Origin of the sequence: Nocardioides marinus, from assembly GCF_013408145.1 — a bacterium.
Classification (GTDB): Bacteria; Actinomycetota; Actinomycetes; order Propionibacteriales; family Nocardioidaceae; genus Nocardioides; species Nocardioides marinus.
The window spans coordinates 1-56,564 of the sequence record NZ_JACBZI010000001.1 but is presented as its reverse complement, the minus strand read 5'-3'; the positions used below and the strand labels follow the sequence as shown (position 1 = coordinate 56,564).

Genomic DNA, 56,564 nt, shown 5'->3' with positions numbered 1-56,564 from the left:
GGGTGTTCCTGCACCGCACCGTCCTGACGCTGACCTCGACCGGCGCTCCGGTCGAGGTCAGGTGGCTCGCCACCGCGGCACACCTGAACACCGAAGCCGTCCACCACAGGACCCCTGACGCCGCGACCCTCGCCAGCAAGACCGCCGTCCTCGTCGGGTGCGGCGCCATCGGCCACCAGATCGCGACCGACCTCGCCCGCACCGGCGTGAACACCCTCCTCCTCATCGACGGCGACGACATCGACCCAGCCACCGCCAGCCGCCAGCACGCCCCCCTCCTCGCAGCCGGCCACCAGAAGGCCACCGAACTCGCCACTTCCCTCAGCGCAAGCAACCCCGCCTGCGACGTGCGGGCGTGGGCAATGAACGTGCAGATACTCTGGGAGAAGCACACCGGGAAACGGGGTCAGGTCGCATCCGCGACTCGAACCGCGATCGCCAAGGCCGACCTGGTCATCGACGCAACCGCCAACCCGAACGTCACCTCGTTCCTCGGCGCCATCCGCCGCGACCAGGGCCGCCCGTTCCTGGCCGTCGCCGGTACCGCCGGCATGTGGGGCGGCTGGGTCGCCTGCCTCGACCCGGCACGCGCGACCGGATGCGTCGAGTGCCTCACCCACCACCGCTCAGACCCGGCCAGCCCCCTCCCGGTACCACCAGCCGACCCGGCCGGGTGGGTGAACCTGCCGCGCTGCTCCGAGCCCACCTTCACCGGCACCAACGCCGACGTCGCCACGATCGCGCACCACGCCTCCCGCATCGCCGTGCACCAACTCGTTCACGGCCAGCCGTTCGGCGGCGACTACCAGGTCGCCGCGCTCCGTTCGGCAGACGGCCAGCCCCAGCCGGTGTCGTGGAGCACCACATCCCTGCCGCCACACCACGAGTGCCTCTGCAACGACCAGGACACCCCTGCACATGTCGAGCAGCTCCAACTAGCCCTCATCTGGTGACCAGGAGCTGCTGCGCCCGGCTGTCTCGTTGTTGGGTCAGTCCAGGGTGAAGGTCTTGCAGTACTGCGAGGTCACCCACTCGCCCTCGTTGACCTGCACCGCCGTGGGTCCCTTGAGGGTGGCGCCGCGCAGGTAGGAGTCAAGGTCGGCGGGCTGCCGGGAGGCGTACACGACGCAGTAGCGGCCATCGTTCGGCGACGGCCCCTCGGAGCGGTACAGGCCGGGTGCGACGTCCTTGCCGACCAGGTAGGTGCCCTCGCCGAAAGACGTGGCGACCGACGGAGTCGGCTTCGGCTTGGGCGTCTTCGGCCCCTCGGGGTCGAGCCCGGAGAAGTCGAGGACCTCGTCGCCCATGCCGTCGCGGTGCAGATCGCGAAGCTGACCGACAGACGTCGAGGTCACCATCCAGTAGATGTCTCCCTCGACACCGACAAGCACGGAACTGGGTTCGTAGCCCGGAGCGAGACGTGCGCGCGCCATGCGCTGCCAGGTGCGCACTTCGGCATCCCTCTTGGTCTCACTCTCGAACACGCGAAACCCGCGCTCGCGCTTACCGAACTTGTTGCACGCCAGCGCCTCGAGCGCCCTGCTTGCGGGCCCCAGCGCGTCGCTTGGCCGCGCGCACCCCAGGGTGCCGCTCATCGACATGAGTTGTGTCGCCGTCATTGGAGCCGAAGAGGCGGCTACCTCTGAGGCCGGCGTGCCAGTGGGCGTGGCGTCGACGGTGACCGTCACGGTCTCAGGGGTGGGCCCTGTCTGAGCATCTCCCGAGCAGGCAGCCGCCACGGGGAGACACAGCAGCAGGGGCAGGAGAGGTTGCACGCGACGCACGGGACCAGTCTGCGGTAGCTGGTCCGCCCGGGGCGGCAACTTGCGGACACGGACTCTATCGGGCAAGACGAAGCTGGCTCCGCTCAGACAAGAGTCTGGCGACGGCATGTCTGTGACCGCTGCGATGATGCGTCGAGGAAGCGCTCTACTTCCCGTGACCGCCTCTGGAGCCCACCTTGGCCATCCCGTACCCCTCCGACCGGACCACCAGCTGGTCGAGCGCCGGACAGGACCGCGACCACCGCAACGCCCTCGCGACCCAGGTCATCCTCGAAACCATCGACGAGAGACCAACCTGGTTCGACCTGCTCGACCGCATCGCGGCGCGTCTGCGTCTGGACCTGAACAACCCCGCGGAGAAGCCCAAGGTCGCCGATGCGCTGCTGGCCGCAGAGATGGACCTGGAGTGGACCGGCGAAATTCTCTACCGCCCTGACGGCTTCTTCGAACGGTTCCCCGCCGTCGGCGGCCCGCCGGCTGTCGAAGAGGCAGGACTCCGAGCGGTCGCAGACGACGTGCTGCGTCTCGGGTGGCCCAACCCCGGACACAAGCCCAGCCGGACCATCTGGGAGTGCTTCGTCGAACTCGACGGCCGCTACCGGCACTGCGACGTGTACTGGGCGATGCACAAGCACCTCAAGGGCCACAAGCTACGAGTGGTTCGCGCCAACTGGATGCTGCAGGACGACATTCCGGCCCTGCTCGCCGACCCAGGGCTCACCGCCGATGAGCGCCTGGAACTCGAGCGAGAACTCGAAGCAGACCTGGTTGCCCGCTACGTGACCTGGCTGGGCCGGCGCGTCACCAAGAAGCGGTTCAGCAACGGCCGCGAAGCAGACCTGTACGACAAAGACCGCGGCCTGGTCATCGAGGCGAAGGCCAACCACCTCGACGACGTGCTCGTAGCGCACGCGATGGGCCAGGCCATGTACTACCGGGTCCTCGACGACCTGCCGCTCGACACCAAGGTTGCCGTTCTGGTCCCGGGTCGGCCCCGTGAGGACGTCCTCCGCCTGCTCGACCACTACGACGTCGGCATCATCTACCCCGACGGTGACACCTTCGTTGAGACCATCCGCCCCTGACAGGGTGCAATGCCCGCCGTGACCACACGGCGCTCTACCGCAGACGCAGGGCTGCCCCCAGGCCATCAGGCCTGGGGGCAGCGGTGACCTTCACGGAAGGTCTCGTCGGTGAAGAGCCTCGTCGGGTCGACGGGTGTCGGTGAGCAGCTCGTAGCCGTTGTTCTCGACGAGCTCCCAACCCTCGGCTTCTGCGTCTTGGAGGTAGCAGAGCTCGAGGCGCACGTCCTCGCGCGCCACGGCGTCCGGGCTATCCCACGTGTCCGCGTTCCAGGTCGGCGGCGCATACGGGGCGGCGTAGAGACGCTGCTCGAGAAGGCCGGCAAGGATGCGGCGCTCGGCCGGGACAAGGCTGACGTCGCCGCGGCGGTTGGTGGCCACGAAGTGCGGCTCGTCCGGCTCCACGTCGCACAGCATCAGGCGCTGGCTGCGGGTCAGGCGGTCGAGGACGGCAGGTTGTCCGCGGAGGAGCTTCACGACGCCGCTGGGGTAGCCGACCACGAGCGGCAGGTGGACGAACCGGGGGTTGTCCGCTCCGACGGTGACTGTGCGTCCCCGTCCCGGGCGCGGGAACGGCGTGAGGGGGTACTGGGGCACTTAGATCGCGCCTCCTCTGCATCGGTTGAGCGACCCGTGCGGGTCGCGTTGCTGCAGAGGGACCGTCGTGGCACCGGGCCGCCCATCAAGCCCGCGAGTTTCCTGTCTGGAAGGCGTCCCGGCGGGGAGTTTCTCCGCTGGAATGCCGAGCTTCCCGACTGGAAGGGAGTTTCCTGTCTGGAGCTCGGGAAACTCCCGCTGGAATCCGCACCTCCCCGACGACGATCCGGTCTGGGCGCATGCGCAGCGCCTGGCGCACCAGCGTGTGCAGCGGCAACGCCCCCGAGCCCTCGAGGTTGGCCGGACGGGCCTCGAGCGAGACCACGTGCGGGTGGGCAGGCGCGAGCTCGGCGGCGTCCTCGACGACGACGATCCGCTCGGTGGGCGGGACCAGGCCGAGCAGCGTGGCGAGGACGGTGGTCTTGCCGGTGCCGGTGCCGCCGGTGACGAGGAACGCGGCCCGGGCGGCGACCAGCGCCGTCAGCAGCCGCTCCATCTGCGGCGGGGCGTGACCGGCCGCCATCAGCTCGGGCAGCGAGAAGGGCCGCCGCGGAGGCAGGCGCAGGGAGATCGTCGTGCCGGGCCGGGCGACGGGGGCCAGGACGGCGTGCAGCCGGGTGCCGTCGGGCAGGCGCAGGTCCACGCAGGGGGAGGCGTCGTCGAGCCGGCGCCCACCCAGGGAGGCCAACCGCTGTGCCAGCCTCCGCACCGACTCCTCGTCGGGGAGGTGCACCTCGGCCCGCTCCAGCCCGGAGCCGCGGTCGAGGTAGACCCCGCTGGACCCGTTGACGAGCACGTCGGTGACACCGGGGGTGGCCAGCAGGCCCTGGAGCGGGCCGGCGCCCTCGACGTCCCGCACGAGGCGGGCGTGCACCGCCAGCACCGTGTCGTGACCGACCGGACCGGCTCCGCGCAGCGCCTCCGCGACCGCGTGCGGCGTGAGCGGGGCGGCGGCTGCGGCGAGGTGCGCCCGCGCCCGCTCGACCAGCGCGACGGCGGGTTCGCTCATGCCGCGACCCTGCCCTGCAGGCGCAGCCGGTCGAGGACCGTCCCGGCCGCACGGCCCAGCGGCCCCCGGAAGGAGCGCACCGGCCCCATCCCGAGGTCGACGGCCTCGTCCATGCCCCGTTGCGAGACCATCGCGGCCAGCACCGGGAGCCCGGTGGCCCGGTGCGCCGCGTGCTCGTCGGCCGAGCGCCCCCTCAGCACCAGACCGGCACGGCACGGGTCGTCCAGCCCGGCCACCGCACGCACCGTCGAGGCCACGCCGGCCACCGTCGCCGGGACCACCACCACCAGCAGGTCGCAGTGCGCGGCCAGCTGGTCGCGCACCGAGCCGAGCCGCGGCAGGTCGACCACCACCACCTCGTGACCCCGGCGCGCCGCGGCCAGCACCTCCCCCACCTGGTCGGCCTCGGGCAGCCGCGGCACCGCGGCCCGGCGCCAGGTGAGCACACCGAGGTGACCTCGGCGTGGCACGCCCTCCCGCAGGTCGCGGGCCGCCAGCCGGCCGTGCGACCCGGCCAGCTGCTCCCACCCGACCCCGTCGACCTGCTCCAGGCCCAGCACCCGGTCGACCCCGGGACCCAAGGGGTCGGCGTCGACCACCAGCGTGCCGCCGGCGCGAGCGGCCACCTGGCCCAGCGCCGCCGCGAAGGTGGTGGCGCCGGCCCCGCCGGCGCCGCCCAGCACCCCCACGACCCGTCCGTCGGCCGTGGCGTGCTCGAGGTCGGCGAGCGCGGTGGCCAACCAGCCGCCGGCCACGGGCAGCTCGGCCACCTCCCCGACCCCCAGCTCCAGCGCCGGGCGCAGCAGCTCGGACGGGACCGGCCCGCTGCTCACCAGGACCACCCCGGACCGTCGGGGCGGCCTCAGGTCGGCCGTCGACGGCACCAGGTCGGCCCCGAGCAGCACCAGGGGCGCGGTCTGCCACCGGCGCAGCAGCCCACCCCCGTCCACCACGGGCACCACCCCGATGCCCACGGAGGCAGCCAGTCGCTGCACCTCGGCGAGCAGGTGCGGGTCGGCGGTCGCGAGCAGCACGGCGGGTCGGTCCATGCGGGCAGCCTGTCCCGCGGGGACGCCGGCCCGGCGGCGTACGCCGAGGGCTGTGGAGGAGGATGCGACACGCGGCCGCTGTGGACGCGTGCGGGGCCGTATGCTCGCCCCATGCCGGCAGCGGCCTTCTTCGACCTCGACAAGACGATCATCGCCAAGTCGAGCACCCTCGCGTTCAGCCGCCCCTTCCAGGCCGGCGGGCTGATCTCGCGACGGGCGGTGCTGCGCTCGGCGTACGCCCAGTTCGTCTACCTCGTGGGCGGCGCCGACCACGACCAGATGGAGAAGCTGCGGCAGTTCATGTCCCAGCTGTGCGCCGGGTGGGACGTCCAGACCGTGCGCGACATCGTCGCCGAGACGCTGCACGACATCGTGGACCCGCTGGTCTACGAGGAGGCCGTGGAACTGATCGATGCCCACCACCTCGAGGGGCGCGAGGTCGTCATCGTCTCGGCGTCGGGCACCGAGGTCGTCGAGCCCATCGGCGAGCTGCTCGGGGCCGACTCCGTCGTCGCCACGCGCCTGGAGGTCGAGGACGGCCGCTACACCGGCGAGATCGCCTACTACGTCTACGCCGAGGAGAAGGCGAAGGCGATCCGCGAGCTGGCCGAGACCCGCGGCTTCGACCTCTCGGAGTGCTACGCCTACAGCGACTCGGTCACCGACGTGCCGATGCTCGAGGCGGTCGGCCACCCCTTCGCGGTGAACCCCGACAAGGAGCTGCGCCGCATCGCCGAGGAGCGCGGCTGGACGGTCCTGGTCTTCGACAAGCCCGTGGCCCTGCGCTCGCGGGTCCCGGTGCCCTCGGGGCCGACCCTGGCCGCGCTCGCCGTGGGCGGCGCGGTGGCCGTCGGGGGCGTCATCTGGGCCGGCGCCCGCAAGCGCGCCGCCGGCGCCTGAGGCGACCTCGACCCGCCCCGACGCGGGCCCCTGCCACGCGCGGACGCCCCGCGCAACCTGGTCCGCACCGGTCGCGACGCGGCCCCGCAGGTGGACCGGTCGACCAACACCAAGACTCGCCGAGAGGGGTTGTGTCGCCCGTCACATCGGCGTACACATGAGGCACGACAACTCCACAGACGTACACGAGGCCCGAGGTACCCACGCGGCGATCTACCCTTCCTACAGGGTGCCTGTCGAGTCGGGATACTCCCGCGGCAGCAAGTTGATGATGCACGCCTGGTAGCCGGCGGTGTCTCGTGTCAGCGGTGGCCTCCGGGGCGTGTCCCCGGGGGCCACCAGCATGTCCGGCCCCTCAGGAGCGCAACGGCGAGGCGTCGGCCCCGGAGGCGAAGGCCTCGGGGGCGTAGAGCAGCCAGGAGTGGATGCCGGAGTCGTCACCGGAGGCGTAGCCGCGCAGGTTGGACTCGTAGGCCGCCCGGTGCGCCAGGTGACCGGCCTCGGGGACCGTCAGCGACGCCGGGTCGACACCGCGCGCCACCAGCACCAGCCGCTCGGCGGCCCGGGCCACGATGCCGTTGTGGCTGGGGAACGGCGCGGCGGTCGCCAGGTCGGCGTGCACGAGCGCGGCCACCATCAGCGCCGGCGCCTCGGTCTCGGCCAGCAGCACCTCGGCCAGGGACCGCAGGCGGTCGGCCGAGGAAGCGTCCCGGGGACGGCCACGACGCTCCTCGGGCAGGGAGCTCGCCGAGGCGAGGGCGTGGATGCGGGCCAGCGCCTGCAGCGGCGAGCGTCCCAGGACCGGCACCAGGGACAGCAGCTCGGTCGAGACCCGCACCGCGTCGACGGCGATCGCGTCACCGGCACCCTCGGCGACCTCCTCGAAGGTCGAGGACGACCCCTCCAGCACCGCCGAGGCGTGCGCCCCGCGCAGCAGGGAGGCCGCGGTCTGCTCGGGCGAGGTACGCCGCAGCCCGCGGTCGCGCAGCAGGGCGTCGATGCCGTCACGGGTCGCCGCGAACGCGCTCGGGACTCCCTCGAGCGACACCAGCCAGGACATCGGGTCGGCGCTCACGTCCCGGAGGCTACCCAGCACCTAGTCTTGGCCCGATGACCGACCTCCAGCCTGGCGCGGACCCGAGGAGCTGCTTCGGGTCGGTCGCCGACGCCTACGACCGTGGCCGCCCGTCGTACCCCGCCCCGGCCGCGAGCTGGCTCGTGGGCGAGCAGCCCGCGACCGTCCTCGAGCTCGGGGCCGGCACCGGCAAGCTCACCGAGGTCCTGGTCGGGCTCGGTCACGAGGTGCACGCCACCGACCCCGACAGCGCCATGCTGGAGCGGCTGCGCGCCCGGCTGCCCCTGGTGCGGGCCACCGTCGCCGGCGCCGAGGAGATCCCGCTGGCCGACGCCAGCGTCGACGTGGTGGTGGCCGGCCAGGCGTTCCACTGGTTCGACCTCGAGCGCGCCCTGCCGGAGATCAACCGCGTCCTGCGCCCCGGCGGTCACCTGGCCCTGGTGTGGAACCAGCGCGACGAGCGGGTCCCGTGGGTGCGCCGCCTCGGCGCCCTGCTCGGCGACCGGGACCAGCGCACCGACCTCGCCGACCCCCTCGAGCACAGCGGCCTGTTCGGCTGGGTCGAGGAGGAGACCTTCAAGCACCGCCAGGTCATCGACCGCGAGAGCGTCCTCGACCTGGCCCTGTCCCGCAGCAGCGTGGCCACGCTCGACGAGCGCGGCCGCGAGGCCAAGCTGGCGCAGGTGCGGGCCTTCTACGACGACTACGGCCGCGGCATGGACGGCATGCAGCTGCCCTACCTGACCCGCTGCTACCGCGCCCGGATGGTCGAGCAGGAGCGCACGCCCCGTCCCGGTGGCAGCCCCAGCACCACGGGCACGCCCGAGACGGTCGCCGAGGCGGCGCCGGAGGTCCACGACTCCCCCATGCTCGTGACGACCGGGAGCATCCCGCGCATCGACGTCGAGGTCGCCAAGGCGACACCGGCCTCCGTGCTCGACGACGACACCGCCATGCTGCTCATCGACTTCCGCTGAGGTCGTCGTGCTGCGTGCGACCGGGCGACCCTGGCGGCCCTGGCGCCGCGACCACCTCGGCACCGACGCCGACCGGGCGACGTTCCGCACGCTGCACACCGCGGCGCTGGCCTCACCGGCCCTGCGCGCGGGCCTGACCCGGGAGAGCGCCGAGCGCGCCGTACGCCACCTGCGGGCGCTGCTCGGCTCCTCGGCCGTCGCGCTCACCGACACCGGCGGGCTGCTCGCATGGGACGGCGCCGGCCAGCAGCACGCCGCCCGGGTGCCCGCGCTGGTGCAGGCCACGCTGGAACGCACCGGCTCCCGGGCCTTCGGCCGCGAGGACCTGCACTGCGTCGAGTCCGGCTGCCCGGCCCGTACGGCGGTGGTGAGCCCGCTGTTCGTCGAGGACCGTGTCGTCGGCACCCTCCAGGCCTTCGCGCCGATCTCGACCGCCGGCCTGGCCCGGGCGACCGAGGAGGTCGCGCAGTGGGTGTCGGGCCAGCTCGAGCTGGCGGAGCTCGACTCCTCGCGGACCCGCCTGATGGAGGCCGAGGTGCGCGCGCTGCGCGCCCAGATCAGCCCGCACTTCGTCTACAACTCCCTCGGTGCGATCGCCAGCTTCGTGCGCACCGACCCCGACCGCGCCCGCGAGCTGCTGCTGGAGTTCGCCGACTTCACCCGCTACTCCTTCCGCCGCCACGGCGAGTTCACGACCCTGGCCGAGGAGCTGAAGTCGGTGGAGCGCTACCTGCTGCTCGAGCAGGCCCGCTTCGGCGAGCGGCTGCAGGTCACGCTGTCCATCGCGCCGGAGGTGCTGCCCGTGGCGGTGCCGTTCCTGTGCATCCAGCCGCTGGTCGAGAACGCCGTGCGGCACGGGCTGGAGACCGCCGAGGCCGGCGGGCACATCCGCATCACCGCCCGCGACCAGGACCACGAGTGCCTCATCGAGGTCGAGGACGACGGAGCCGGCGAGGACCCCGACCACGTGCGGCGCGTGCTGGCCGGCGACCGCAGCGTGGACTCGGTGGGCCTGGGCAACGTCGACGGGAGGCTGCGCGCGGTCTACGGCGACGAGTACGGTCTGGTCGTCGAGACCGCTCCCGGGGCCGGCACGAAGGTCGTGGTCCGGGTGCCCAAGTTCGCCCCGGGGGTGCACGCCTGATGAACGCCCTGCGCGTCCTCGTGGTAGACGACGAGAAGCCGACCGTCGACGAGCTCACCTGGCTGCTGCAGCGCGACCCGCGCATCGGCGAGGTGCTCTCCTGCACCGCGGCGACCGAGGCGCTGCGCACCCTGCAGGAGACCGAGGTCGACGCGATCTTCCTCGACATCTCGATGCCGGGCCTCAGCGGGCTCGAGCTCGCCCAGATCCTCAGCCGCTTCAAGCAGCCGCCGCGGATCGTGTTCGTCACCGCGCACGAGCAGCACGCCGTCGAGGCCTTCGACCTGCAGGCCGTCGACTACGTCCTCAAGCCGGTGCGCGCCGAGCGGCTCGCCGAGGCGGTGCGACGCATCGGTGGAGGCGCCGAGGCACCGGTCGTCACCAAGGAGGTGCAGATCCCCGTCGAGCTCGGCGGGGTGACCCGCTTCGTCAACCGCAGCGACATCACCCACGTCGAGGCCCAGGGTGACTACGCCCGGCTGCACACCCCCACCGGGTCCCACCTGGTCCGCACCCCGCTCTCGACGCTGGAGGAGGAGTGGCGCTCCGCGGGCTTCCTGCGGATCCACCGCTCGCTGCTCGTCGCCCTGCCCCACGTCGGCGAGGTGCGGATGGAGTCGGGCCGTTGCTCGGTCGTCGTCGGCGACGGCACCGAGCTGGTGGTCAGCCGCCGGCACACCCGCGAGCTGCGCGACCTGCTCCTGCGGCGCGCGCAGTAGCCGGGGGTCCGGTGTCCGAGCGTCCGACCCCGCAGCGGGTGCGCGTCACCGGACCGCCGCGCCGTCGCCCGCCGATGGCCCGCAAGGGCGAGGTCGACGCGGACACCCGGCTCGGTGGCGTGTACGTCGGGTCGTTGCTGCGCGAGCAGCTGTGGCTGGCCGTGCGGACACTCGCCCTGCTCGTCGTGACCATCGGGTCGCTGCCCGTGGTGTTCCACGTGGCGCCGGGGCTGGCCTCGGTCCGGGTCGGCCCCGTGCCGGTCGCGTGGCTGGTGCTGGGCGTGGCGTCGTACCCGCTGCTGGTGGTGCTGGCGTGGCGCTACATCCGCAGCGCCGAGCGCAACGAGGCCGCCTTCGCCGAGCTGATGGACGAGGTCGAGCGGTGAGCGGCGGGCGACCGTGACCCCGGGGATGGACGCCGCCCCCGCCATGGTCGCCATCGTGCTGGTCACGGTGGCCACCTTGGCACTGGGTGCCTACGGGCTGCGCCTCTCGCGCACCACCAGCGACTTCATGGTGGCCTCCCGCGCGGTGGGTCCTCGGATGAACGCCTCGGCGATCAGCGGGGAGTACCTCTCGGCGGCCTCCTTCCTCGGGGTCGCCGGGCTGCTGCTCACCTTCGGCGCCGACATGCTGTGGTACCCCGTGGGCTGGACCGCCGGCTACCTGGTCCTCCTCGTGCTGGTCGCCGCGCCGCTGCGGCGCTCGGGGGCCTACACGCTGCCCGACTTCGCCGAGGCCCGCCTCGGCTCGACGGCCGTCCGGCGCGCCTGCTCGCTGCTGGTCGTCGGCATCGGCTGGCTCTACCTGCTGCCGCAGTTCCAGGGCGCCGGCATCACGCTGTCCAGCGCGGTCGGCGGGCCCGACTGGCTGGGCTCGCTGGTGGTCGGTGTCGTGGTCCTGCTCAACGTCACCGCCGGCGGGATGCGCTCGATCACCCTGGTGCAGGCCTTCCAGTACTGGCTCAAGCTCACCGCCCTGCTCGTGCCGGCCGCGGTGCTGCTGATGGTCTGGCTCGGCGACGGCCGCCCCGGTGCGACCACCCCGGCGGGCGACACCTTCCCCGGGGACGTCGTCGCCTGGTCGGACCCGCTCGCCGCCGGGGGCCCGCAGGGGCTCTACCTCACCTACTCGCTGATCATCGCGACGTTCCTCGGCACGATGGGCCTGCCGCACGTGGTCGTGCGCTTCTACACCAACCCCGACGGCCGCGCCGCCCGCCGCACGACGCTGCTGGTGCTGGTGCTGATCGGCTTCTTCTACATGATCCCGCCGGTGTACGGCGCGCTCGGCCGGGTCTACGCCCCCGAGCTGGCCGCGTCCGGCTCGGACTCCCTGGTGCTGGAGCTGCCCGGGCTGATGCTCGGCGGGCTGGGCGGTCAGGTGCTGACCGGCATGGTCGTCGGCGGCGCGTTCGCGGCGTTCCTCTCCACCTCCTCGGGACTGGCCATCGCCGTGGCCGGGGTGCTCTCCCAGGACGTGTTCACCCGGCCCTGGCGTGGGCGCCGGCTCTCCGGGGTGACCGGCTTCCGGGCCGGCGCCGTGGTCGCCGTCGTGGTCCCGGCCCTGGTGGCGCTCAGCGACTCCGACGTGGGGGTCGCCACCACGGTCGGGCTCGCCTTCGCCGTGGCCGCCTCGACCTTCTGCCCGTTGCTGCTGCTGGGCATCTGGTGGCGCGGCCTCACCACCGCCGGCGCGCTCGCGGGGCTGCTCACCGGCGGTCTCGGGTCCGGCCTGGCGGCCCTCCTGACGCTCTACACCACCCAGAACGACGGATGGCTCGACGTCCTCCTGCGCCGCCCCGCCGCCTGGTCGGTCCCCCTCGCGCTGCTGGTCATGGTCGTGGTCTCGCTGGCCACCCGGCGTACCGTCCCCACGCACGTCACCCGCTTCATGGTCCGCCTGCACACCCCCGAGGCCGTCGCGCTCGACCGCGGCTGACCCTCCTGGGACGTCATACGGACGGGACGTCCGCTGACGCGCGACGTATGACGTCCCGCGGGCCCTCAGGCGGTCGCGCGGGCCCCGCCGGCCAGGTCGCGGTAGCGCTCGACCACCAGGTCGACCACGAGCGGGTGCGGGCCGATGACGTCGGCGCAGGGGACCGAGAGGGCCTCGCACTGCTCGGCGAGGCGCCGCGAGAACAGCCCCGGCGAGAGCAGGTACGGCGACACCGCGTCGTCCGGGGTCAGCACCTCCTCCGGGCGCGGGCCGAGGCCGCCCAGCGTGGCGGTGCGGACCTTGACCCCCCAGCTGTCGGCGAGCAGGTGGGAGGCGGCGCGCAGGTCACGCCAGGCCAGCGGGTCGGTCGACCCGGTGGCGACCAGCACCAACGGCCGGCCCGGCTCGATCCCGGCGGCGACCAGCCGCGCCACCTGGGCCTGGGCGAGCAACGGGTCCGGGCCGAGCGGCCGGCCGAGCACCACCGGGCCGCCGGCGCAGGCCCGGGGCAGGTCGGTGCGCACGTGGTAGCCGGTCGACAGCAGCAGCGGCACGACCACGGCCGGGCCGGCCAGCCCCGCGACGACGTCGGAGAGCAGCGGCTCGCTGAGCTCGACGTACGCCGCCGTCGACCCCACCCCGAGGGCGACACCGGCGCCCCGGGTGATCTGCCGGGCGATCTCGTTGCCACCGGCGCGGCGGGTGCCGTGCGCGACGGTGACCAGCGACGGTCCGGCGAAGTCGGTCATCGCTCCACCGCCAGCCGGTAGCCCCGCTTGACGACCGTCTGCACCGACCGGGTGCCCAGTGCGGCGCGCAGCCGCGCCACCGCCATCTCGACCGCGTGCTCGGAGGCGGCCGTCCCCGAGGGCAGCATCGCCAGCAGCGCCGGGCGCGGGATCACGTTGCCGGGGTTGGCCACCAGTGCGTGCAGGACCGACAGCGGGGCGGGAGAGAGCTTCACCTCGACCCCGTCGAGCAGCACCTGGTCGCCGTGCAGCAGCAGCTGCCGACCCCCGACGAGGTCGACGCACAGCCCGGACCGGCGCGACGGCAGCTCGGTCTCCATCAGCCGCACCATGGCCGCGAGCCGTGACCGGTCGGGCGGGTAGATCGAGGGCACGCCCCACATCTCGAAGGCGGCCGCGGTGACCGGGCCGACGCACACGGCGACGACGTCGGCCTGGAAGGCCGAGATGAGGTCGTCGCGGCGACCCACGGAGGTGGCGCAGTCCATCATCGTCGCGACCGCCGGGGCGGAGGTGAAGGTGACCGCGTCCACCTCCCCGTCGGCGATCCGCTCGACCATCGCGAACATCGGCGCGGGGTCCTCGGCGGAGATCACCCGGTAGACGGTGACGTTCTGGACCTGCGCCCCCTGACGTCGCAGGGCGTGCGCCACCATCGACAGCGACTGGCCGTGCTCCTGCACGACGATCCGGCGCCCGGTGAGGTCCCGGCCGCGCAGGTGGTCGAGCACGTCCTCGAACAGCTCGGACTCCGGCGCCCACAGCTCGCGCAGCCCGGCCCGGCGCAGGGCGCCGACCGACTTGGGGCCGCGGGCGAGGATCTCCGCCGACGAGAGCGCGGAGACCAGCGCGTCACGCAGCCCCCAGCCCTCCGCGGCGGTGATCCAGGCCCTCATGCCGATGCCGGTGGTCGCCAGGAACATGTCGGGCGGCTCGGAGATCACCCGCTCGGTCGCCTCGCGCAGCCGCGCCTCGTCGACCCGGTGCGGGTCGAGGGTCAGCGCGGGAGCGTGCTCGACGGTGGCACCGCGACGCTCCAGCAGCACGATCTGCTCGTCGGCCTTGCGGGCGGCCGTCACCGCGACGTGGAAGCCGCTGAGCGGTCCGGTCACGCCACCCTCCTCGGGACTCTCCAGCAGCACGGGGTCAGGAGCGACGGGGGCCGACCTGCACCACGCCGTCGACGACGCGCACGGCGTACGTCGGCACCCGCACCGCCTCGTCGTCGAGGCACACGCCGTCGCTGAGCCGGTAGGGCTGCTTGTGCATCGGCGATGCGACGAAGGGTACGCCGCCCCTGGTGCCGACGATGCCCCGCGAGAGCACCGAGGCGCCGCTCGCCGGGTCGAGGTTCGACAGCGCGTGCACCTCGTCGAGGTGGTCGCGGAAGACCGCCACCGCCTCCCCGTGCACCAGCGCGGCCACGCCGGACTCACGCGCGACAGCCTCGAGCGGGCAGACCGCCACCCACGTCACCGGCTCCACCGCCGCGGTCACGGGGTCACCACCGGCGCACCCACGGGGATCGTCGTGCCCAGCGGCACCGGGTCGGCCGGCTTGATCTGCTCCCGCTCGGTCTCGAACGCGATGTGCGGGTCCGGCACGCCGGGGGCGTTGACGAACGACACGAAGCGGGCGAGCTTCTCGGGGTCCTCGACGGTGGCCCTCCACTCGTCGAAGTACGTCGCCACGTGCCGCTCCATCGCTGCCTCGAGCTCCGACCCGAGCCCCAGCACGTCGTCGACGACGACCGCCCTGAGCCGCTCCAGGCCGCCCTCGAGCGAGTCGACCCAGGGGGCCGTGCGCTGCAGCCGGTCGGCGGTGCGGATGTAGTACATGAGGTAGCGGTCGAGGTAGCGCACGAGCGTCTCGTCGTCGAGGTCACCGGCCAGCAGCCTGGCGTGGGCCGGGGTGGCGCCGCCGTTGCCGCCGACGTAGAGGTTCCAGCCCTTCTCGGTGGCGATGATCCCGAAGTCCTTCGACCGCGCCTCGGCGCACTCACGGGCGCAGCCGGAGACGCCGCCCTTGAGCTTGTGCGGCGAGCGGAGCCCCCGGTAGCGCAGCTCGAGCGCGATCGCCATCGCGACCGAGTCCTGCACGCCGTACCGGCACCACGTCGAGCCCACGCACGACTTCACCGTCCGCAGCGACTTGCCGTAGGCGTGACCGGACTCGAAGCCGGCGTCGACCAGGCGCTTCCAGATCTCGGGCAGCTGCTCCACCCGGGCACCGAAGAGGTCGATGCGCTGGCCGCCGGTGATCTTCGTGTAGAGCCCGTAGTCGCGCGCCACCTCGCCGATCACGATCAGCTTCTCGGGGGTGATCTCCCCACCGGGGATGCGCGGGACCACCGAGTAGGTGCCGTTGCGCTGGATGTTGGCCAGGAACGCGTCGTTGGTGTCCTGCAGGGTGCGGTTCTCGGCCGAGAGCACGTGGCCGTTGAGCTGGCTGGCCAGGATGGAGGCGACGGCCGGCTTGCAGACGTCGCAGCCGCGGCCGGTGCCGTGGGCCTCCACGATCTGGTCGAAGGTGCGGTAGCCGTGGATGGCGACGACCTCGAAGAGCTCCGAGCGCGACAGCGCGAAGTGCTCGCACAGCGCCCGGCTGACCTCCTTGCCGGACGTGACGAAGTGGTCCTCGATGATCGCCTTGACGGTGCCGACGCACGAGCCGCAGGTGGTGCCGGCGGTCGTGCACCTCTTGACCGCCGCGACGTCCTCGCAGTCGTGGGTCTCGACGGCGTCGAGGATGTCGCCCTTGCTGACGTTGTTGCACGAGCAGACCTGCGCCTCGTCCGGCAGCGCCGCGACGCCGGTCGCGCCACCGCCGCGGGAGGCGGGGAGGATGAGCTCCTCCGGGTTCTCCGGCAGCGGGATGCCAGAGGAGACCATCGGGCGGAGGATGCCGTACGCCGCCGCGTCGCCCACCAGGATGCCGCCGAGCAGGCGGGTGCCGTCCTCGGTGACCACGAGCTTCTTGTAGACCCCCGCGACCGCGTCGGAGTAGACGAGCTCGAGGCTGCCCTCGGTCGCGGCGAACGCGTCACCGAACGAGGCGACGTCGACGCCGAGCAGCTTGAGCTTGGTCGACATGTCGGCGCCGGTGAAGGCACCCGGGCCGTCGAGCAGCGCGTCGACGGCGACCTCGGCCATGTCGTAGCCCGGGGCGACCAGGCCGTACATCCGGCCGCCCGGAGCGGCGCACTCGCCGATGGCGTGGATCCGCGGGTCGGAGGTGCGGCACTGCTCGTCGACCAGCACCCCGCCACGCTCGGCGACCTCGAGACCGGCCTCGCGGGCCAGCGCGTCACGCGGCCGGATACCGGCGGAGAACACCACGACCTGGGCGTCGACACGCTCGCCGTCCTCGAAGGCCAGCCCGTCCACGGTGCCGTCGCCGGTGATGGCGTCGGTCGCGACGCCGGTGTGGACGGTGACGCCGAGCTTCTCGATGTGCCTCACCAGCGTGGCCCCACCCGCGTCGTCGAGCTGCACCGGCATCAGCCGCGACGCCATCTCGACCACGTGGGTCTCCAGGCCCAGCTGCACCAGCGCGTTGGCGGCCTCGAGACCGAGCAGCCCGCCGCCGATCACGACACCGCTGGTCGCGTGCTCCGAGGCAGCGCGGATCGCGTCGAGGTCCTCGATGGTGCGGTAGACGAAGCAGCCGCCCAGGTCGCGTCCCGGCACCGGCGGGACGAAGGGCGCCGCCCCGGTGGCGAGGACCAGCCGGTCGTAGGCGAGCACCTCGCCGTCGGCGAGCCGCACGGTCCGCGCGGCCGGGTCGATCGCCGACACGACCGTCGCGAGCCGCAGGGACACCCGCGGGTCGTCGTACTCCCCGCCGGGCAGGAGCGAGAGCTCCTCGGCGCTGTCGGCGGCGAAGTAGGAGGTCAGGGCCACGCGATCGTACGCCGGGCGCGGCTCCTCCCCGAGCACGACCACGTCGTGGGTCTCGGTGAGTCCGCGCTCGATCGCGGCCTGGACGAACCGGTGGCCGACCATGCCGTGGCCGACCACGACGATGCGCTGGCGATGGGTGGGGCTCATGCGTCCAGCCTCTGCCGTGCTGGTTGCCCGACCGTCACGCCTCGTGACGACTCGTGTGACACCTGGCTCACGACCTCACGAGCCCGCAGCCGACCCGACGGAGGAGGGACGAGGGCGCGACAGGCGTGTCGGGGCCCGGTGAGGCAGGCGGGGCGCCGACCACGGCCCCACCGCTGGTCGAGCAGCCCGAGCGCCAGCGAGGGCGTCGTCGAGACCGCCCGCATCCGACCGTGGTCGCCGCCCCCAGCCATCTCACCGGGTCTCGACGACGGCTCGCCGGGGGCTCGCCTGCTCGACCAACGCCGCGCAGACCTGCTCGCAGCCGCCGCAGCCGGTGGTGGCGCGGGTCGTCTCGCGCAGGTGCTCCAGCGAGGAGCAGCCGCGCACCTCACCGGCCGACACCCCGGCGCAGGCACAGACCTCCGCCTCGTCCGGCAGCGCGGGAGGCTCGGAGACGGGGTCCGGCAGCAGCAGGTCACCGGGTTCGCGGACCCCGAGGACGGTGCCGCGGTCGTAGTGCTGCGTGATCAGCCCGACCCGGGAGAGGTCTCCGACCAGCGCGGCGGCCACGATCACACCGTCGCGGACGACGAGCCGGGAGTGCTTGCCGGCGACGGGGTTGGACACCTCCACGACCTCGCCCTCCTCGCCGACCGGGTCGCCCAGCACCGCCACGTCGAGGTCGGTCGCCCGCAGCCGGGCCACCGAGCGGGAGCCCTCGTGGACGACGTCGGCGCCGCACAGGCGCGCCGCCAGCAGCTGGGCCTGCTCCCAGGCCGGCGGCACGAAGCCGGTCGTCACGCCGCGGTGCTCGGCGCAGTCCCCGATCGCGTGGACGCGGGGGTCGGTGGGCGAGGTGAGGTGGTCGTCGACCACGACCCCCCGGCGGACCTCGAGCCCGGCGCCACGCGCCAGCGCGGTGCTCGGCCGACCACCCGCCGTGAGGACCACCAGGTCGGTGTCGAGCACGACACCGGTGTCCAGCCGCAGGCCGACCCCGGCCTCGGGGCCGCCGTGCTCGTGGAGGCGCACCACCCGCGCCCCCGTGTAGACCGTCGTGCCGAGTCGGGTGAGGCTGCGGGCGAGGACCTTCCCCGCCGGCGCCGACACCTGGCGGTGCAGCACGTGCTCGGCGCCCTCGACCACCTCCGTGGCCACCCCCCGCAGCGACAGCGCCCGCGCGACCTGGAGCCCGAGCAGCCCGCCGCCCACGACGACGGCACGGCGCGCGCCCGGTGCCGCTGCCAGGAGCCCCTCGCAGTCGGCGAGCGAGCGGAACGCGTGCACCCGCGGGTGCAGCGACCCGTCGTGGCGCACCAGCCCCCGGATCGGCGGGAGGGTGGGGATCGAGCCGGTCGCCAGGACCAGGCGGTCGAAGGGGACGAGCGTGCCGTCCACGAGCATCACGTCACCGTGCCCGCGGTCGACCGCGAGCACCCGGGTGCCGGTCCGCAGGTCGATCCCGTGCCCGGCGTACCAGTCCGGCGAGCGCAGGGTCAGCGCGTCCGGCGCGTGGGTGCCCTCGAGGACGGCGGAGAGCAGGATCCGGTTGTACGCCGGCACGGGCTCGTCCCCGAGCACGGTCACGTGACCGGCGTACCCGCCCGCGACCAGCCCCTCCACGAGGCGGGTCGCGGCCATGCCGTTCCCGACGACGACCAGCCGCTCGCCGGCGGGTGGTCTCGACGCCCGTTCGTCGCTGGCGCTCCTCTCTGCTCGACCACCGGCCTCGGCAGGTGGTCGAGCATCGAGCGCCAGCGAGCGCGCGTCGAGACCACCTTCCCCCCTCATGCCGCCTCCACCCGCGCGGCGCACACCTTGAACTCCGGCATCCGGCTGGCCGGGTCGAGCGCGTCGTTGACCAGCCGGTTCACGCCCAGCCAGTGGAAGGGCACGAAGACGGTGTCGGGGCGGATCGTGGTCGTGACGCGGGCGGGGACCCGGATCTCCCCGCGCCGGGTGCGCACGGTGACCGGCATCCCGTCGGCGACGCCGAGCCGGCCGGCCAGCAGCGGGTGCATCTCGGCGAAGGCCCCGTCGTCGGGGAGGTCGGCGATGCGGCGGGTCTGGGCGCCGGACTGGTACTGCGCGAGCACCCGACCCGTCGTCAGGTGCACCGGGTAGTCCGCATCGACCACCTCGGCCGGCCCGCGGTGCTCCACGGCGTGGAAGCGCGCGCGGCCGTCGGAAGTGGCGAAGGAGTCGGCGAACAGGCGCGGCGTCCCCGGGTGGCCGGGGCTCGGGCACGGCCAGAAGACCCCGTGCTCGGCACGGATCCGGTCGTAGGTGATCCCCGCGTAGTCGGCCTTCCCACCGGCAGACGCGCGGCCGAGCTCGGCGAAGACCTCCTCCGGGTCGGTCGAGAAGTCGATCGGGGAGCCGAGGCGGGCAGCCAGCCCCGCGATCACGTCGAGGTCCGAACGGACGCCCTCGGGCGCCGGTCGCGCCTGCTGGCGCAGGATCACCCGGCCCTCGAGGTTGGTCATCGTGCCGGTCTCCTCCGCCCACTGCGTCACCGGCAGCACGACGTCGGCCAGCGCCGCGGTCTCGCTCATCACCAGGTCGCAGACCACGAGCAGGTCCAGCGCCTCCAGCCGCTCCTGCACGTGGGTCGCCCGCGGCGCGGAGACGACGATGTTGGAGCCGTGCACCAGCATCGCCCGCGGGCCGCCGGGGGTGCCGAGCGCGTCGAGCAGCTCGTACGCCGACCGGCCCCTGCCGGGGAGGGAGTCCGGCTCCACGCCCCACACGGCCGCGACGTGGGCGCGCGCGGCCGGGTCGTCGATCATCCGGTAGCCCGGGAGCTGGTCGGCCTTCTGGCCGTGCTCGCGACCGCCCTGGCCGTTGCCCTGGCCGGTGAGGCAGCCGTACCCGGCGTACTGCCGCCCGGGCATGCCGAGCGCGAGGGCGACGTCGATCCAGGCGAGCACCGTGTCGGAGCCCTGAGCGTGCTGCTCGGCGCCGCGTGCGGTCAGCACCATCACCCGCTCGTGGTCCGCGAGCAGGTCGGCCAGCGCCCGCAGCTCCGACGCGGCCACTCCCGTGACCCGTTCGACCCGCTCGGGCCACCACGCGGCGGCCGACTCCCGCACGGCCTCGAAGCCGGTGGTGCGCGCGGCGACGTAGGCCTCGTCCACGTGGCCCCCCGCGACGAGCAGGTGCAGGACCCCGAGCGCGAGCGCCAGGTCGGTCCCGGGGACCGGCTGCAGCACGACGTCGGCGCGGTCGGCCGTGGCCGTGCGGCGGGGGTCGATGACGACGACCTTCCCACCGTTCTCACGGGCCCGGTCGAGGTGTCGCGCCGCCGGCGGCATCGTCTCGGCGAGGTTGGAGCCGACCAGGACCACGACATCGGCCTGCTCCACGTCGGCGAGCGGGAAGGGCAGCCCCCGGTCGACGCCGAACGCACGGGTCGAGGCCGAGGCGGCCGAGCTCATGCACCAGCGGCCGTTGTAGTCGATCTGGCTGGTGCCGAGCGCGACCCGGGCGAACTTCCCGAGCTGGTAGGCCTTCTCGTTGGTGAGCCCCCCGCCGCCGAAGACGGCCACGGCGTCGGGGCCGTGCCCGGCCTGCACCTCCCGCAGGCGTCGGGCGACCAGGTCGAGCGCCTCGTCCCACGTGACGCCGGACCACTCACCGGTCGACCGGTCACGGACCATCGGGGTGGTCAGCCGCTCGCGGTGGCCCAGCAGCCCGGTCGCCGACCAACCCTTGCGGCACAGCGCCCCCTCGTTGACCGGGAACTCCGCCCACGGCTCGACCGTCGTGCGGCGCTGACCGACCAGGGTCATGCCGCACTGCAGCGAGCAGTAGGGGCAGTGGGTCCGGGTCGCCCCGGCAGCACCCCTGGAGGTGGCACCGGCCGAGGCGAGAGGGAGCGCTGTGCCGCCACTCATGCGCCGGCCGCCGCCAGCCGCGCACCGCGGCGCAGGTAGACCGCCCAGGTCACGAGTGCGCAGACGAGGTAGTAGCCGATGAAGAGGACGAAGGCGTTCTTCACCGAGGACAGCGGGTCCTCGATCCACGGCGCCCCGAACATCATCGGGATGAGGAACCCGCCGAGGGCCCCCACCGCCCCGATGATGCCGACCGCGGCGGAGGACTCCTTGGTCGCCTTGAGGACCGCGGCCCGCCAGGTGTCCGACGTGGGCTCCGGGGCCAGGCCCTCGGTCGCCTCGTAGCGCCAGATGGTGGGGATCATCCGGTACGTCGAGCCGTTGCCGATGCCGGTCGCGGCGAAGACCAGCAGGAAGAAGCCGAGGAACAGCGGGAACCACTGCTTGTTGGCCTCCGCCGCGGCGGCCGGGTCGGCGGCCGCCGTGATCGGGGTCAGCTGGGTCAGCGTCCACAGGACACCACCGGTGAAGAGCACCATGGCGAGGAACGCACCGACGGTGACGCGGGCGCCACCGAGCCGGTCGGACAGCCAGCCGCCGAACGGTCGGGTGAAGGAGCCGACGAGCGCGCCGAGGAAGGCGTAGAAGGCGAAGTTGATGCCGCCGACGACGGCACCGACCTCGGGGTCGATGAGCGAGAAGTTGATCTTGATCAGCAGTGGCATCGCGGCGGAGTAGCCGATGAACGAGCCGAAGGTGCCGATGTAGAGGAAGCTCATCACCCAGGTCTGCCGACGCTTCACGACCGCGGCGGTCTCCTTGGTCGAGCCGACCGCGGTGCCGAGGTTGTTCATGAACAGGAACGCCGCAGCGGCCGCGACCAGGGCGAGACCGACGTACACCCATCCGGCGCGCTCGAGGTGCACGCCGCCCTCGGAGGCCTTGACCAGGCCGAAGATGCCGGCCGCGCCGACGATGACGGGCAGCAGGAACTGGATCACGGCCACGCCGACGTTCCCGCCGGCGGCGTTCAGGCCGAGGGCAGCGCCCTTCTTGTCAGCGGGGTAGAAGGCGTTGATGTTGGCCATCGAGGAGGCGAAGTTGCCGCCGCCGAGGCCGGCCGTGGCGGCAATCAGCACCATCACCCAGTAGGGCGTCGAGGTGTCCTGCACCGCGATGACGTAGAGCACGGTGGGGATCAGCAGCAGCAGTGCGCTGACGACGGTCCAGTTGCGGCCGCCGAACCTCGGGACGGCGAAGGTGTAGGGGACCCGGATCAGCGCCCCGACCAGGTTGGGCGCCGCGACGAGGAGGAACAGCTGCTGCGGGGTGTACCCGAACCGGCTGCCCAGCATGGCGGCCGAGACCGACCAGATCAGCCAGACCGAGAAGCCCAGGTGCTCGGCGAAGATCGACCACATCAGGTTGCGGCGGGCGATCTGCCTGCCGCCGTTCTCCCAGAACTGCGGGTCCTCGGGGGTCCAGTCGTCGATCCAGCGGCCGGTGCGCCGGCGCGGCGTCGGGGTGGCCGCGCTCGGGGCGGCCGCGGCACCCGGGGTGGGTGCGTCGTGCAGGGTCGTCATGGTGGCTCCTCAGGGCGTCTGGGGCGCGGGCGGGCGCCTTCGACCACCACTGTGAGGAGCCGACGTTTCACGGGCCGTGGCGAGACAGTCTCTGCTCGGTCAACTCTGGCTCACGTCCTCACAGGCCTCACGATCTCACCTCGCCAGCGGTGCGTGAGCCGACTGTGACGCAGTCGAGCCGGCGCATCCTCACGCAAAGGATGCGCCGGCTCGGCAGGACGTGGCCCGGCGGTGCGGGCGGTGGGGCCGGGCGTCAGGCCTCGCGACGCAGCCGGTACGCCGCGGCACCGGCCGCCACGCCGCCGCCGATGACCAGGACGATCCCCGGCCCGGGGCGCCAGCCGGCGGTGCCGACCAGCGAGAGCAGGTGCACGACCTGCCAGGTGGCCAGGCCGATCGCAGCCGCGGAGAGCACCGCCGCCTGGGCCATCGCCAGCCGGCGCAGCGGCACCATGACGGCGGCGAAGCCGAGCATCGCGGCGTAGAAGGTCCACAGCCCCGCCCCGCGGGTGCCGCTGATCGACCCGATCGGGGTGTCGATCCAGGGCAGGAACGACCCGAACATCACCATCACCGACGCCCCGAGCAGCAGCCGCTTGGCCGGGTGGGCGCCCCGACGGACGGGACGCGCGGTGCCGGTGGGTGCGGTGGCAGGGGTCGTGGTGGCCATGGAGCGACGGTAGGACTGTGACCGGGCTCACGACAGGGGCTGCGGGCGACGCCGCGCCCGACGGCCGAGCGGTCCACGACGAGCGGTCGGTCGCGCACGACGAACGGTCGAGCGACCCCGGTGACCCGCCGGTAGTGCGGCCCGGGTCGGCTGCGGCGTACCGCTCGACGCGTACGGCCAGCCGCTCGCCGCAGGGTGTGACCGGAGCCACATCCAGCCGTTGCCGACACCCCCGGCGGGCCGCTGTCATGCGACGAGCGGCGTCGTGTGGCGCCGGTCACCCACGGTCCTCCAGGGGCCGACGGAGGAGGTCGACAAGGATGGATGACGCATCGCGCCAGGCGTACTGGCGCAGCAACCTGCGGTTGATGGCCGTGCTGCTGACGATCTGGGCGCTGGTGTCCTTCGGGGCCGGCATCGTCTTCGTCGAGGCGCTGAACAACATCGAGGTGGCCGGGTTCCCGCTCGGCTTCTGGTTCTCCCAGCAGGGCTCGATCATCACGTTCGTCGTGCTGATCGCCGTCTACGTCTGGCGGATGGACAAGCTCGACGCGGAGTACGGCGTCGACGAGTACGAGCAGGAGGTGCACCACCCGTGAGCGACATCCAGCTCTGGACGCTGATCTTCGCGATCATCACCTTCAGCGTCTACATCTACATCGCCTACGCCAGCCGGGTGTCCGACACCTCCGGCTTCTACGTCGCCGGTGGTGGCATCCCGGCGCCTGCCAACGGCGCCGCCATCGCCGCGGACTGGATGAGCGCCGCGTCGTTCATCTCCCTGGCCGGCATCGTCGGCCTGGCCTACAACGGGTACGCCGGCGGCGTCTTCCTCATGGGGTGGACCGGCGGCTACGTGCTGCTGGCGCTGCTGCTGGCGCCGTACCTGCGCAAGTTCGGCAAGTACACGCTGCCGGACTTCGTCGGTGACCGCTACAACGAGACCGCGCGCTTCGTGGCCGTGCTCGCCGCGATCGTCGTCTCGTTCGTCTACGTGGCGGGCCAGATGGCCGGCGTCGGCCTGGTCTTCACCCGCTTCCTCAACGTGAACACGACCACCGGCGTGATCATCGGCATGGCGATCGTCTTCTTCTACGCCGTCCTCGGCGGCATGAAGGGCATCACCTGGACCCAGGTCGCGCAGTACTCGGTGCTGATCGTGGCCTACCTGATCCCGGCCGTCGCCGTGTCCGCCAAGGTCACCGGCGTGCCGCTGCCGCAGATCGGCTTCGGCAAGATCCTCGACGAGCTCAACGGGCTGCAGGCCGACTTCGGCCTCGCGGAGTACTCCGGTGCGTTCACGCAGATCTCGATGCCCAACATGGTGCTGATCACCGCGGCGCTGATGTTCGGCACCGCCGGCCTGCCGCACGTGATCGTCCGCTTCTACACCGCCAAGAGCGTGCGTGCCGCCCGCTACTCCGCGCTGTGGGCGATCTTCTTCATCGCGCTGCTCTACACGACCGCCCCGTCGGTCGCGGCGTTCACGAAGCTGCAGATCATGAAGGACCTCAACGGCACGACGCTCGCCGACGCGCCCGGCTGGTTCAACACCTGGTCCGACGTCGGGCTGATCACCACCGCCTCCGGCGCGCCGGTCAGCGACTTGGGCAGCAACGCCTTCGGCTACACCGACGTGATGATCAACAACGACATCATCGTGCTGGCCTCCCCGGAGATCGGCGGCCTGCCGGCACCGATCGTCGGCCTGGTCGCGGCCGGTGCGCTCGCCGCGGCGCTGTCGACCGCCTCGGGGCTGCTGCTGGTCATCAGCTCCTCGGTGGCCAACGACGTCTACTACAAGAAGATCAACCCGCAGGCCTCCGAGAGCCAGCAGCTGATGGTCGGCCGCATCGCCATGGCATGCGCGATCGTCGTCGCCGGGTACCTCGGCATCAACCCGCCCGGCTTCGTGGCACAGGTCGTGGCACTCGCCTTCGGCCTGGCGGCGGCCAGCTTCTTCCCGATCCTGGTGCTCGGCATCTTCTGGAAGAAGACCACGGCAGCCGGTGCGGCCACCGGCATGATCGTCGGCCTCTCGCTGACCTTCGCCTACATGCTGTGGACGCTGCCCATCTACGGCGGCTCGGAGGGCCTGTTCTCGATCCCGCCGACCGGCATCGGCACGATCGGCATGCTGATCAACTTCGCCGTGACGATCGGGGTCTCGCAGTTCACCAAGAAGCCGAGCCAGGAGATGCAGGACCTCGTGGAGGAGATCCGGTACCCCGGACGCACCACCCTCGTGGCCAAGCACCAGGCCGGCGAGGTCTGACCCACCACGGTCGGCCAGGGACCACGGTCCCTTCCCCAGGGGCGGTCGCGGGCGTCGTACGGCGCTCGCGACCGTCCCACGTGGAGGGCTGCAACCCCTCCGCAACCGACCGACCCCCACCCTGGTGGCCCGGCAGCACCCCCCGGCCTAGTGTGAGAGAGGCCACCACCCCCCGCAGCACCCCGGCACCACCCGCAACCACCACGTCCCACCCACCCCGCCGCGCAGGAGAGACACAGTGAGCGAGAAGACCGACGAGACCCTGGCGAACCTGCTCAAGGAGGACCGCCGCTTCGAGCCGCCCGCGGACCTCGCGGAGCACGCCAACCTCACCGCCGACGCCTACGACCGGGCCGCCGAGGACCGCGAGGGCTTCTGGGCCGAGCAGGCCGAGCGACTCACCTGGGCCCAGAAGTGGGACCAGGTCCTCGACTGGTCGAACCCGCCCTTCGCGAAGTGGTACGTCGGCGGCAAGCTCAACGCCGCCTACAACTGCGTCGACCGCCACGTCGAGGCCGGCCGCGGCGACAAGGTCGCGCTGCACTTCGTCGGCGAGCCCGTCGGTGACACCCGTTCCATCACCTACGCCGAGCTGCAGGACCTGGTCTCCCAGGCCGCGAACGCGCTGACCGACCTGGGTGTGGCCGCCGGCGACCGGGTCGCGATCTACATGCCGATGATCCCCGAGGCCGTGGTCACGATGCTGGCCTGCGCCCGCATCGGCGCCCCGCACACCGTGGTCTTCGGCGGCTTCTCCTCCGACGCCCTGGCCTCCCGCCTGGAGGACTGCCAGGCCAAGGTGGTCGTGACCTCCGACGGCGGCTACCGCCGCGGCTCGGCCTCCTCGCTCAAGCCGGCCGTGGACGAGGCGCGCGAGAAGGCCGCCGGGCTGGGCCACACCGTGGAGAAGGTGCTGGTCGTCCGGCGTACCGGCCAGGACGTCGTCTGGGACGACTCGGTCGACGTGTGGTGGCACGACGCCGTCGAGTCCGCCTCGACCTCGCACACCCCCGAGGCCTTCGACGCCGAGCACCCGCTCTACGTCATGTACACCTCCGGCACCACCGGCAAGCCCAAGGGCATCCTGCACACCACCGGCGGCTACCTCGTCGGGTCCGCCTACACGCACTGGGCGGTCTTCGACCTCAAGGACGACGACGTCTACTGGTGCACCGCCGACATCGGCTGGGTCACCGGGCACTCCTACATCGTCTACGGCCCGCTGGCCAACGGCGTGACGCAGGTGCTCTACGAGGGCACCCCCGACTCCCCCGAGCGCGGCCGCTGGTGGGACATCATCGAGCAGTACGGCGTGACGCTCTTCTACACCGCGCCCACCGCGATCCGCTCGTTCATGAAGCAGGGCCGCGAGATCCCCGACGCCCGCGACCTGTCCTCGCTGCGCCTCCTCGGCTCGGTCGGCGAGCCGATCAACCCCGAGGCCTACGTCTGGTACCGCCACGTCATCGGCGGCGACCGCACCCCGGTCGTCGACACCTGGTGGCAGACCGAGACCGGCTCGATCATGATCAGCCCGCTGCCCGGAGTCACCGCCGGCAAGCCCGGCTCGGCGATGAACCCCATCCCCGGCGTCGCCGCCGAGGTCGTCGACGAGGAGGGCAACGCCGTGCCCAACGGCTCCGGCGGCTACCTCGTGCTCACCGAGCCGTGGCCCTCGATGCTGCGCACCATCTGGGGCGACGACCAGCGCTTCAAGGAGACCTACTGGTCCCGCTTCGAGAAGCTCGGCTACTACTTCGCCGGTGACGGCGCCAAGAAGGACACCGACGGCGACCTGTGGGTGCTGGGCCGCGTCGACGACGTCATGAACGTCTCCGGCCACCGGCTCTCCACCACCGAGATCGAGTCCGCGCTGGTCTCCCACCCCAAGGTCGCCGAGGCCGCGGTCGTGGGCGCCAAGGACGAGGACACCGGCCAGGCGGTCTGCGCGTTCGTGATCCTGCGCGACAGTGCTGTCGGGGACGGCGCCAGTGACGAGCAGAGCGACATCGTGGCCGAGCTGCGCAAGCACGTGCGCAAGGAGATCGGCCCGATCGCCACCCCGCGCCAGATCATGATCGTCCCCGAGCTGCCCAAGACGCGCTCGGGCAAGATCATGCGTCGCCTGCTGCGCGACGTCGCCGAGAACCGCGAGGTCGGCGACGTCACCACGCTGGCCGACTCCTCGGTGATGGAGCTGATCTCCACCGGTCTGTCCTCCGGCAAGGGCGAGGACTGACCAGTCCCCCGCTGGTCGAGGTGCGAGGAGCGCCAGCGACGAGCCACGAGCCCCCGGTGGTCCGGGTGCGCCGGCCGGCGTACCTCGACCACCGGGGTGACCACCTCGCTCGGTAGGGTGAAGCCTGGTGAGCCGGGAAGTCTGGTCGGCACGTACGTCGCCGACCCCGTGACCCCTCGAGGAGTCCTGTGAGCCCTACCGATCCGTCCGGAACCCCGGCCGACCCCCGTGAGCCCGATCCCGCCGGGGTGGGCGACCACGGCCCCGACGCGAGTCCTCGGCTCTTCAGCCGCGGCTCGTTCCTGGAGTCCAGCCGCATCGCCGAGGTGCTGCGCGCCGAGACGACGGGCGGCCTGCTGCTCATCGTGGGCGCGGCCATCGCGATCATCTGGGCCAACACCTCCTTCGCCGGCAGCTACGAGTCGATCCGCGACTTCAAGCCGATCTCGGAGCCGGTGGAGCTGCTCGGTTTCTCGCTGCACCTCGACCTGAGCCTGGGCAAGTGGGCCGCGGACGGTCTGCTCGCCATCTTCTTCTTCGTGGTCGGCCTCGAGCTCAAGCGCGAGTTCGTCGCCGGCGACCTGCGCGACCCGCGCCGCGCCGCACTCCCGATGGCCGCTGCCGTCGGCGGCATGGTCGCCCCCGCGCTGATCTTCGTCGCGTGGAACCTCGGCTCCAACGGCGGGCTGGCCGGCTGGGCGATCCCGACCGCGACCGACATCGCCTTCGCCGTGGCGATCCTGGCCGTCATCAGCACCCACCTGCCCTCGGGCCTGCGGACCTTCCTGCTCACCCTGGCCGTGGTCGACGACCTGCTGGCCATCACGATCATCGCGGTGTTCTACACCGAGGAGCTCGACCTGCTCTTCCTCGGGCTCGGCCTGGTCCCGATCGCGATCTTCGCGCTGCTCGTGCAGAAGCGGATCAGCTCGGGCTTCCTGCTGCTGCCGCTCGCACTGGTCGCCTGGGTGCTCGTCCACGAGTCCGGTGTGCACGCGACCGTCGCCGGGGTGCTCCTCGGCTTCACCGTCCCCGTCCTGCGCCGCGACCACGCCGAGGGCCCCGGCCTGGCCGAGCACCTCGAGCACCTCGTCCGCCCGATCAGCGCCGGTGTCGCGGTGCCGATCTTCGCCTTCTTCGCCGCCGGCGTGACGGTGGGCGGGTTCAGCGGTCTCGTCGACTCGCTCAAGGACCCGGTCGCCCTCGGCATCGTCAGCGGCCTGCTGATCGGCAAGACCGTCGGCATCACCGGCTCGACGTGGCTGCTGGCGAAGTTCACCAAGGCCGAGCTGGACGACGAGCTCGCCTGGATCGACGTCATCGGCATGGCGATGCTGGCCGGCATCGGGTTCACGGTCTCCCTGCTGATCGGCGAGCTGGCGTTCGGCTCGAGCTCCGAGCGCGACGAGCACGTGAAGGTCGGCGTCCTGGTCGGGTCCCTGACCGCCGCCCTGCTCGCCAGCGTGATCCTGCGGGCCCGCAACCGGGTCTACCGCAGGATCACCGTGGAGGAGGAGCGCGACTCCGACCTCGACGGCATCCCCGACGTCTTCCAGACCGGCGACCACGACCCGGCCACGCCACCCGCCTGAGGCCGCGCTGCTTGCGGGTCGGCGGGCAGTTTCACCGCTCGGGTGGTGGAACTGCCGCTTGTCGACCGGAACTTCGTGAGACCAGCGCCGGTTTCACCACCCGGGTGGTGAAACTGCCGCAGGTCGCCGAGGGTCGGGCGACGCGTCAGGCCTGGCCCTTGAGCGCGCGGGGGATCTCCTTGCCCTGCGCGATGGCCCGCTCGGGGCCCTTGACCTTCTTGACGCTGCGGATGCCGGCGAAGACGAGGCCGCCGGCGAGCAGCAGGTAGAGGCCGAAGACGATCAGGAACGCCCAGTGCAGGGAGAGCCCGCTGCCGTTCCAGTGGATGAAGTAGGCCAGCGCGACCGAGAACATGATGATCGCGAGCACGGCGATGAAGCCGGCAGCGGCGAACAGGCCGACCCCGACGCCGCCGAACTTGGCGCTCACCTTCAGCTCGGACTTCGCGAGCTCGATCTCCTTGCTGATGAGCGTGGAGATGTCACGGCTGGCGTCGGCGACCAGTCGACCGATGGTGGGGTCGGTCTCCTTGACCTCTTCGATGGCCACGTGCTGCTCCCGGGTCTCGACGCTGGCTGACGACCCGACCCTAGCGAACCCTCAGCCGGGTCCGCCCGGCCAGTCGGGTGAGGGACCACCCACCGGAAGGATGCGCCGGCTCGGCAGGGCCGGCCCGGCACGGCGTCCGGTCAGCTCGCGCAGCCCCCGGTGGACACCGGCTGGGTGCCGGCGCGACCCTGGGCGGCGGCCTGGGCGACCTGGTCGGTGGTGAGGGCGTAGCCGGTGTCGGCGTCGGTCACCGAGGCGGCGAAGACCACGCCGACGACGTCGCCGCGCGGGTTGACGATCGGGCCGCCGGAGTTGCCGGGGCGCACCAGGCCGCGCAGGGAGTAGACCTCACGGATGACGGTGCCGTTGCCGTAGATGTTGGGCGAGCGCAGCCGCTGCTCGGCGCGGATGCGCCCCGCGCGCAGGTCGTAGGGCCCGTCCTCGGGGTAGCCGGCGATCACCACGGCGTCCTGTGGCGCGGCGTCGGCGAACTCCAGGACCGGCGCGGTGCCGGTCTCGACCTCGATGACCGCGACGTCCACGTCGGGGTTGTAGTAGACGACCTCGCCCTGGACCGTCTGGTCGCCGACCTGCACCTGCGGGGCGTCGACGCCGGCGACCACGTGGGCGTTGGTCATCAGCCGGTCGTCGGCGTAGACGAAGCCGCTGCCCTCGATCCCCGAGCCGCAGCGGTTGGTGCCGCGGATCTTGAGCACCGAGGGCTGGATGGCCTGGATGGCCGGCTTGCGCAGCACCTTCTCGTTGCCCGGTGCGACCTCGACGATGCGCTCGGGTGCGAACGGCTCGAGGTAGCGCGGGAAGAAGCCGGTGCCCACGACGCCGTTGAAGGCCTGCAGCAACCCGTCGGCCGAGGTCGGGAGCACCTGGTCGACCTTCGCCAGCACCGTCGAGGAGCGTACGAGCGGGGTGACGCCCGCGATCCGCGAGCCGGACACGGCCACGCCGAGCGCCCAGGCGACCAGCAGCACCGCCGCGGCGCTCAGCGCGGCACCGCCGATCGCGTCGAGGGCCCGCACCGGCTGCCAGGTGATCCGCGAGCGCACCCGGGCCCCGACGTACTGGAACATCGCCTGGCCCAGCGACGCCGCGACGATCACGATGAACAGCGCCCCGAGCGAGACCACCAGCGAGGGGCTGGCGTCACCGAGCGCGATGGGTGCCAGCCAGATGCCGAAGAGGCCTCCGAGCAGCAGGCCCGCGGTCGCCGCGGCTCCGGTGATGAAGCCCTGCCAGTAGCCCGAGAGCGCGTAGGCCAGGACGAGGAGCAGCAGTAGCCAGTCGAGGAGGTTCACCGTCAGAGATCCTCCTCGATGTCGAGCATCCGGGCACGTTCGGCGATGCGATGGTCGGCGGCGAGCATGTAGTCGGGCAGGTCCTGGATCCGCGACTCGTCCCAGGGGCGCGACCACCCGAGGTAGTCGAAGAGGCGGGCGATGATGCCCCCGGTGAAGCCCCAGAGGATGACGTCCTTGTCCGGGCCGATGAGGAAGCCCGGGCTCTGGTAGCCCTTGGGGTGCCGCACGGTGACGCGGTGCTCGGGGTCGAGCAGCTCGCTGATCGGGGCGTGGTGGATGGCGTGCACCTCGGCGCGCGAGGCGATGTGGACACCCGAGGGGTGCGCCCACCAGCCCAGGACGGGGGTGACGGCGAAGTTCGAGGGTGGCAGCCACAGCTCGGGCAGCCGCCCGAAGATCCGCACCTCGGCCGGGTCGAGGCCGACCTCCTCCTCGGCCTCGCGCAGCGCCGCCTGCTCGACGCTCTCCCCCGGGTCCAGCGACCCACCCGGGAAGGAGACCTGCCCGGGGTGGGAGCGCATGTCGTGGGCGCGCTCGGTCAGCAGCAGCTCGCCGCCCTGCTCACCCTCGCCGAAGAGCATCAGCACCGCACCCGGGCGGGCCGAGCCGTCCTCGGGCGGGGTGAAGCGCGTCAGGTCGAGGGCGTCGATCGCCTCGGCGCCGGCACGCACCTCGTGCAGCCAGTCGGGCAGGTCCACGGTCTCGTCCACGGGCTCGCTCACAGGTCCACCCCGAGGTGCTCTCGCACCAACGTCTCGAGCTCGCCGACCGACTCCAGCTCCATCGGCAGCACCCGCACCACCACCCCGTCCTCGTCGACCAGGGCCGTCAGCGGCAGCGCGGTCGCGCGCAACGGCTCCGCCTTCAGCACCGCCTCGGTGTCCGCGACCGAGGGGTAGGTGACGCCGCGCTGCGCGAGCTGCTGGAGCGCCAGCCCGGTGTTGGGGTCCTGGAAGTCCACACCGAGCACCGGCACCGTGTCGCCGTGGGTCGCGTGGAACTCCTGCAGCACCGGCATCTCCTCACGGCACGGGCCGCACCAGGACGCCCACAGGTTCACCACCATGGGTCCGCGCAGGGTCGACAGGTCGACCGCCGGGCCGCCGCCGAGGCAGGGCAGGGTGACGGCCGGCAGTCCGCCGTCCACGGGCTCGCCGTCGCCGGGCACGCAGTCCTCGATGCCGGCGTCCGCCTTGGCCTCGCGCAGGGCCGGGGTGTCGACGTCGATGTCCGGCGGGTTGGGCACGAAGCCGGCCTCGGGGTCCGAGCACCCGGTGAGCACCAGGGCGGCGAGCATGCCGACGAGCGCAGCGGCGCGGCCCGACCTCGGGCGCGCCCTCACGCGCGGCCCTCGGTGCGCACGAGCTTCTCGGCGGCGACCGGATCCGTCGGCCCCGCGCCGTACGCCGGGCACCACCGCGCCACGGGGCAGGCACCGCACGCGGGCTTCTGGGCGTGGCAGCGCCGCCGCCCGTGCCAGATCAGGTGGTGCGAGAGCATCGTCCAGTCGCGCTTGGGGAACAGCGCACCGACCGCGTGCTCGACCTTGACGGGGTCGGTCTCCTCGGTCCAGCCGAAGCGGCGCGCGAGGCGGCCGAAGTGCGTGTCGACGGTGATGCCGGGGACGTCGAAGGCGTTGCCGAGCACGACGTTGGCGGTCTTGCGGCCGACCCCGGGCAGCTTCACGAGGTCCTCGAGGCGGCCGGGGACCTGCCCGTCGTGGTGCTCGACGAGGTGGGCGGAGAGCTTGAGCAGCGACTCGGTCTTGGCGCGGAAGAAGCCCAGCGGCCCGACGATGCCCTCGAGGGTCTCGCGGTCGGCCGCGGCCATCGCCCGGGCGTCGGGATAGGCCGCGAAGAGGGTGGGGCGCACCGCGTTGACCCGCTTGTCGGTGGTCTGCGCGGAGAGGACGGTGACCACGAGGAGCTGGAAGGGGTCGTCGAAGTCGAGCTCGCAGCGGGCGTCGGGGTAGGTCTCGGCGAGCACCCGCTCGATGCGACGGGCCCGCCGGGTCAGGGCAAGGGGGGACTCCGGCGCAGGCACGCTGACACCCTACGAGACGGCGGGGACACCCCCGGGGGATGTGGCTCACACCCGCCGCCACCGGCTCGCGGACGATCCGCCCCGCCACGCGGTGCCGCCCCGGTGGTGCCTGTGATGAATTCCACTCGATAGGATCACCACACGCGCAGTTCTGCGCCGTGGACCCACCACGCCCGCGACGTCCCACCAGGAGGCCCCCGTGGACAACGACGTGCTCCGCCAGGCACCGCTCTTCAGCGCCCTCGACGACGAGGCGGCCTCGGCGCTGCGCGCCTCGATGAGCGAGAACCGCCTGCGCCGCGGCGACGTGCTCTTCCACGAGGGCGACTCCGGCGACAAGCTCTACATCGTGCTCGACGGCAAGGTGAAGCTCGGCCGCACCTCCTCCGACGGTAGGGAGAACCTGCTGGCGATCCTCGGCCCCGGCCAGATGTTCGGCGAGCTCTCGCTCTTCGACCCCGGCCCGCGCTCGGCCACCGTCACCGCCGTCACCGACTGCTCCTTCGCCTCGCTGTCCCACGAGGACCTCCTGCGTTGGCTCGAGGGTCGCCCGGTCGTCGCCCGTGGCCTGCTGGCCCAGCTGGCCGGCCGGCTGCGCAAGGCCAACGACGTGGTCGCCGACCTGGTCTTCTCCGACGTCCCGGGCCGGGTCGCCAAGGCGCTGCTCGACCTGGCCGACCGCTTCGGCCGCACCGCCGACGACGGCGTGCACGTCCACCACGACCTCACCCAGGAGGAGCTCGCCCAGCTGGTCGGCGCCTCCCGCGAGACCGTCAACAAGGCGCTGGCCGACTTCGCCTCGCGCGGCTGGCTGCGCCTGGAGCCCCGCTCGGTCGTCATCATGGACGTCGAGCGGCTCTCCCGCCGCGCCCGCTGACGGCCCGTCCCTGAACGCTCCCTAGGGTGGGAGCCATGGACGGTCCGCGCACCCGCCTGCCCGTCCCGCTCCCGCTGCTGGCCGCGGCGGCGCTGGCGCTGCCCGGCAGCCTGCACGGCCTGGCGACGTACGTCGGCATCCCGACCGTCGAGCTCACCCCTCCGCTCCTCGTGCTGCTCTACGGGCTGGCGATCGTCGGCGCAGCCTTCGCGCTGGCGTGGGCGGCCGAGGCTGCCCAGGTCGACATCAACGCCGGGATCGCGCTGGCCCTGCTCGCGCTGGTCGCGGTGCTGCCGGAGTACGCCGTGGACTTCGTGTTCACCGCCCAGTGCGGCACGGCGTACGCCGCCGAGGGAGGCAGCCCGGACGTCTGCGGCCTGGCGCTGGCCAACATGACCGGTGCCAACCGGATCCTCGTCGGCGTCGGCTGGCCGCTGGTGGTGCTGGTCTCGGCGCTGGCCGTGCGCCGCGCCGCCCGGGGCGGGACCCCGGCACCCGTGCGGCCCACGACCCCGGGCCGGACCCGCGTGCACATCGCGCCGGTGATGTCGGTCGAGGTCGGCTTCCTGCTGGTGGCGACGCTCTACTCCCTGACCCTGCCGCTGCGCTCGTCGCTCACCCTGCTCGACTCCGCGGTGCTGCTGGCGATCTTCGCTGCCTATGCCTGGCGGCTGGCGCAGATGCCGGCTACCGAGCCGGAGCTCTCGGGCGTCTCGCACTGGATCGGCAGCCAGCCGCGCGGTTCGCGCCGAGCCTGGGTGGGCAGCCTGTTCGTCGGCGCCGCCCTGGTGATCCTCTTCTCCGCCGAGCACTTCGCCGAGAGCCTGGTCGAGACCGGCAGCGACCTCGGGGTCGACGAGTTCCTGCTGGTCCAGTGGATCGCGCCGCTGGCCAGCGAGTCACCGGAGCTGATGGTGGCCTGCCTGCTGGCCTGGCGGCTCAAGGGCGGTGACGCCCTCGGCGCGCTGCTCTCCAGCAAGGTCAACCAGTGGACGCTGCTGGTCGGCGGTCTGCCGATCGTATTCGCCCTCACCCACCTCGGCCTCGACGGCCTGCCTGTCGACGCCGAGCAGCGCTACGAGCTGCTCATCACTGGCGCCCAGTCGCTGCTGGCGATCGCGCTGCTGGTGACGCTGCGTCTCACCGTGCGGTCGGCGCTGCTGCTGCTCACGCTCTTCATGGTCCAGCTGGTCGCCAGCGTCCTGGGCAGCGACCGCGTCCACGAGGTCACGATCCTGGCGATGAGCGGGGTCTACCTCGCCCTGGCGGTCGTGCTGCTGGGGCTGCGGCGGCGTGCCGTGGGGGAGATGGCGCGCACGGCGTTCGTCCGCGACCTCTCCACCGTGGCGACCGAGTCGCCCGGGTCGTCCGAGTCGCCCGGGCGCCGCTGAGCCGTCAGCGGCCGCGCAGGTAGGCCAGCTGGGCCCGCACCGACAGCTCCGCCGCGCCCCACAGGACTGGGTCGACGTCGGCGTACACGTGCTCGACGACGCGACGCGGCAGCGTCTCGGCGTCGAGCTGCTCGTCCTCGAGGTGCTCCAGTGCCGCCTCGACCTGCGCCAGCCGGGCCTGGCGGTGGTCTCGGTAGTAGGTCAGCGCCGCGAGCGCGTCGCCGATGACGGGCCCGTGCCCCGGCCACACGGCCGCGGCCTCCTCGCGCTCGGCCAGCGCGTGCAGCCGGTCGAGGGAGTCGAGGTAGGCGCCGAGCTGGCCGTCGGGGTGCGCGACCACGGTGGTGCCGCGGCCCAGCACGGTGTCGCCGGTCAGCACCGCCCGCTCGGCCGGCAGCAGGAACGACAGCGAGTCGGCGGTGTGCCCCGGCGTCGCCACGACGTGCACCTCCAGCCCGTCGGCCTCCACGACGTCGCCGTCGCCGAGGCCCTCCGAGCCCAGGCGGTACGCCGGGTCCAGGGCGCGTACGCCGCAGCCGACCGACTCCGCGAACTCCCGGGCCGCCTCCGAGTGGTCGGCGTGGTGGTGGGTCAGCAGGACGGCAGCCACGTTGCCCCGCCCACCGGCGGCCTCCGCGAGCGCGGCGAGGTGCCCGGGGTCGGACGGTCCGGGGTCGATCACGACCGAGCGGCGGGCGCCGGGCTCGCGCAGCACCCAGGAGTTGGTGCCGTCCAGCGTCATGATGTTCGGGTTCGGGGCGAGCACGCACTGCCCGCGCTCCCCGAACGCACCCCCGGCCCAGCTCCCGTCGGTCATCGCAGACGCCTCCGCCGCTCAGGCCCGCCGGGCCGCCAGGACCGGCCGCAGCCGGTCGGGCATCGACAGGGTCCAGCCGTCGTCGAGCGGCTCGACCGAGGGGCAGAACATCTCCAGCCGCCGGTCCGCTGCGGCCCCGAGGACCGCGTCGGGGTCGTCGTACGTGCCGACCTCCATCGAGACAAGGTACGTCGGCGGCATCATCGCCAGGTCGCCGCTGTCGGCCCGGTCGGCCGCCAGCGCCGCCGGCAGCCAGGTGACCGAGGAGGACTCGGTCGACACGTCGCGGGTCACCTGCCCCTCGGGCAGCCGGGCCACGAAGAACCAGGTGCGGTAGCGCTTGGGCTCGAAGACCGGCGTCAGCCAGGCGTCCCAGGCGCCCAGCAGGTCGGTGCGCAGCACCAGCCCGCGGCGGTCCAGGAAGTCGGTCAGCGACAGGTCGCGGCCCTCGAGAGCGACCCGGTCGGCCTCCCAGTCCTCGCCGCTGGTGTCGGCGACGACCTCGTCGGCCGAGGGGCCGGCGAGCAGCACCCCGGACTCCTCGAACGTCTCGCGCACCGCGGCGCAGACCAAAGCGCGGGCCTCCTGCTCGGTGCAGCCCAGCCGCTCGGCCCACGTCGCGACCGACGGCCCGGCCCAGTGCTCGTCCTCCAGGTCGAAGTCGCGCTTGTCGACGCCCCCACCGGGGAAGACGGCCATGCCGCCGGCGAAGTCCATCGAGAGCTGCCGGCGCAGGTAGTAGGCCTCGGGCCCGGCTCCGGTCTCGGAGGGGCGCAGCAGGATGACCGTCGCCGCGTCCCGGGGCTCGGCGGCGGTGCGGGTGCCGTCGGCGTACTCCCGCGCGACGTCGACCACCGTCTCCGGCAGCGGCACCGGCGGGAGCGGGATCCTCACCGGACCTCGACCAGCAGCTCCACCTCGACGGGCGCGTCGAGGGGCAGCACGGGCACGCCGACGGCGGAGCGGGCGTGGATGCCGGCGTCGCCGAAGACCTCGCCGAGCAGCTCGGAGGCGCCGTTGGCGACGCCGGGCTGGCCGGTGAAGTCGGGGGTGGAGGCGATGAAGGCGACGACCTTGACCACACGCACGACGCGGGACAGGTCGCCGATCTCCGACTTCACCGCGGCGATCGCGTTGAGGACGCACTGCTGGGCGCAGGCGTAGGCCTCCTCCGCCGTCACCTCGCCGCCGACCTTGCCGGTCACCATCAGCTCGCCGGCACGCATGGGCAGCTGGCCGGAGGTGAAGACGTGGTCGCCGGAGCGGACCGCCGGGACGTAGGCCGCGACGGGCTTGGCGACCTCCGGGACTGCGAGGCCCATCTCGGCCAGGCGCTCCTCGGGGGAGGTCATGCCTTCGGCCGCTTCAGGAACGCGACGAGGCCGCCCTGGGCGTTGGTCTGGATGGTGACCAGCTCCCAGCCGTCCTCGCCGAAGTTGTTCAGCATCAGCGCCTCGTTGTGCAGCGGAATCGGTGCGACCTGGTACTCCCACTTCGTCATGGGCCCGACCCTACTCACGCGCGCCGACGCGCGCCCACCCCCGCCGCCGGCCCCACCGCTGGTCGAGGCGCGACGAGCGCCAGCGAGGAGCCTCGAGAACCGACGAGGACACCACGACCGCGTACGACGAGGGCCGGGGCCGGGACCCATCGGTCCCGACCCCGGCCGTGGAGTGGTGCGGTGGTGCGCTCAGTCGACCTTCGGCAGGTCGCCGGTGGCGCGCAGCTCCTCGGCCACCTGCTCGGCGAACCACTTGCGGCGCTTGCGCTGGTACCACTTGTGCTCGGCCATCAGCGCCTTGCCGGTCGCGATGACCATCAGCACCATCACGATGCTGAACGGAGCAGCGACCAGGATCGACATGGTCTGCAGCGCGGCGAGACCGCCGGCGCCGACCATGATCAGGACGGCGGCGATGACGCCCTCCATCGTCGCCCAGAAGGCGCGGCTCCACACCGGCGGGTTGAGGTCGCCGCCCTCGGCCAGCATGTCGACCACGAACGAACCGGAGTCGGAGCTGGTGACGAAGAAGACGACGATCAGGACCAGGGCCGCCACCGAGAGCACGGTGCCCATCGGCAGGGCGTCGAGCAGCTCGAAGAGCGCGGTGTCGGTCGGCACGGCGCCGTCGACGATCATGCCGCCCTCGCCGAACATCTCGCGGTAGATCGCCGAGCCGCCCATGACCGAGAACCACAAGAAGGTCACCATCGTGGGGACCAGCAGCACTCCCATCACGAACTGGCGCACGGTGCGGCCGCGGGAGATGCGGGCGATGAACACGCCGACGAAGGGCGCCCAGCTCATCCACCAGCCCCAGTAGTAGGTGGTCCAGCCCGACAGCCAGGCCTCGCCGTCCTCGCCCTGGAACGGGCGCACGTTGAACGACATGCGCAGGAAGTTCTGCAGGTAGGAGCCGATCTGGGTCACGAAGTCCGAGAGCAGGAAGACCGTCGGACCGAGCAGCAGGACCAGGAGCAGCAGCAGCCCGGCGACGCCCATGTTGATGTTCGAGAGCAGCTTGATGCCCTTGTCGACGCCGGAGATGACCGACGCGAGGGCGATCGCGGTGATGCCCGCGATCAGCGCGACGAGCAGGCCGGTGCCGGCCTCGTCGACCACGCCGAGGAAGGAGAGCCCGGAGCCGACCTGGGTCACACCGAAGCCGAGCGAGGTGGCGACACCGAAGAGCGTGCCGATGATCGCGATGATGTCGACGACATCACCCCAGAAGCCGAGGATGCGCTTGCCGAAGAGCGGCTCGAGGGCGTAGCGGATGGAGATCGGCCGGCCCTTGCGGTGCACGGCGTAGGCGATCGCGAGGCCCACCACGACGTAGATGGCCCAAGCGTGCAGGCCCCAGTGCAGGAAGGTGGTGTCCATCGCGGTGCGCGCGGTCTGCGCGGCGTCCCCCGAGGCCGAGCCCGGCGGCGGGGAGTTGAAGTGGTTCAGCGGCTCGGCGACGCCCCAGTAGACGAGGCCGATGCCCATGCCGGCGGCGAAGAGCATCGCGAACCACGATCCGAGGGCGAACTCGGGCTCCTCGTCGTCCTTGCCGAGCACGATGTCGCCGACCGGCGACAGCGCCGCCCACAACGAGAACGCGACGAAGCCGGTCACGACGGCGACGTAGAACCAGCCGAGGTCCTTGACCACGGTGGTGTTCGCCGTCGACAGGGCGTCGGACATCCGGTCGGGGAAGATCGCGGCGAGGGCCACGAAGACCACGAGCAGGCCGGCGGCGGGCAGGAAGACCCGCGGCGCTCCCATGAGGGGTTTCTTGCCGGTGGGCGGCGGGGGCGGTTCGACGTGCCCGCCGTCCGGTGCGGTCGTGGATTCGGTTGCGGTCATGACGTCTCCTGTGGGGCGGTTTCGTTCAGGGCCGTCAGACACCATGCCCCATCGCCCGCCGATCACACGTGTCCGGCCTCACCCCTTCGGGCGAGGGCCGGCGCGGACCCGGTGGCCGGCCATGGGATCAGGCCACCCGTGGTCCAGCCGGCGACGCGATCACCGGGTGGGGTGGGGGCCGGTGCCCTAGGGTCATTGGACGTGAGCAGCGACTGGCCGCGGGTACGCCTGCACGTCGTCACCGGCAAGGGCGGCACCGGCAAGACCACGGTGGCCGCCTCCCTGGCCCTGGCCCTGGCCTCCCACGGCAAGAACGTCCTGGTCTGCGAGGTCGAGGGGCGCCAGGGGCTGGCGCGGATGTTCGACGTCGACCCGCTGCCCTACGCCGAGACCCGCGTCGCCACCGGGCTGCGCGGCCCCGACGGCCAGCGCCCGGGAGCGGTGCACGCGCTGCACATCGACCCGGAGTCGGCGCTGCTGGAGTACCTCGCGATGTACTACCGGCTCGGCCGCGCCGGCAAGGCCCTGGACCGCTTCGGCGTCATCGAGTTCGCCACCACCATCGCGCCGGGCGTGCGCGACGTGCTGCTCACCGGCAAGGTCTTCGAGGCGGTGCAGCGCAACAGCCGCAACAAGGGCGCGGTCGAGTACGACGCGGTGGTGCTCGACGCCCCGCCGACGGGCCGGATCACGCAATTCCTCAACGTCAGCGACGAGCTGGCCGGGCTGGCCAAGGTGGGGCCGATCAAGAGCCAGGCCGACACGATGATGACGCTGTTCCGCTCCCCACGCACCGCCGTGCACCTGGTCACCGTGCTCGAGGAGATGCCGGTCCAGGAGACCGCCGACGGCATCGAGGAGCTGCGCGCCGCCGGGCTGCCGGTCGGCGGCGTGGTCGTGAACCTCGTCCGGCCCCGCGACCTCCCCGACGAGGCGCTGGCCCAGGCCGCGGCGGGCCGGCTCGACAAGGAGGCCGTGCGCGCCGACCTCGAGGCGGTGGGCGTGGCCACCACCAAGACGCTCGTCGACGGCCTGGCCGCCGAGGCGCGCGACCACGCCGAGCGGCGCGCGCTCGAGGAGTCCCAGCGGGAGCTGGTCGACGGCCTCGGCGTACCCACCTACGAGCTCGAGCGGCTCGCCGCCGGGGTCGACCTCGGCGGGCTCTACGACCTCGCGGCCACCCTGCGCGACCAGGGGCTGGCATGAGTCCCGCGAGCCAGCGGCAGGGCCGGGTGGGCCCACTCGCCGCGCACCCCGGGGAGTCGCCCCGGCTCGATGCCGACGCGCTCATCGACGACCCGCGGACCCGGATCATCGTGTGCTGCGGCTCGGGAGGGGTCGGGAAGACGACCACCTCGGCCGCGCTCGCCCTGCGCGCCGCCGAGCGGGGACGCAAGGTCGTGGTGCTCACCATCGACCCGGCCCGCCGCTTGGCCCAGGCGATGGGGATCGAGGAGCTCGACAACACCCCGCGGCCCGTGGCCGGGGTCGACGACGCGGCCGGCGGCAGGCTGGACGCGATGATGCTCGACATGAAGTCGACCTTCGACGAGGTCGTGCTGAGCCAGGCGACGCCGGAGAAGGCGAAGGCGATCCTGGAGAACCCCTTCTACATCGTCCTCTCGACGTCCTTCGCCGGGACCCAGGAGTACATGGCGATGGAGAAGCTCGGGCAGATCCACGCCGACGCCCAGGAGCGCGGCACCTACGACCTGATCGTCGTCGACACCCCGCCCTCCCGCTCGGCGCTGGACTTCCTCGACGCCCCCGAGCGGCTCTCCAGCTTCCTCGACGGGCGCTTCATCCGGCTGATGCTGGCCCCCGCCAAGGGTCCGGCCAGGCTGATGACCGCCGGCCTGGGGCTGGTGACCGGCGCCCTCACCAAGGTCCTCGGGGCCCAGGTCCTCACCGACCTGCAGACGTTCGTGGCCGCGCTCGACACCGTCTTCGGGGGGTTCCGGGCCCGCGCCCAGCGCACCTACGCGCTGCTGCAGGCCCCGGGCACGGCGTTCGTCGTCGTGGCCGCCCCCGAGCCGGACGCGCTGCGCGAGGCGGCGTACTTCGTCGAGCGCCTCAACGGCGACCAGATGCCCTTGGCCGGGCTGGTGGTCAACCGGGCCAGCCCCGAGCCGCGGGGTCGCCTCTCGGCCGAGGAGGCCACGGCGGCTGCCGAGCGGATCGCCGCGCGCCCCGACGCGGGGCCGAGCGGCGGGCTCACCGCAGGGCTGCTGCGGCTGCATGCCGACCGGATGCGCAGCCTGGCGCGCGAGGCGCAGCTGCGTGCCCGGTTCACCGCGGCGCACCCGCAGGTGCCCACAGCGGTGGTGCCGGCGCTGGCCAGCGACGTGCACGACCTGCGCGGCCTGCGCCGCGTCGGTGAGCTGCTCGCCCGCCGCTGAGACGACGGGCACCCGCGCCCCGGCCGGAGCCGGGGCGAGCGGCGATCAGGCGGAGCGGACGGCGCGCACCGGCACGGCGGCCGGCGCGGGCGCCTGATCGCCCGGCGACTGCGTGCGCGCGGTCTCCAGCACCTGGCGCCAGGAGGCGTTCGGGCGGCGACGCAGCAGCGCACGGCGCTCCCGCTCGGTCATCCCGCCCCAGACACCCCACTCGATCTGGTTGTCCAGCGCCTCGGCCAGGCACTCGGTGCGCACCGGGCAGCCCTGACAGACCTGCTTGGCCTTGTTCTGCTCCGCGCCTCGCACGAACAGCTGATCCGGCGACGCCGACTTGCACGCAGCGCGCGGAGTCCAGTCCTCAACCCACATAGTGATGTCCCCACATCGTGTTGTGGAGGCAGCGAATACGTCCCCATGACGCCTGCCCCCATGTCCCTGGAACAAAGTTAAGTCGTGTCACAGATCTCAGGCAGACACGTTCAGCCCAATACACATGGTCCGAATTGACTAGTCCGGGCTGACCACGGCGGGCCGGGGTGGTAGGGGCGCTCGCGTACCCTGGGCGCCATGTCGGAGCGTCCCACCAGCACCCGCGTCCTCTCCCACCTGGGGGTGATGGTCGTGGTCTCGGCCGTCCTCGGCGTGCTCGTGGCCGGGTTGGCCATCCCCTTCGCCGGCGTGGTCGGGGTCAGCGCCCGCAACGTCGCCGACACCATGGACAACCTGCCCGAGGAGCTGGAGACCGAGCAGCTCTCGCAGCGCTCCACCATCCTCGACGTCGACGGGAACGTGCTGGCCACCCTCTACGACCAGAACCGGGTGGAGGTGCCGCTCACCCAGGTCTCGCGCAAGATGGTCAAGGCGATCGTGGCCGTCGAGGACGCCCGGTTCTACCAGCACGGCGCCCTGGACCTGCAGGGCACGCTGCGGGCCTTCATCACCAACGCCGCGCAGGACGGCACGGTGCAGGGCGGGTCGTCGATCACCCAGCAGCTGGTCAAGCAGACCCTGGTCAACCAGGCCACGACCGACGAGGAGCGGGCGGCGGCCATCGACGACACCTACGCCCGCAAGCTCAAGGAGCTGCGCTACGCCGTCGCGCTGGAGCAGAACCACACCAAGGACTGGATCCTCGAGCGCTACCTCAACATCGCCTACTTCGGCGACGGCGCCTACGGCATCCAGTCCGCGGCCAAGCACTTCTTCAACACCAACGCCAGCAAGCTCAACATCCTGCAGTCGGCCACGCTCGCCGGCCTCGTGCGCAATCCCGAGGGCTACGACCCCACCGACAACCCCGAGCGGGCCCTGCAGCGCCGCAACGTCGTGCTGCAGCGGATGAACGACGTCGGCATCCTCAACGCCAAGCGGGTCGACCGGCTCCAGTCCAAGCCCCTGAAGCTGGACGTGCAGAAGTTCAGCAACGGGTGCGTGTTCTCGGCCGCTCCCTTCTTCTGCGACTACGTCATCCAGTGGTTGCTCAAGGACGACGCGCTGGGTGCCAACAAGAAGGAGCGCCGCAGCCTCCTCAACACCGGCGGCCTGACCATCCGCACCACCTTGGACCTCGACTACCAGCGTGGCGCCGACACGGCCGTCCGCGAGCGCGTCTACCCCCGCAACAACGCCATCGGCGCCCTCGCCATGGTCGAGCCCGGCACCGGCGAGGTGCGGGCACTGGCCCAGTCCCGCCCGATGGGTGCCGACCGCGACGCCGGGCAGACCTACCTCAACTACACGGTGCCGAGGAAGTACGGCGACTCCGGCGGCTTCCAGCCCGGCTCGACGTTCAAGGCGTTCGTCCTGGCCGCCGCGGTGGAGCAGGGCATCGCGCTCAACACCCAGATCCAGGCTCCCCAGACCCGGACCTTCCAGCAGAACGAGTTCAAGGTCTGCGACGGGCAGAACTACGCCTCGACCCAGGACTACCCCGTCAGCAACTCCACCGGCGAGGGCACGTTCAACCTCTACACCGGCACCCAGCGCTCGGTGAACACCTTCTACATCGCGCTCTCGCAGCAGACCGGCCTGTGCAAGCCCTACAAGCTGGCCAAGCAGATGGGCGTCGTGGGGCTCGACGACGCCGACAAGTGGATGGTGCCCTCCTTCGCCCTCGGCGTCGCCAGCGTTAGCCCGCTGGAGATGGCCGAGGCCTACGCGACCTTCGCCGCCCGCGGCCTGCACTGCACCTCGCGACCGGTGACCGCCATCGAGGACATCGCGGGCAACACGCTCAAGGAGTACCCCTCCAAGTGCCGTCAGGTGATGGAGAACTCCACCGCCGACGCCGTCAACGACGTGCTCCGTGGCGTGATCGAGCCCGGCGGCTTCGCCTCCGCCTGGCAGCTCGACAGCCCTGCGGCCGGCAAGACCGGCACGACGCAGGACGGCAAGTCGGTCTGGTTCGTCGGGTACACGCCGAAGATGGCCGCCGCGGCGATGATCGCCGGCGCCAACCAGTCCGGCACCCCGATCAGCCTCACCGGCCAGACCGTCGGCCCCAACTACATCTCCTCGGCCTCCGGCTCCGGCTTCGCCGCCCCCATCTGGGGCACCGCGATGCGCAACATCATGGGCGAGCTGCCCAACGAGGACTTCGTGGCGCCCAGTGCCTCCGACGTCGCGGGGGTCCCGACCACGGTGCCGTCCGTGGCCGGGCTGAGCGTCGACAGCGCCACGCGCCAGCTCGAGGACGCCGGCTTCCTGGTCTCCTACGGCGGCTACGTCAACAGCGGGTACGCCGAGGGCCTGGTCGCCTACTCGAGCCCGGGCGGTGGCGCCGTCGTGCCGTCCAGCTCCTCGGTGACGCTCTACCAGTCCAACGGCCGTCCCCCGAAGCCGGCCAAGCCGTCGGGCAACAACAACGACAAGAAGAACAACGGCAACGGCAACGGCAACGGCAACGGCAACGGTCGGGGCAACGGTCGCGGGAACGGTCGCTGACCCACGGGCGCCGCGTCGGCCCCGGACCGGCCTCGAGCGGCCCCGACCTGAGCGGCCCCGTGCCCGCGGGCGGGGGGCTCAGGCGCCGAGTTGGCGGCGTACCTCCGCAGCGACGGCCCCGCCGTCGGCGCGGCCCCTGACCTGGGGCTGGACCACGCCCATCACCTTGCCCATCGCCTTCATCCCCTCCGCGCCCGCGCCGGTGGACTCGATGGCGGCGCTGACGATGTCCGCGACCTCGGCGTCGCTGAGCTGCTCGGGGAGGTACTCCGCGATCACCTCGGCCTCGGCCTTCTCCCGTTCGGCGCTCTCGGCGCGACCTCCGTCGGCGAAGGCGGCCGCCGCCTCGCGGCGCTTCTTGGTCTCGCTGGTGAGGACACCGATGACCTCGTCGTCGGTGAGGGTCTTGGCGGTCTTGCCGGCGACCTCGGCGTTGGTCACCGCGGCCAGTACCATCCGCAGCGTGGAGGAGCGCAGCTCGTCGCGGGCCTTCATGGCGGTGGTGAGGTCGGCACGGAGGCGATCCTTGAGGCTGCTCATGCCCGCCATTGTGGCAGCCTGACGGTGTGGCCCTCACCCCAGATTCCCCTCCGGCCCGACGTGCGGCCCGGCTCCTGCACCGGTCGGTGCTGGGTGGGCTCGCGGTGGGAGCCGCGACGACGGCGTACGCCGCCTGGGAGGCACGTCGCTACGTGCTGCGCGAGCGCACCCTGCCGGTGCTGCCGGCCGGTGCGCGGCCGCTGCGGCTGCTGCACCTGACCGACCTGCACATGACGCCGGGTCAGCGGGCCAAGCAGGAGTGGCTCGCGGGGCTGGCGGGGCTGCGACCCGACCTCGTGGTCGACACCGGGGACAACCTGGCCCACCGGGACGCCGTTCCTGTCGTCAGGGACTCGCTCGGACCCCTCCTCGACGTGCCCGGCGTCTTCGTCCACGGCAGCAACGACTACTTCGAGCCGTCCTTCCGCAACCCCGTGGGCTACCTGCTGCCCGACGACGGGAAGCGGCACACCGACGTCCCGGAGCTGCCCTGGCGCGAGCTGTCGCGCTCGTTCACCGACGCCGGGTGGCTCGACCTCACCAACACCCGTGGTCGCCTGCGGGTGGGCGAGCTGGACCTGGCGTTCGCGGGCGTCGACGACCCGCACCTGGGCTACGACCGCCTCGACGACGTCGCCGGGCCGGCCGACCCGGAGGCGGACCTGCGCCTGGGCGTCACGCACGCGCCGTACCTGCGGGTGCTGGACGCGTTGGCCCGCGACGGGTACGACGCCGTGCTGGCCGGCCACACCCACGGCGGGCAGGTGTGCCTGCCGGGTGGTCGGGCGCTGACCACCAACTGCGACCTGGAGCCGGCCCGTGCCCGCGGCGTGCACCGGCACCCCGCCGACTCCGCGCCCGGGCAGCCGGGCTCCACGTGGATGCACGTCGGCGCCGGCCTGGGCACCTCGCCGTACGCGCGGGTGCGGATCGCCTGCCGGCCCGAGGCCGTGCTGCTGACCCTGGTCCCGATTGGGGAGGGCTGAGGGCGCTCGGCTATGCTCCCTCGCGGACCTGGCCACCACGGCGGGTCCGATCGGGCTGTGGCGCAGCTTGGTAGCGCGCCTCGTTCGGGACGAGGAGGCCGCAGGTTCAAATCCTGTCAGCCCGACAGCAGGGCCCGGATCCGCTCCAGGATCCGGGCCCTTGTGCTTCCCCCTCGCCGTCCGGCGAGGGGGGTTGCTCCGGGTCTCTTCTGACCGTTCGGACGATGTCCTTCTGGCCGGGACGGTGGGTGGCCCGTGACATGATTCGGCCCATGCCTGACGACCAGCGCCCCGACGACGCACCCTCCCTGGAGGCCCCGAGCCTCGGGAGGCTGTTCGGTCGTCGCAAGGGACGAGCGGCCGACCAACCCGGCCCGGACACCTCCGGCACCGACCAGCCCGGCCCGGACACCTCCAGCGACGCCGCGCCCGGCACCGACCCGAGCCCGGCGGCCGCTCCGGAGGCGGCACCGCAGGCGGTCATGCCGCTCCCGGAGCCCGCTGAGCCGGTCGCGGAGACCGAGCAGACCGTCGTCCTCGACCCCACGCCCGCGGCCGCTCCCGCCCGCCGCGGCACCGCGCCCGAGCCCGCAGCGGCCCCGGCACCCGCTCCGGTGGCCACGGCCCCCGCCCCGACCCCGTCGCCGGCGGCCAAGCCCCCGCGCGCGCCGCTGTCGATCGACGGCCGGGTCGCCGCCGGGGTCACCGGCCTGGTCGTGGGCCTGCTCGTCGTGCTGCTCACCGCCGGGTCGCTGCGGCTGTGCGAGAGCGTGCGCGGCGTCTCGACCTGCGGCGGAGGCCCCGGTTTCGTGCTCCTCGTGGCCGTCATGGTGGCGATGGTCCTGCTCGGCGGCACGCTGCTGCGCCTCGCGCGCGTCCCCGACCCGATGAGCACCAGCTTCCTGGCCGTGGGACTGACGTGCGTGCTGTCGCTGCTGTTCCTGGTCGACGTGCTCGACGAGTGGTGGATGGTCATCGTGATCCCCGTGATCACCGTGTCGACCTTCCTGCTGTCGCACTGGGTGACCACCAGCGTCATCGAGCCTGCCGAGGGCTGAGCACCGACGAGGACGGGGCGTCCGGATCGATCCGGACGCCCCGTCTTCGTGGGTGTGACCTGCTCAGGCGCGGGAGGCCGCCACCAGCTCGGCGATCTGCACGGTGTTGAGCGCCGCACCCTTGCGCAGGTTGTCGTTGCTGATGAACAGCGCCAGCCCGCGGCCACCGTCGACGCCCTCGTCGGCACGGATGCGACCGACGTACGACGGGTCCTTGCCCGCGGCCTGCAGCGGGGTGGGGATCTCGCTCAGCTCGACGCCCGGGGCGCCCGCGAGCAGCTCGGTGGCCCGCTCGGGCGACAGGGCCCGCTCGAACTCGGCGTTGATCGCCAGCGAGTGGCCGGTGAAGACCGGGACGCGCACGCAGATGCCGGAGACCTTCAGCCCGGGGAGCCCGAGGATCTTGCGGGACTCGTGGCGGAGCTTCTGCTCCTCGTCGGTCTCGTTCAGGCCGTCGTCGACGAGGTTGCCGGCGAAGGGCAGCACGTTGTGGGCGATGGTACGCCGGTAGACGCCCGGCTCGGGGAAGGCCACGGCCTCGCCGTCGTAGGCCAGCTCACGGGCCTTCTCGCCGGCGGCCTCGATGCCGGTGGCGAGCTCCTCGACACCGGCGACGCCGGAGCCCGAGACGGCCTGGTACGTCGAGGCGACCAAGCGCACCAGGCCGGCCTCGTCGTGGAGCGGCTTGAGCACCGGCATCGCGGCCATGGTGGTGCAGTTGGGGTTGGCGATGATGCCGCGCCCGGTCTCGATGACCTCGCGGGCGGCCTCGGGATTGACCTCGGAGACGACCAGCGGGATGGCCGGGTCCTTGCGGAAGGCGGAGGAGTTGTCGACGACGATCACGCCGGCCTCGACGAAGCGGGGCACCAGCGCCCGCGAGGCGGTGGCGCCCGCGGAGAACAGCGCGACGTCGAGCCCGGTCGGGTCGGCGGAGTCGGCGTCCTCGACGACGACCTCGGTGCCGCGGTAGTCCAGGACCTTGCCGGCGCTGCGGGGCGAGGAGAAGAAGCGGATCTCCTCGACGGGGAAGTCGCGCTCGGCGAGGATCTGGCGCATCGCGACGCCGACCTGGCCGGTGGCGCCGACGACGCCGATGCGCAGGCCGCTCATCGGCCGGTCCCGCCGTAGACGACGGCCTCGACCTCGTCGGCGTCGAGGTCGAAGGCGGTGTGCGTCGCACGGACGGCGGTGTCGATCTGACCCTCGTCGACGATGACGGAGATGCGGATCTCCGAGGTCGAGATCATCTCGATGTTGACGCCCGCGGCGGCGAGCGAGGCGAAGAACTTCGCGGTGATACCCGGGTGGCTGCGCATGCCGGCGCCGATGAGCGAGACCTTGCCGACCCGGTCGTCGAAGAGCAGCTTGTCGTAGCCGACCTCGTCCTGGATCTTCGCCAGCGCGGCCATGGCGTTCTGGCCGTCCTCGCGGGGCAGGGTGAAGGAGATGTCGGTGCGTGCGGTGGCCGCTGCCGAGACGTTCTGCACGACCATGTCGATGTTGACCTCGGAGCCGGCCAGCACCTCGAAGATGCGGGCGGCCTCGCCGACCTTGTCGGGCACGCCGACGACGGTGATCTTGGCCTCGGACCGGTCGTGGGCCACGCCCGCGATGATCGCCTGCTCCACGGTGTCTCCTTCGGTGTCTGCGGTGTCGGGGAGGATCCAGGTGCCTTCGATGGTGTCGAAGGAGGTGCGCACGTGGATCGGGACGTCGTAGCGGCGCGCGTACTCGACGCAGCGCAGGTGCAGGATCTTGGCGCCCGAGGCGGCCATCTCCAGCATCTCCTCGTGGGAGACGCGGTCCAGCTTGCGGGCCGCGGGCACGATGCGCGGGTCGGCGGTGAAGACGCCGGCCACGTCGGTGTAGATCTCGCAGACCTCCGCGCCCAGCGCGGCCGCGAGGGCGACGGCGGTCGTGTCGGAGGCACCACGGCCCAGGGTGGTGACGTCCTTGGTGTCCTGCGAGACACCCTGGAAGCCGGCCACGATGGCGACGTGGCCCTCGTCGATGGCGCTCTTGATGCGCCCCGGCGTGATGTCGATGATCTTGGCCTTGCCGTGCACCGAGTCTGTGATCACGCCGGCCTGGGAGCCGGTGAAGGACTGCGCCTCGTGGCCCAGCGACGAGACCGCCATGGCCAGCAGCGCCATCGAGATGCGCTCACCGGCGGTCAGCAGCATGTCGAGCTCACGCGGCGGCGGCAGCGGCGTCACCTGCTCGGCGAGGTCGCGCAGGTCGTCGGTGGTGTCGCCCATCGCCGAGACGACCACGACGACCTCGTGGCCCTGCTTCTTGGTGTTGACGATGCGCTGGGCCACCCGCTTGATGCCGTCGGCGTCCGCCACCGACGACCCGCCGTACTTCTGCACGACAATGCCCACTGCTCTGTCCCCTCGACTGCTCCGCGTGCTGCGGCGCGACCTCCCGTCACGGGGTGCGCCCGGCCGGTGGCCGAGTCTACCGGCGGGCGTGCGGCCGGGTCCGCGCCAGGCTCAGGCGTGGACGCAGGGGCTGGGTCGGTCGATCAGGAGGGGTCGGCGAGCATCTGCTCGGCCGCGACGACCTGGTCGGCGTCGAGGTCGACCTCCACGTCGAGTCGGTCGTGGCTGACCACCGAGAGCAGCGCGTTGAGCGCGGCACCGGCGAGGTTGCCCCAGTTGGAGACGTAGGAGAACTGCCACCACCACAGCGCCTCGGTGACGTGCCCGAGCCGGAAGTGCCGCAGCCCGGTGTCGAGGTCGGTGGCGATCGAGGCCAGGTCGTCGGAGAGCTGGCTCTCCACCACCTCGGGCACGTAGGGGTCGAACACGAAGCTGTAGGTGTCGACGTTGTCGAGCATCGCCGCCAGCCGCATCCGCATCTCGTCGAGGTCGGGCTCGGGGCCGACGTCGGGCTGGTACTCCTCGCGCGGGGTGAAGTCGCGCTGGGCGCCGAGCCGGGCACCGGCGAGCAGCACCTGGCTGATCTCCAGCAGCAGCAGCGAGACGGCGCGGCCGGCGTCGTTCTCCTGCGCGATCGCCCGCAGCGCGAGCAGGAAGCTGGCCACCTGGTCGGCGATCTGCTCGGCGAAGGCCAGCGTCTCGGCGTCCAGCGCGGGAGCGCCGTCGATCCCGGTCGGGGTGTTCTGCGTGCTGGTCATTCTGCTGCTCGCCTCCCTGCGAACGCGCGGCCAAGGGTGACCTCGTCGGCGTACTCGAGGTCGCCGCCCACCGGCAGTCCACTCGCCAACCGCGTCACGCGCAAGTCAAGAACCTTCAGCATCCGGGTGAGGTAGGTCGCGGTGGCCTCGCCCTCGAGGTTCGGATCGGTCGCCAAGATGACCTCGGTGACGGTGCCGTCGGCGAGGCGGGTCATCAGCTCGCGCACCCGCAGCTGGTCGGGGCCGATGCCGTCGATGGGGCTGATCGCGCCGCCCAGGACGTGGTAGCGACCGCGGTACTCACGGGTGCGCTCGATGGCCACGACGTCCTTGTACTCCTCGACGACGCACAGCACGCTCGGGTCACGCCGCGGGTCGCGGCAGATCCGGCACTGCTCGTCCTCGCTGACGTTGAAGCAGATCGAGCAGAACTGCACCTTGGCCTTGACCTCGATGAGCACGTCGGCGAGCCGGCGCACGTCGACGGGGTCGGCCTGGAGCAGGTGGAACGCGATGCGCTGGGCGCTCTTGGGACCCACGCCCGGCAGCCTGCCGAGCTCGTCGATGAGGTCCTGGACGACGCCTTCGTACAACGCCCGCCCCTAGAAGCCGAGCTGACCGGGGGTGCCCCCGGGCAGCCCGCCACCCATGCCGCCCCCGAGGTCGCCCAGCCCGCCGGCGAGCGGGCCCAGGGCCTCGCCCGCGGCGGCGTCGGCCTGGGACTTCGCGTCGCGGTACGCCGCGACGATCATGTCGCCGAGGTCGGAGAGGTCGTCGGCGTCGGAGCCGTCGAAGCCGCCGGCGCGGATGTCCACGCCGACCAGCTCGCCCACGCCGTTGACCTTGACCGTCACGGCACCGCCGGCGACGGTGCCCTCGACGACGGTGTCGGCGAGCCGGGCCTGGGCCTGGGTCAGCTGCTCCTGCATCTGCTGGGCCTGCTGGAGCAGGGCGTTCATGTCGAGGCCTCCGCCGCCGAGGGCGTCGAACGGGTTCTGGCTCATCTGGGTCACCTCGGTGGTCGGGTGGTGTGCGTCGGGCTGGTGTGCGTCGGGGTAGTGGTGCTGGGTCGAGTGTGACGGGCAGCCGGTGAGGCGGGGCTCCGGCGCGCCCGCCGCGGCTCAGGTGTGGTTGATCTCCTCGATCACCCGGGCGCCGAGCTCGCGGGCCAGCAGCTCGGCGTCGGCGACCGAGTCGTGCTCGACGACCTCGTCGTCGGGGTGGGCGTCGGCGTCGGCGGCCGACAGGTCGGGCCCGGCCTCGACGGCAGGGATCCCCGCCGGCCGGGTCTGCAGGATCGCCCCGCGGGCGGCCTCGATCGACGCCCGGCCGGTGGCTGCCTGAGCGGCGGCCTCCTGGCCGGCGGTCGCCCGGCCGGCAGCCGGCGGCTCGGGCTCGTCGCCGAGGTCGGCGGGCGGCTCGACCGCCCAGGGCGGCGGCGGCTCGTCGGCCGCGACCGGGGTGGCCGGGGCAGCCGGCGTGGCGGGCGGCACCGGGTCGGCAGGAGCGACCGCTGCAGGTGACTGGGCAGGGGCCGTGGGCTCCGCGCCACCGGGCGCGGGCCGCGGTGCGGCCGGCGGACCGGCGTCAGGGGACGCCCCAGGGTCGACGATGGTCTCGATGCGCCAGTCGGCACCGACGACGTCGATGGCCGCCTGCCGCACGATCTCGGCGCTGCCGTTGCCGTCGAAGGAGTCGCGGGCGCCGGCGTTGGCGAAGCCCAGGGTGAGGGTGCGCTCGTCGACGGCCACCACCTGGGCGTTCTGCGTGAGGTGGATCCAGGTGACGCGGCGCCGCAGCTTGGTGGCGTCGACGATGTCGGGCCACAACCGGCGGACCTCGACCAGCGACAGCCCGCCGCTGGGCGTCGCCGGCTCCGCACCGGAGGTCGCAGCAGGCGCTTGGTCCGGAGCAGGACCTCCGGAGGCCGCCGGGGCCTGCTGCTCGGCCGGCGGGGCCGGCTCGGGCTCGGGCGTGGTCGGCCAGCCCTGGGCGGGCGCCGGGGTCGGCGCGGGCGTCGGCACCGGCTCGGGCGCGGCCGCCGCGGGAGCCGGACGGTCCTGGGCGGGCACCTCGGCCGGAGCCTGGTGGGTGGGCGCCGGCTGGGCGGGTGCCGGGTGGGCGGGTGCGGCCGGGGCCTGGTGGGCGGGCGGGGCCGGCGGACCGGTGACCGACATCCGGCGCTCGAGCCGGTCCAGGCGGGCGGCCAGGCCGTCGGTGCCGTGGTCGGCGGCGGGCAGCAGCACCCGGGCGCAGATGAGCTCCAGCAGCAGGCGCGGAGCCGTGGCGCCGCGCATCTCGGTGAGACCGGCCGCGACGAGGTCGGCGGCGCGGGTCAGGTCGGCGGCGCCGAAGCGGGCCGCCTGGGCGACCAGCCGCTCGCCGGCGTCCTCGGAGACGTCGATGAGACCGGTCGCCGGGGCGTCGGGGACGGCGGCGACGATGACCAGGTCGCGCAGGCGGCGCAGGAGGTCCTCGGTGAAGCGACGAGGGTCCTGACCGGTCTCGATCACCTTGTCCACCACGCCGAAGACCGCCGCACCGTCGCCGGCCGCGAAGGCGTCCACGACCTCGTCGAGCAGGGTGTCGGGGGTGTAGCCGAGCAGGCCGGTCGCCAACGCATGGGTCACGCCCTCGGGGCCGGCACCGCCGAGCAGCTGGTCGAGCACCGAGAGGGTGTCTCGGGCCGAGCCACCGCCGGCCCGGACGACCAGCGGGATCGCGGCCGGCTCGATCGCCACGCCCTCCTTCTCGCACAGCTCGGAGAGGTAGCTCGAGAGCAGTCGCGGCGGGATGAGCCGGAAGGGGTAGTGGTGGGTGCGGGAGCGGATCGTCCCGATCACCTTGTCGGGCTCGGTGGTGGCGAAGATGAACCGCAGGTGCGGCGGGGGCTCCTCGACCAGCTTGAGCAGGGCGTTGAAGCCCTGCGGGGAGACCATGTGGGCCTCGTCGATGATGTAGATCTTGTAGCGGCTGCGCACCGGCGCGAAGAACGCCTTCTCCCGCAGGTCCCGAGCGTCGTCGACGCCACCGTGGGAGGCGGCGTCGATCTCGATGACGTCGATCGACCCCGGGCCGCCACGGGCCAGGTCGCGACACGAGTCACACTCCCCGCACGGGTCGGCGATCGGGCCCTGCTCGCAGTTGAGCGCCCGCGCCAGGATGCGCGCCGAGGTGGTCTTGCCGCAGCCGCGGGGGCCGGAGAACAGGTAGGCGTGGTTGACCCGGTTGTTGGCCAGGGCCGCGCGCAGGGGCGCCGTCACGTGGTCCTGCCCGATGACCTCGTTGAAGGTCTCGGGCCGGTAGCGGCGGTACAGGGCGAGCGGCGACTCCACGCCCTGACCCTAACCAGCCCCGTCGACAACGGCCACGGCGCGGCCACCGGCCTGGGGACAGCGCCCTGGACCGGCCCTGCGGCGAACGGGTCCGGGCGCAAGAAGGCCCCCCGCGCACCCGACAGAGCTCACTTACCCTTGCTGCCTCTCGGCCCTGGGGGAGTTGGGCGAGATGCCGCCACGCGGGGGGTTGTCCAGGAGTCTAGGTGAGGCCCGGAGAGGCGGCCAACCCGGCCCGAGCGCCGCTGTGCGTCCGCGGGCCTCAGCCCGGGCCCGCGCCCCGGGCGATTTCGTGCGCCCCCGGACCCACCGGTACCCTCCTCGGCGGAGGTATCGCCTAGTGGCCTATGGCGCTCGCTTGGAAAGCGGGTTGGGTTAATAGCCCTCGGGGGTTCGAATCCCCCTACCTCCGCCATCGAGACGGCGTCGACCTCAGGGTCGGCGCCGTCTCGCGGTTTCGGACAGCGTGTCGGCGCCGTCTCGCGGTTTCGGACAGCGTGTCAGCGCCGTCTCGCGGTTTCGGACCGCGGGCAGGTCAGCCCGCGCGGCGCACGAGCGGGCGCAGCAGCAGCGCCAGCAGCAGCACTCCCCCACCCAGCAGTCCCCACCACACCGCCTGCTCCCGGGCGGCGGCGAGCGGGTCGCCCGCGGCCACGGGGGCGGTCGCCGCGCCGGCTGCCGGGGGCAGGGCCGTGTCCGTCGCGAAGACGGCCTCGAGGCCGTCGGCCACCTCCCCCGGGGTCGCGGTGAGGGCAGCCAGGGCGCGGACCTGACCGGCCCCGGTGAGCGGCGATCGGACGTCGGGGCGACCGTCGGCGGTGCCGACCAGGCGCGCCACCAGCTCGGCGGAGGACTCGTCGGGGTGGGCGCTTCGCAGCAGGGCGAGCAGCCCGGCGACGTACGCCGCGGACCAGGCCGAACGGACCTCCCCGACCACGCACGTGCCGCCGGCCAGCGAGGTCGAGACCGCGCCGGCCGACGGGGCGACCACGTCGAGCGCGGTCGACCGCAGCGGAGCCTGTGCCTCCTCGGGCACCGGGCCTGCGGCCACGACGCCCTCGACGGAGGCTGGAGCGACCAGCGGGCCGGCGTCCTCACCCGGCAGCTGCTCGGAGAGCACCGAGAGCCGGTCGCCGTCCTCGGCCGAGGTGTCGGCGGGACGGTCACCGGCCTGGGCCACGACCAGCACGCCCGCCCCGACCAGGTCGGTCACGACCTGGCGGACGCGGGCGTCGTGCCCGACCTGGAGGGGGACCACCACCACGTCCACCTCGGGGAGCCGGTCGCGGACGTGGGCGAGGCCCTCGGCCAGCGCCTCGGCCGTCGGGCCGGCCTCGTCCTGGCTCGTCGGAGCAACCCGGTCGTGGACGCGGACGTCGACCAGTTCGACGCCCGGAGCGACGCCCACCGGCAGGCCGGCGGCCCGCTCCGGCCCGGCCACGAGCCCGGCCACGACCGTGCCGGTCGGGTCGACCACGGGCCCGGGCCCCACCACCGACGTCCCGCCGGCGGCCATTGGCAGACCGGCGTCGCGGGAGATGCCGGAGGAGAGCACCGCCACGGTGACCCCGGCGCCGGCCGGCCGCGCGCCGGAGCGCCGCAGGCGGTCCTGGGCCAGGTCCACGCCCATCCCCACCAGCGGCGCGCTCGCCAGGTCGGTGCTCGGGCGCGGATCGCCCTCGGCCACCGCGAGGCAGTCGACGTCCTCCGCGGCCGCGGGGGCCGCCGTCGCCACCGGCCAGCCGGTCGCCAGGAGGGCGGCGACCACGAGGGGCCGGGCGGTCAGGCGCACGAGCCGTCCTCGGACGACGCGCCCGGTGGGCACAGCGCCGCCTCCTGCGAGAGCGCGACGCCGGGCGCGAAGAGCTCCAGCCAGGCGCTCGGCACCAGCGGGGCAGGATGCTCGGCGTACCCCAGCAGGAACGGGGTGTCCTCCCCCACCAGCGCGTCGACGCGGCCCTTCTGGTCGACGACGAAACGGCGCCCACCCTCGGCCGGTGCGACCTCGCCCCACTCCCCCGACACGACGTAGGCGCCGGCACCGGGGGCGACGTGCACCGACCGCTGGTCACGATCGAGGAGGGTCTCGGCCGAGGCCTCTCCCTGCGGGGCACCCGCGAGACGCACCAGCGGCGGGCGGTCGCTGGAGGCCTCGAGCAGCGCGCAGCCCTGGCCCGCGGACGCGGTGAGCGCACCGCCCGGCCACCGCGCTGCGTCGTACGCCGGAGGGGCCGACGCTCCGTCGAGCTCCCGCTCGGTGGGGCGGCGGCCGCGGTCGGGCGAGACGTCGAGGGTGCGCCACAGCGCCGCCGCGAACGGCGTGAGCGGCTGGAGTGCGCCGTCGTCGTCGACGAGCAGCCCGCTGCCGTCGGTAGCGGTGGCGTAGTCGCCCACGCGTACGCCGTCCGGCTGGTCGGGAGCGGCCTGCCCGAGCCGCCCGAGTCCGAAGGTCTCCTCCGCCAGGTCTCCCCCGCGGGGAAAGAGCTCGAGCCACTCGCGGGGCACCCGGACGGCCTGGGCGGACCCGCTGCCGAGCCCGACC

General features: G+C 72.9%; 52 protein-coding genes, 2 tRNA genes and 1 other RNA gene (1 of these 55 running past the window's edge). 21 read left to right on the top strand and 34 right to left on the bottom strand.

Going from position 1 to position 56,564, the window contains the following annotated elements; all coding sequences use genetic code 11:
• A protein-coding gene (locus tag BKA05_RS00275; RefSeq protein ID WP_179529637.1) for a ThiF family adenylyltransferase crosses the window boundary here: on the top strand, nt 1-953 show its 3' portion. Its footprint begins 943 nt before the window's first position; only the last 953 of its 1,896 coding nucleotides appear in the window; its start codon lies beyond the left edge, outside the window; it ends in the stop codon at nt 951-953.
• 36 nt (nt 954-989) lie between these two features.
• Here the strand turns inward: BKA05_RS00275 and BKA05_RS00270 are convergent, their stop codons facing one another.
• Nucleotides 990-1,595, bottom strand: coding sequence for an Rv1352/Rv1906c domain-containing protein (locus BKA05_RS00270; RefSeq protein WP_179529636.1), 606 nt, complete (start codon nt 1,593-1,595; stop codon nt 990-992).
• Between the two features lie 365 nt (nt 1,596-1,960).
• On the opposite strand from BKA05_RS00270, the gene BKA05_RS00265 reads away from it, so the two are divergent.
• Nucleotides 1,961-2,869 (top strand): hypothetical protein, encoded by a 909-nt coding sequence (locus tag BKA05_RS00265; RefSeq protein ID WP_179529635.1) that lies wholly within the window; start codon nt 1,961-1,963, stop codon nt 2,867-2,869.
• Nucleotides 2,870-2,959: 90 nt separating this feature from the next.
• On the opposite strand, the gene BKA05_RS00260 is transcribed toward BKA05_RS00265, so the two are convergent.
• The 3 genes from BKA05_RS00260 to ssd all read right to left on the bottom strand — a co-directional run bounded on the left by BKA05_RS00260 (nt 2,960) and on the right by ssd (nt 5,521).
• Complete coding sequence (locus tag BKA05_RS00260; RefSeq protein WP_179529634.1) at nt 2,960-3,367, bottom strand: hypothetical protein; 408 nt, start codon at nt 3,365-3,367, stop codon at nt 2,960-2,962.
• 181 nt (nt 3,368-3,548) lie between these two features.
• Nucleotides 3,549-4,472: an ATPase, T2SS/T4P/T4SS family gene (locus BKA05_RS00255; RefSeq protein ID WP_179529633.1), complete on the bottom strand. Its 924-nt coding sequence runs from the start codon at nt 4,470-4,472 to the stop codon at nt 3,549-3,551.
• Entirely contained in the window at nt 4,469-5,521 is a 1,053-nt protein-coding gene (gene ssd, locus BKA05_RS00250) for a septum site-determining protein Ssd (RefSeq protein ID WP_179529632.1), read from the bottom strand. The genes BKA05_RS00255 and ssd overlap by 4 nt, the downstream gene beginning before the upstream one ends.
• A 111-nt stretch (nt 5,522-5,632) precedes the next feature.
• Here ssd and BKA05_RS00245 point away from each other — a divergent pair, with 111 nt between their 5' ends.
• Nucleotides 5,633-6,421 (top strand): HAD family hydrolase, encoded by a 789-nt coding sequence (locus BKA05_RS00245; protein ID WP_179529631.1) that lies wholly within the window; start codon nt 5,633-5,635, stop codon nt 6,419-6,421.
• A gap of 355 nt (nt 6,422-6,776) precedes the next feature.
• Here the strand turns inward: BKA05_RS00245 and BKA05_RS00240 are convergent, their stop codons facing one another.
• Entirely contained in the window at nt 6,777-7,496 is a 720-nt protein-coding gene (locus tag BKA05_RS00240) for a Fic family protein (protein WP_179529630.1), read from the bottom strand.
• Between the two features lie 35 nt (nt 7,497-7,531).
• Here BKA05_RS00240 and BKA05_RS00235 point away from each other — a divergent pair, with 35 nt between their 5' ends.
• Genes BKA05_RS00235 through BKA05_RS00215 form a run of 5 tightly spaced genes read left to right on the top strand, consistent with a single transcriptional unit; the run spans nt 7,532 to nt 12,277 of the window.
• Nucleotides 7,532-8,473: a class I SAM-dependent methyltransferase gene (locus BKA05_RS00235; protein ID WP_179529629.1), complete on the top strand. Its 942-nt coding sequence runs from the start codon at nt 7,532-7,534 to the stop codon at nt 8,471-8,473.
• Nucleotides 8,474-8,480: 7 nt separating this feature from the next.
• Nucleotides 8,481-9,617, top strand: coding sequence for a sensor histidine kinase (locus BKA05_RS00230; RefSeq protein WP_343045450.1), 1,137 nt, complete (start codon nt 8,481-8,483; stop codon nt 9,615-9,617).
• On the top strand, nt 9,617-10,336 hold the full coding sequence (locus BKA05_RS00225; protein ID WP_179529628.1) for a LytR/AlgR family response regulator transcription factor: 720 nt from the start codon (nt 9,617-9,619) through the stop codon (nt 10,334-10,336). The genes BKA05_RS00230 and BKA05_RS00225 overlap by 1 nt, the downstream gene beginning before the upstream one ends.
• An 11-nt stretch (nt 10,337-10,347) precedes the next feature.
• Entirely contained in the window at nt 10,348-10,722 is a 375-nt protein-coding gene (locus tag BKA05_RS00220) for a hypothetical protein (RefSeq protein WP_179529627.1), read from the top strand.
• A 25-nt stretch (nt 10,723-10,747) separates the two neighbouring features.
• Nucleotides 10,748-12,277, top strand: coding sequence for a sodium/solute symporter (locus BKA05_RS00215; RefSeq protein WP_179529626.1), 1,530 nt, complete (start codon nt 10,748-10,750; stop codon nt 12,275-12,277).
• 65 nt (nt 12,278-12,342) lie between these two features.
• On the opposite strand, the gene BKA05_RS00210 is transcribed toward BKA05_RS00215, so the two are convergent.
• The 8 genes from BKA05_RS00210 to BKA05_RS00175 form a co-directional block, all read right to left on the bottom strand.
• Nucleotides 12,343-13,026, bottom strand: coding sequence for a sirohydrochlorin chelatase (locus BKA05_RS00210; RefSeq protein ID WP_179529625.1), 684 nt, complete (start codon nt 13,024-13,026; stop codon nt 12,343-12,345).
• Nucleotides 13,023-14,138, bottom strand: a complete 1,116-nt coding sequence (locus tag BKA05_RS00205) for a uroporphyrinogen-III synthase (RefSeq protein ID WP_343045449.1) — start codon at nt 14,136-14,138, stop codon at nt 13,023-13,025. The genes BKA05_RS00210 and BKA05_RS00205 overlap by 4 nt, the downstream gene beginning before the upstream one ends.
• A 34-nt stretch (nt 14,139-14,172) precedes the next feature.
• Nucleotides 14,173-14,523, bottom strand: coding sequence for a nitrite reductase small subunit NirD (gene nirD / locus BKA05_RS00200; protein WP_179529624.1), 351 nt, complete (start codon nt 14,521-14,523; stop codon nt 14,173-14,175).
• Nucleotides 14,520-17,075 carry a nitrite reductase large subunit NirB gene (nirB, locus tag BKA05_RS00195; protein WP_179529623.1) on the bottom strand — a complete coding sequence of 852 codons (2,556 nt, stop codon included), beginning with the start codon at nt 17,073-17,075 and terminating at the stop codon, nt 14,520-14,522. The genes nirD and nirB overlap by 4 nt, the downstream gene beginning before the upstream one ends.
• A gap of 252 nt (nt 17,076-17,327) precedes the next feature.
• A complete protein-coding gene (locus tag BKA05_RS00190) occupies nt 17,328-18,866 on the bottom strand; it encodes an FAD-dependent oxidoreductase (RefSeq protein ID WP_179529622.1) in 1,539 nt (512 codons plus the stop codon).
• The gene (locus BKA05_RS00185; RefSeq protein WP_179529621.1) at nt 18,863-20,971 is read right to left on the bottom strand and encodes a molybdopterin oxidoreductase family protein; all 2,109 of its coding nucleotides are present in this window, start codon (nt 20,969-20,971) and stop codon (nt 18,863-18,865) included. The genes BKA05_RS00190 and BKA05_RS00185 overlap by 4 nt, the downstream gene beginning before the upstream one ends.
• Nucleotides 20,968-22,494: an MFS transporter gene (locus BKA05_RS00180; RefSeq protein WP_179529620.1), complete on the bottom strand. Its 1,527-nt coding sequence runs from the start codon at nt 22,492-22,494 to the stop codon at nt 20,968-20,970. Before BKA05_RS00180 ends, BKA05_RS00185 begins: the two co-directional genes overlap by 4 nt.
• 253 nt (nt 22,495-22,747) lie before the next feature.
• Nucleotides 22,748-23,164 (bottom strand): hypothetical protein, encoded by a 417-nt coding sequence (locus BKA05_RS00175; RefSeq protein WP_218842174.1) that lies wholly within the window; start codon nt 23,162-23,164, stop codon nt 22,748-22,750.
• Between the two features lie 320 nt (nt 23,165-23,484).
• Here BKA05_RS00175 and BKA05_RS00170 point away from each other — a divergent pair, with 320 nt between their 5' ends.
• From BKA05_RS00170 to nhaA, 4 genes are all read left to right on the top strand, one after another.
• Nucleotides 23,485-23,763, top strand: coding sequence for a DUF4212 domain-containing protein (locus BKA05_RS00170; protein ID WP_179529619.1), 279 nt, complete (start codon nt 23,485-23,487; stop codon nt 23,761-23,763).
• Nucleotides 23,760-25,439: a VC_2705 family sodium/solute symporter gene (locus BKA05_RS00165; RefSeq protein ID WP_179529618.1), complete on the top strand. Its 1,680-nt coding sequence runs from the start codon at nt 23,760-23,762 to the stop codon at nt 25,437-25,439. The genes BKA05_RS00170 and BKA05_RS00165 overlap by 4 nt, the downstream gene beginning before the upstream one ends.
• 238 nt (nt 25,440-25,677) lie before the next feature.
• Nucleotides 25,678-27,678: an acetate--CoA ligase gene (gene acs, locus BKA05_RS00160; protein WP_343045448.1), complete on the top strand. Its 2,001-nt coding sequence runs from the start codon at nt 25,678-25,680 to the stop codon at nt 27,676-27,678.
• Nucleotides 27,679-27,926: 248 nt separating this feature from the next.
• Complete coding sequence (gene nhaA / locus BKA05_RS00155) at nt 27,927-29,270, top strand: Na+/H+ antiporter NhaA (protein WP_179532879.1); 1,344 nt, start codon at nt 27,927-27,929, stop codon at nt 29,268-29,270.
• Between the two features lie 145 nt (nt 29,271-29,415).
• Here nhaA and BKA05_RS00150 read toward each other — a convergent pair whose 3' ends face one another.
• From BKA05_RS00150 to nth, 5 genes are all read right to left on the bottom strand, one after another.
• Entirely contained in the window at nt 29,416-29,820 is a 405-nt protein-coding gene (locus tag BKA05_RS00150) for a phage holin family protein (protein ID WP_179529617.1), read from the bottom strand.
• A gap of 140 nt (nt 29,821-29,960) precedes the next feature.
• Entirely contained in the window at nt 29,961-31,133 is a 1,173-nt protein-coding gene (locus BKA05_RS00145; protein ID WP_179529616.1) for a MarP family serine protease, read from the bottom strand.
• Nucleotides 31,134-31,135: 2 nt separating this feature from the next.
• Complete coding sequence (locus BKA05_RS00140; protein ID WP_343045446.1) at nt 31,136-31,858, bottom strand: NUDIX hydrolase; 723 nt, start codon at nt 31,856-31,858, stop codon at nt 31,136-31,138.
• A complete protein-coding gene (locus BKA05_RS00135) occupies nt 31,855-32,478 on the bottom strand; it encodes a redoxin family protein (protein ID WP_179529615.1) in 624 nt (207 codons plus the stop codon). The genes BKA05_RS00140 and BKA05_RS00135 overlap by 4 nt, the downstream gene beginning before the upstream one ends.
• Nucleotides 32,475-33,179 carry an endonuclease III gene (gene nth / locus BKA05_RS00130; protein ID WP_179529614.1) on the bottom strand — a complete coding sequence of 235 codons (705 nt, stop codon included), beginning with the start codon at nt 33,177-33,179 and terminating at the stop codon, nt 32,475-32,477. The genes BKA05_RS00135 and nth overlap by 4 nt, the downstream gene beginning before the upstream one ends.
• Nucleotides 33,180-33,378: 199 nt before the next feature.
• Here nth and BKA05_RS00125 point away from each other — a divergent pair, with 199 nt between their 5' ends.
• A complete protein-coding gene (locus BKA05_RS00125; RefSeq protein WP_179529613.1) occupies nt 33,379-34,056 on the top strand; it encodes a Crp/Fnr family transcriptional regulator in 678 nt (225 codons plus the stop codon).
• Between the two features lie 35 nt (nt 34,057-34,091).
• The gene (locus BKA05_RS00120; RefSeq protein ID WP_179529612.1) at nt 34,092-35,447 is read left to right on the top strand and encodes a sodium:proton exchanger; all 1,356 of its coding nucleotides are present in this window, start codon (nt 34,092-34,094) and stop codon (nt 35,445-35,447) included.
• Nucleotides 35,448-35,451: 4 nt separating this feature from the next.
• On the opposite strand, the gene BKA05_RS00115 is transcribed toward BKA05_RS00120, so the two are convergent.
• The 5 genes from BKA05_RS00115 to BKA05_RS00095 all read right to left on the bottom strand — a co-directional run bounded on the left by BKA05_RS00115 (nt 35,452) and on the right by BKA05_RS00095 (nt 39,616).
• Nucleotides 35,452-36,264 (bottom strand): MBL fold metallo-hydrolase, encoded by an 813-nt coding sequence (locus tag BKA05_RS00115; RefSeq protein WP_179529611.1) that lies wholly within the window; start codon nt 36,262-36,264, stop codon nt 35,452-35,454.
• 18 nt (nt 36,265-36,282) lie between these two features.
• A complete protein-coding gene (locus BKA05_RS00110) occupies nt 36,283-37,158 on the bottom strand; it encodes an NUDIX hydrolase (protein WP_179529610.1) in 876 nt (291 codons plus the stop codon).
• On the bottom strand, nt 37,155-37,616 hold the full coding sequence (locus tag BKA05_RS00105) for a RidA family protein (RefSeq protein ID WP_179529609.1): 462 nt from the start codon (nt 37,614-37,616) through the stop codon (nt 37,155-37,157). The genes BKA05_RS00110 and BKA05_RS00105 overlap by 4 nt, the downstream gene beginning before the upstream one ends.
• A complete protein-coding gene (sp36, locus tag BKA05_RS00100) occupies nt 37,613-37,765 on the bottom strand; it encodes a Sp36 family protein (protein WP_179529608.1) in 153 nt (50 codons plus the stop codon). Before sp36 ends, BKA05_RS00105 begins: the two co-directional genes overlap by 4 nt.
• A gap of 189 nt (nt 37,766-37,954) precedes the next feature.
• A complete protein-coding gene (locus tag BKA05_RS00095; RefSeq protein WP_179529607.1) occupies nt 37,955-39,616 on the bottom strand; it encodes a BCCT family transporter in 1,662 nt (553 codons plus the stop codon).
• Nucleotides 39,617-39,817: 201 nt separating this feature from the next.
• On the opposite strand from BKA05_RS00095, the gene bagA reads away from it, so the two are divergent.
• Both bagA and bagB read left to right on the top strand, forming a co-directional pair.
• Entirely contained in the window at nt 39,818-40,822 is a 1,005-nt protein-coding gene (bagA, locus tag BKA05_RS00090) for an ATPase BagA (RefSeq protein WP_343045445.1), read from the top strand.
• Complete coding sequence (gene bagB, locus BKA05_RS00085) at nt 40,819-42,015, top strand: ArsA family ATPase (RefSeq protein WP_179529605.1); 1,197 nt, start codon at nt 40,819-40,821, stop codon at nt 42,013-42,015. Before bagA ends, bagB begins: the two co-directional genes overlap by 4 nt.
• Nucleotides 42,016-42,060: 45 nt before the next feature.
• Here bagB and BKA05_RS00080 read toward each other — a convergent pair whose 3' ends face one another.
• Nucleotides 42,061-42,384 (bottom strand): WhiB family transcriptional regulator, encoded by a 324-nt coding sequence (locus tag BKA05_RS00080; protein WP_179529604.1) that lies wholly within the window; start codon nt 42,382-42,384, stop codon nt 42,061-42,063.
• A gap of 198 nt (nt 42,385-42,582) precedes the next feature.
• Between BKA05_RS00080 and BKA05_RS00075 the strand changes: the two genes are divergently transcribed.
• On the top strand, nt 42,583-44,958 hold the full coding sequence (locus BKA05_RS00075) for a transglycosylase domain-containing protein (protein ID WP_179529603.1): 2,376 nt from the start codon (nt 42,583-42,585) through the stop codon (nt 44,956-44,958).
• Between the two features lie 78 nt (nt 44,959-45,036).
• Here the strand turns inward: BKA05_RS00075 and BKA05_RS00070 are convergent, their stop codons facing one another.
• Nucleotides 45,037-45,498: a GatB/YqeY domain-containing protein gene (locus tag BKA05_RS00070; protein WP_179529602.1), complete on the bottom strand. Its 462-nt coding sequence runs from the start codon at nt 45,496-45,498 to the stop codon at nt 45,037-45,039.
• Between the two features lie 26 nt (nt 45,499-45,524).
• On the opposite strand from BKA05_RS00070, the gene BKA05_RS00065 reads away from it, so the two are divergent.
• The 3 genes from BKA05_RS00065 (at nt 45,525) to BKA05_RS00055 (ending at nt 47,542) form a co-directional block, all read left to right on the top strand.
• On the top strand, nt 45,525-46,484 hold the full coding sequence (locus BKA05_RS00065) for a metallophosphoesterase (protein WP_343045444.1): 960 nt from the start codon (nt 45,525-45,527) through the stop codon (nt 46,482-46,484).
• Between the two features lie 51 nt (nt 46,485-46,535).
• Nucleotides 46,536-46,609 (top strand) — tRNA-Pro (locus BKA05_RS00060).
• Nucleotides 46,610-46,756: 147 nt separating this feature from the next.
• Entirely contained in the window at nt 46,757-47,542 is a 786-nt protein-coding gene (locus BKA05_RS00055; RefSeq protein WP_179529601.1) for a hypothetical protein, read from the top strand.
• Between the two features lie 63 nt (nt 47,543-47,605).
• Here the strand turns inward: BKA05_RS00055 and BKA05_RS00050 are convergent, their stop codons facing one another.
• The 7 genes from BKA05_RS00050 to ffs all read right to left on the bottom strand — a co-directional run bounded on the left by BKA05_RS00050 (nt 47,606) and on the right by ffs (nt 54,214).
• Nucleotides 47,606-48,655, bottom strand: coding sequence for an aspartate-semialdehyde dehydrogenase (locus BKA05_RS00050; protein ID WP_179529600.1), 1,050 nt, complete (start codon nt 48,653-48,655; stop codon nt 47,606-47,608).
• Nucleotides 48,652-49,929, bottom strand: a complete 1,278-nt coding sequence (locus BKA05_RS00045) for an aspartate kinase (RefSeq protein ID WP_179529599.1) — start codon at nt 49,927-49,929, stop codon at nt 48,652-48,654. The genes BKA05_RS00050 and BKA05_RS00045 overlap by 4 nt, the downstream gene beginning before the upstream one ends.
• Before the next feature lie 143 nt (nt 49,930-50,072).
• Entirely contained in the window at nt 50,073-50,687 is a 615-nt protein-coding gene (locus tag BKA05_RS00040) for a DUF5063 domain-containing protein (RefSeq protein WP_179529598.1), read from the bottom strand.
• Nucleotides 50,684-51,280, bottom strand: a complete 597-nt coding sequence (gene recR / locus BKA05_RS00035) for a recombination mediator RecR (RefSeq protein ID WP_179529597.1) — start codon at nt 51,278-51,280, stop codon at nt 50,684-50,686. The genes BKA05_RS00040 and recR overlap by 4 nt, the downstream gene beginning before the upstream one ends.
• Nucleotides 51,281-51,289: 9 nt before the next feature.
• On the bottom strand, nt 51,290-51,691 hold the full coding sequence (locus BKA05_RS00030; RefSeq protein WP_179529596.1) for a YbaB/EbfC family nucleoid-associated protein: 402 nt from the start codon (nt 51,689-51,691) through the stop codon (nt 51,290-51,292).
• A 117-nt stretch (nt 51,692-51,808) separates the two neighbouring features.
• Nucleotides 51,809-54,022, bottom strand: a complete 2,214-nt coding sequence (locus BKA05_RS00025; protein WP_179529595.1) for a DNA polymerase III subunit gamma and tau — start codon at nt 54,020-54,022, stop codon at nt 51,809-51,811.
• Nucleotides 54,023-54,123: 101 nt separating this feature from the next.
• Nucleotides 54,124-54,214: signal recognition particle sRNA small type (gene ffs / locus BKA05_RS00020), an RNA gene on the bottom strand.
• Nucleotides 54,215-54,348: 134 nt separating this feature from the next.
• Between ffs and BKA05_RS00015 the strand changes: the two genes are divergently transcribed.
• Nucleotides 54,349-54,437 (top strand) — tRNA-Ser (locus BKA05_RS00015).
• A 120-nt stretch (nt 54,438-54,557) separates the two neighbouring features.
• Here the strand turns inward: BKA05_RS00015 and BKA05_RS00010 are convergent.
• Nucleotides 54,558-55,814, bottom strand: a complete 1,257-nt coding sequence (locus BKA05_RS00010) for a S8 family serine peptidase (protein ID WP_179529594.1) — start codon at nt 55,812-55,814, stop codon at nt 54,558-54,560.
• Nucleotides 55,805-56,564 (bottom strand): type VII secretion protein EccB (locus BKA05_RS00005; protein ID WP_179529593.1); only part of this gene is annotated, 760 nt, incomplete at its 5' end. The genes BKA05_RS00010 and BKA05_RS00005, both read right to left, overlap by 10 nt.

Bases quoted from the DNA above. Each gene is read 5' to 3' on its own strand.
- BKA05_RS00070 (WP_179529602.1), bottom strand. From the start codon at position 45,498: ATGAGCAGCCTCAAGGATCGCCTCCGTGCCGACCTCACCACCGCCATG.
- BKA05_RS00190 (WP_179529622.1), bottom strand. From the start codon at position 18,866: ATGAGGGGGGAAGGTGGTCTCGACGCGCGCTCGCTGGCGCTCGATGCT.
- BKA05_RS00270 (WP_179529636.1), bottom strand. From the start codon at position 1,595: ATGAGCGGCACCCTGGGGTGCGCGCGGCCAAGCGACGCGCTGGGGCCC.
- BKA05_RS00030 (WP_179529596.1), bottom strand. From the start codon at position 51,691: ATGAGCCAGAACCCGTTCGACGCCCTCGGCGGCGGAGGCCTCGACATG.
- BKA05_RS00080 (WP_179529604.1), bottom strand. From the start codon at position 42,384: ATGTGGGTTGAGGACTGGACTCCGCGCGCTGCGTGCAAGTCGGCGTCG.
- BKA05_RS00170 (WP_179529619.1), top strand. From the start codon at position 23,485: ATGGATGACGCATCGCGCCAGGCGTACTGGCGCAGCAACCTGCGGTTG.
- bagB (WP_179529605.1), top strand. From the start codon at position 40,819: ATGAGTCCCGCGAGCCAGCGGCAGGGCCGGGTGGGCCCACTCGCCGCG.
- BKA05_RS00245 (WP_179529631.1), top strand. From the start codon at position 5,633: ATGCCGGCAGCGGCCTTCTTCGACCTCGACAAGACGATCATCGCCAAG.
- BKA05_RS00255 (WP_179529633.1), bottom strand. From the start codon at position 4,472: ATGAGCGAACCCGCCGTCGCGCTGGTCGAGCGGGCGCGGGCGCACCTC.
- BKA05_RS00095 (WP_179529607.1), bottom strand. From the start codon at position 39,616: ATGACCGCAACCGAATCCACGACCGCACCGGACGGCGGGCACGTCGAA.
- BKA05_RS00040 (WP_179529598.1), bottom strand. From the start codon at position 50,687: ATGACCAGCACGCAGAACACCCCGACCGGGATCGACGGCGCTCCCGCG.
- BKA05_RS00075 (WP_179529603.1), top strand. From the start codon at position 42,583: ATGTCGGAGCGTCCCACCAGCACCCGCGTCCTCTCCCACCTGGGGGTG.
- sp36 (WP_179529608.1), bottom strand. From the start codon at position 37,765: ATGACGAAGTGGGAGTACCAGGTCGCACCGATTCCGCTGCACAACGAG.
- BKA05_RS00050 (WP_179529600.1), bottom strand. From the start codon at position 48,655: ATGAGCGGCCTGCGCATCGGCGTCGTCGGCGCCACCGGCCAGGTCGGC.
- BKA05_RS00235 (WP_179529629.1), top strand. From the start codon at position 7,532: ATGACCGACCTCCAGCCTGGCGCGGACCCGAGGAGCTGCTTCGGGTCG.
- BKA05_RS00105 (WP_179529609.1), bottom strand. From the start codon at position 37,616: ATGACCTCCCCCGAGGAGCGCCTGGCCGAGATGGGCCTCGCAGTCCCG.
- BKA05_RS00175 (WP_218842174.1), bottom strand. From the start codon at position 23,164: ATGGCCACCACGACCCCTGCCACCGCACCCACCGGCACCGCGCGTCCC.
- BKA05_RS00210 (WP_179529625.1), bottom strand. From the start codon at position 13,026: ATGACCGACTTCGCCGGACCGTCGCTGGTCACCGTCGCGCACGGCACC.
- BKA05_RS00225 (WP_179529628.1), top strand. From the start codon at position 9,617: ATGAACGCCCTGCGCGTCCTCGTGGTAGACGACGAGAAGCCGACCGTC.
- BKA05_RS00120 (WP_179529612.1), top strand. From the start codon at position 34,092: ATGGACGGTCCGCGCACCCGCCTGCCCGTCCCGCTCCCGCTGCTGGCC.
- BKA05_RS00180 (WP_179529620.1), bottom strand. From the start codon at position 22,494: ATGACGACCCTGCACGACGCACCCACCCCGGGTGCCGCGGCCGCCCCG.
- BKA05_RS00055 (WP_179529601.1), top strand. From the start codon at position 46,757: ATGCCTGACGACCAGCGCCCCGACGACGCACCCTCCCTGGAGGCCCCG.
- BKA05_RS00115 (WP_179529611.1), bottom strand. From the start codon at position 36,264: ATGACCGACGGGAGCTGGGCCGGGGGTGCGTTCGGGGAGCGCGGGCAG.
- BKA05_RS00185 (WP_179529621.1), bottom strand. From the start codon at position 20,971: ATGAGTGGCGGCACAGCGCTCCCTCTCGCCTCGGCCGGTGCCACCTCC.
- nirB (WP_179529623.1), bottom strand. From the start codon at position 17,075: ATGAGCCCCACCCATCGCCAGCGCATCGTCGTGGTCGGCCACGGCATG.
- ssd (WP_179529632.1), bottom strand. From the start codon at position 5,521: ATGGACCGACCCGCCGTGCTGCTCGCGACCGCCGACCCGCACCTGCTC.
- BKA05_RS00215 (WP_179529626.1), top strand. From the start codon at position 10,748: ATGGACGCCGCCCCCGCCATGGTCGCCATCGTGCTGGTCACGGTGGCC.